Here is a 56595-nt window from a genome sequence, read left to right on the forward strand (position 1 = left end):
TAGAGCATCGTATTTTCCTATTTGGACGGCCGCAGGCTTCGGTTTGCCGAATCGACGTTCCATCTTGCGGCGAAACGATGGTGCTTGCCCCTCTGCCGTATCCGTCCGAATCGCGCCTCGCTGAGCTGCTGTCGACGGAGCATGACGAAACGGCGCTGCGCGATCGGTACGACGACCGCGTCCGCGCCTTGTTCGAAGCCATGGCCGCTTCGTTCACCGCTGAAACGGTCAATGTCGCCATGAGCCATCTTTATGTCGCCGGCGGCCATGCGTCCGATTCGGAACGGCCGATTGAAGTCGGCGGCGCCTATACGGTGGCCGCGGAGAGCTTGCCGGCTTCTGCGCAGTACGTAGCGCTTGGCCATCTCCACCGGCCGCAGGACGTCAGGCGGGCGAGAACGTCGGCGCGTTACGCCGGCTCGCCGCTTGCTTACAGCTTTTCCGAGGCAGGGCATGCGAAATCGGTCACGATTGTGGATGTCCAGCCGGGCGGCCAAGCCAATGTCTCGGAAATTCCCTTGTCTGCTGGAAAACCGCTCGTTCGCTGGCAGGCGAAAGAAGGTCTGGCCCAAGTGTACCGGTGGTGCGAAGAAGGGCGGGACCGATCGGGGTGGATCGATCTCGAGCTTTATGTGACGGAACCGTTGACGATGGAAGATATTCAGCGGCTGCGCAAGCTCCACCCGGGATTGATCTACATCCGTCCGGTACTGCGAGACGAGCCGCGCGAAAACGAAGCGTCCGCGGTCAGCCGTGAACCGCTGTCCCTCGCCGAAATGTTTCGCCGCTTCTATGAACGGCAAACCGGTGGGCACTCTCCTGATGACGAGTTGGTCCGCTTATTTTTGGAGCTGGCGGTGGAAGAAGAAGAGGAAGGTGAAGGGGAATGAAGCCGATCTCGCTGACGATCGCTGGGCTTCATAGCTTTCGTGAAAAACAGACGATTGATTTCACCGCGCTGTGTGCGGGCGGGGTATTCGGTATTTTTGGGCCGACCGGCAGCGGCAAGTCCACGATTTTGGATGCCATGACGCTCGCCTTGTTTGGCAGTGTTGAGCGAGCGGCCAACCGCACACAGGCCATTATCAACCATGCCGAGCAGGAGCTGTTTGTCTCATTTACCTTCGAGCTGGAAAATGCCAACGGGACTAGGCGGTATACGGTGGAGCGGAGCTTGAAAAAAGTGGACGAGTGGCGGGCGCGCAGCGCTGTTTGCCGACTGATCGAACATCAAGCCGAGCCGATCGTCCTCGCTGACAAACTGTCCGATGTCGATCGAGAAATTGAACGATTGCTTGGGTTGACAATGGATGATTTTACGCGGGCGGTCGTTTTGCCGCAAGGGAAGTTCGCCGAATTTTTGTCGCTCAAAGGAGTGGAGCGGCGGCAAATGCTGCAGCGTTTGTTTCACCTTGAGCGATATGGGGATCGGTTGAACCAAAAGTTGAAGACGCGGCTTGCGGCTGCCGAACAAGAGCGGGAAAAGATCGAGGCGGAACAGGCGGGGCTTGGCGACGCCTCCAAGGCGGCGCTCGAACAGGCGGAAGCAAAAGAGCGCGAGCTGGTGGCGCTGTTTGCCAAGCGGAAAAAAGAGCTGGCCCAGGTGGAAGCGGAGGTTGAACGAACAAGACTTCTATGGGCGTGGCAACAGGAAAAAGAAGCGGTGGAACGGGAGCTCTCCGAATGGAAACGGCGCGAGGCCGGGATTCGCGAGTTGGAAGAGAAAAAAGAGCGCGCCGAACAAGCGGAGCGCATTTGGCCGTATTGGGAACAGTGCGAACAGGCGGAGCGACTGCGGGCCGAGGCATTTCGCCGCGATCAAGAGTTGGGGCGGCGCCTTGAAGAAGCCCGCACCCATTATGAGGATGCGGCGCGCGCCTATGAACAGGCGCGGCAGGAAAAAGCGCAGCGCGAGCCGCAGCTGTTGGCGGAGACGGAGCGGCTTCGGCAGGCTGAGGAGCTCGAACGGCAAATGGAAGCGCTCAAGCGCGAATGGGTGAGCTTGCGCGAGAAACGGGAGCGCCTGCTCGCTGAGGAGAAAGCGGCGGCACGCCGGTTCGAAGAAGCGTCCGCATGGTATGAGCGAGGCTTAACGCGGCAACAGGAGCTGAAGGAAGAGGCAAAGCGACTGGCGGCAGCGCTGGCCGACAAAGACGAGGTCGAGCGGGCGCATGCCGAGAAGCAGCCAATCGAGCAAGCCGCCGCGGCCATTGCCCGCCTCGACGCCCAGCTTCGGCAAAAAGAATCCGCTTGGCGTCAAGCGGAGGAGGAAAAAGCGAAGAAAGAACAGCGAGCTAGAGCGGCGGAAATGAAGCTTCGCGAGCTGTTCCGCTTCGTGGAGAACACATACCGCTCCGTCTGTTGGCGGCAACAAGAGATAGAAAAGCGGATGCATAGGTTGCAGCAAGCGATCGAGATGGAGCGAAAGCAGGCGGAGGAGGCGCGGACGGCGGAGTTGGCCGCCTTGCTTGCCGACGGCCTCCGTCCGGGTGAACCGTGTCCTGTGTGCGGGTCGCGCGAGCACCCGCATCCGGCTGTGATGTCTCATCGAAAACCAAACCGGTTGCCAGATCTCGAGGAGGAATGGCGGCAGTGCGATCAAAAACGACAGACGCTGCTGTCGCTGAGGGCGCAGTTGGAACAGCTCGCTGAGCTTGCAGCTAGCCAGGGCGCACCGCCGGCCTTGACGGAAAGCGCCCCTGCGGATGAGGTCGCAGATCTTTCTGTCGAGGTGCGAGCGCTTGAACAAGATGTGATCGCCGGCAAAGAATCCGTTTACCAAGCGCTCTCGAAATGGCATGAAGCGGAGGCGGCGCGGCGCGAAGCGGAAAACGCGTGCCGGTGGTTGGCCGCCGATCTCGAGGCGCTGCAAGCCGAGAAACGGCGGCTCGAAGAGGAATACGAGCGGCTGATCGGGCAGTGGCGGCGCGCCTATCCGTTGTTTTCATTAGAGGAAATCGATGACGTTTACGAACGCTTGCGCGAGCGGGAGAAACAATGGCGTGAGGTGCAAAAGCGATTGGACGATAGCGTGCCGTTTTTGGAAGAAAAGCAGCGGGAAAAAGAGACGGCGGCACAAGAGCAGCGGCGGCTCGAAACGGAGCGGGTGCGCCTTGAGTCGCTGCTTGACGCCAAGCAGCAGCTGTGGAACGAATACGAGCAACAGTGGAAAGAAAAGACCGGTTCGAATCCAGCCCACATGCAGTTGCAAGCGGTGGAAGCGGAATGGCAGCGGTTAAAGAGCAAAGAACAGCAAGCTTATGAGGCTTGGCAGCATGCCCAGCGCCAATATCAAACATTCGAAAGCGAGAGAAACGCCGCCAAGCATGCGGCGGAAGAGGGAGCGAAGCGGGTGGAAGAAGCGCTTGCCCGTTGGCGGCAGGCGCTGGCCGATACCGTTTTCACCGATCGCGAAGAAGTGAAGGCGGCCAAGGTGCCGGCGGAGCAACGCCGGGAATGGGAAGAAGCGATTCGCCGCTATTGGCGGCAAATGGAACAGGCTCAACATCGCCTTGCCCAGCTGGAGGCAGCGATTGGCGGGGTGGAGGTGAGCGCGGAACAATGGGAAATGATGCAGCTCATCTATGCCGAGCTGAAAGCGCAAATGGAAACGTTGACCGAACAGCTCGGCGCCATCCGAGGAAAGGTGACGGAGCTGAGGAGCAAGCATGCCCGGTTTGTCGAGCTTGAGGCGAAACGGGCGGAACTTGACCGGCAAATCGCCAAGTATCAGCAACTGCAATCGTTGTTGCGCGGCAATAGCTTTGTCGAATTCATGGCGGAGGAACAGCTGGAGCAAGTGACCATCATGGCGGCCGAGCGGTTGCAGCGGCTGACGCAGCACCGCTACTCACTGGAACTTGATTCACAAGGCGGATTTCTCATTCGCGATGATGCCAACGGCGGCGTCAAACGGCCGGTGACGACGCTCTCAGGCGGAGAGACGTTTTTGACCTCGCTGTCGCTGGCCTTGGCGCTATCGGCGCAAATTCAGCTGCGCGGCGAATACCCGCTTCGCTTCTTTTTCTTGGACGAAGGGTTTGGAACGCTCGATCCGGAACGGCTGGAGACTGTAATCTCCGCCTTGGAAAAGCTGCATACCGAGCGGTTGGCTGTCGGCGTCATCAGCCATGTTCCGGAAATCCGCCACCGTCTGCCGCGCAAGCTAATTGTCGAGCCAGCCGAACCATCCGGCCGCGGCACGCGCGTATGTTTGGAAGTGATGTAATGGTTGCGGCAGCCAATAGCGCCTCGTTGGCCGGCATCGTTCATGGCTGGACGTTACAAATGGAAAGGGGGCCTGGCGAGCCCCTCTTTAGTTGTTGGCCGCGACCGTTTGATCCGCCACGTCCGGGTCAAAGGCGTTCGTAAAGCTAATGGCGTTGTTCGTCATCACAAAGTCGCCGGTGTTGAATCCTCCGGATCCTGCTTGCGTTTTGGTGGCGACTTTCGGTGCGATATACAGACAATCGCCCACTTGGACAACAGCGCCGCTGCCGACGCTGTTAATTTTAATCGGACCGACGAATGAAGGCATGTTCAAACCTCCTCAGCCAAGGCATAGCGACGTCGAAAAGGAATCGGTTCCTGCTGTTGGCGCCTAGTGCCGGAGCGTGCGGTTGGCGGTTCGTTCCGGGCTCGTTCGTTTACGCCCCTAGCTCCGGAGCGGCGAGCTCGCGTATATGTTTTATTCTTGCTTCCGCCTCAACCGTTGAAGTGGAGCCAATCTGGACGACGGCGGATGAAGAAATCGCCAATATGCGTACATCACGGACAGAAAGAACCGGGGATTCGTGGATCGTTTGGCGGACAGTGATCGGCGGCGGTGAAAGCCAGCGCGGGATCGGTTTAGTGAAAATCGGGAATACTTGTTCTCCTTCTGCTCCGAAAAACAACTCATATTGACGCTGAACGGCCAAGGCGCGTGTACGGGCGGAAATCCGCTCGGAGTCGCCGATTTGCAGTACCGAACTGATGATGAGGGTTTCTGCGTGAAACGTTTGCACCACCGACGTCCGTTTCACGATTGTTCCCCTCGAGCCGGCACGAGCGGAACGAACGGGCCGATAATGAGCGACTCCGGCGGCGTGTCAAACGCCGAAGCCAAGTGAATCGTATCAGCATCGCCGATTAAAAACAGCGAGGCGCTCGTAACAGCCACGAGGCGGATTGCGCCGACGTGTACATCGCGGTTGATGACCGTATAGTTCATGTCTGTTCTCCTCCTGAAGGCAAATGTTTCAAAAACATATCGAGCGACTGTTCAATATCGGCTTTGACTTTCTGAAAAATTTCGTTTTCAGTTGCCTCATCGCGGTCGGCGGTCGGGATATAGCCACTGGCGGCTTTTTCCTGCAAATAAAAACGAATGCGCTCTTCCGTTTGCCGACCGATGTCTTGCAAAATAAATTGGCGGTACGGATCATCGAGGCGGCGGCCGTATCGCTGCTCAAGCTGCTTTAGCGTTTCCGGCGCTTCTTTGCCTAGGTACGCCGCCACCCTCTCCTGAATCGCTCGCATCAGCACGGGTTCCGGTTTGGGAACGACGGTTTTAACCGGCTCTACAGCCAAGTCCTCAATCGTCCCGCCGGCCCCGGGCGGTGCGATGCCGATGTTCAGCGTGCCTTCCAGCGTTTCGACTTTGAGCTGATCAAATTTATATTCGATTCGTTCGATCGAAGTGCGCGGCTGGGCTTCGATTTCTTGAAGCCGGGCTTCAAGGGTGCGAAGCCGGCGTTCCAACGCGCGCATCTTGTTCGTCTGCCATACTAAATAGCGGTGCAGCTGGGCGAAATAGTCATAGACACTCATCGGACGCCATCATCCTCTCCAAGTCCCCTCTTACTTCAATATATGGACGGCCTTTTGCCATCATCACTGTTTGTGTTGAATTTAGCGGGTGGCGGAATGGAGAGGAACGAGCGGAGCGGACGGCTGCACCGCTGTTCCTAGCGGCACGATGGCCTGCGGCGCCGGCTCGGAGAAGCCTCCCGTGTTGGCGAGCGTCGACAGCGCTTGGATGCTTCCGGCGCTGCCGATCTGCAAAACCGATGAATTGGTCACTGAGCCGATCCGCAGCTGGTGGATGCAAATGCTTTGACTGATGTAAAAACGCATCCCCTCTTCCTCCTTATACGTTTCCGACGACGTTTTCGTCAGCGACATCTGCGTCGTTCGTGTTCGTGTTGCTGTAATAGTTGTAAACGTGGAGCCCGTCGCCCGTATTGAACGAACCGGCACCGGCAAACGTTTTGGTCACGCTTTGCGGAGAAATGGCAAACACATCGCCGATATGGAACACGCCGCTGCTTCCAATGCTGTTCAGTTTCACGATCCCGACAAAAGCCGGCATGGGGGCATGCTCCTTTCACAGCGTCCTTATCCATAATGTATGGGCGCGCACCGAAAAACGTTCCCCTCAATTGTTTGCGGCATTGTTCGAGTCGGAGACGTCCGGATCGCCGGTATTGGTGAAACTAATAAATGTATTCGTCTGCATAAAATCTCCGTTGTTGCTTCCACCTGAACCTGTGTGGGCTTTCGCTGTGCTCTTGGGGGCAATTTGCAATACGTCCCCGAAGTTGACCGTTCCATCTCCGCTCACATGGGTAATTTTAATCGGTCCGCTGATAAATGAGGGCATAGCACTTTCCTCCTTCCGATGGCATCGCTATCGTATTGTATGTAAAGAAGGGAAATTCGGTTCAGCGCCGGGCAGGTGTCCAACGAGCCGGTATCATTGCGGCATATAATAAAAAAAGGGAAGGGACAGAAAGGAAGGGAAAGGCGATGCCAGCGATCGTCATCGGCGGGATTAAAGTGACCAACGTCAGCGGCAACGGCACCGTAAACATGGGAGATGTGCTGCAAATCGCTCCGAAAAGTACCGCGAAAACCAACTCCGGTGCCGGCGGCGGCAATACGGGTGACTTTTTGCAAACAAACACGTTTTGCAGCGTCACGAATACGGTAGATCCCGATGTGTTTGATGCCGGGGTGAAAGGAAACAACTAGACAGCTGCAACGATTCGTGACGGTTGGCTGTATACAGGGGATATGGCGACAGTCGATGAATACGGGCATATTGATATCGTCGACCGGAAAAAGGATATTATTATTAGCGGAGGAGAAAACATTTCCTCGATTGAAGTCGAAGGGGCGCTTTATGAACATCCGGCCGTGCTTGAAGCGGCCGTCATCGCCGTGCCGCATGAAAAATGGGGGGAAACGCCGCATGCGTTCGTCGTCGTTCGACCGGGGCATACGGTGAGCGAAGAAGAGTTGATCGCCTTTTCGCGGGAAAAGTTGGCCCATTTTAAAGCGATCACAGGTGTAACGTTTGTGGATGAGCTGCCGAAGACCGCGTCTGGAAAAATTCAAAAAGTGCATTTGCGCCGTCAATATTGGGATTCGATGGGAAAAACAGGGCGTTATGTCAACTGATGGCGTGACGTGCGCGGGCTGCTCTGACAACAGAGATCGAAGGCTGGCGAAATACGGTTGTTTCTTTTAAGCAATGAGGGGGAGCGTGTGGAAGACGATGGGCTTTTCGATTTGAGAAACGAGGTTGATAAGCGGCCTGCTTCCTAAATCACCAACCTTAGAGAAAACGGCAGGAGATCATGATAGGTGGCGGAGGGTTTGGCGGTGCAAGGGTGCCGACTGTTCCGTAATAGGGCGAAACGTTTGGCGATCACATGAGATTGCCCACTCAGTAAGCCGCCTCCTTCGGCATAGCGAAAAGATAGAAAGAAGGGATTTGGTGACACCTTTATCGGCAGAACGGATCGCGGCGGCTGACATCTTGCGCGGCTTTGCCTTGTTTGGCATTTTGCTTGTCAACATGCGCTATTTCTCGTCGCCGGCGTTATATGTGGAAGACGTCGGCGACGGCGCCCTCAACCGTGCGGTTGCCGCAGCGATTGATCTTTTGTTTGAAGCGAGCACCTACCCGCTGTTTGCCTTTTTATTCGGATTCGGCACGGTCGTCCTTTACCACCGATTGCGCGAGCGCGGGAAGCGGCCGCTTCCGATTTTGCTGCGCCGCTTCCTTCTTTTGTTGGCGTTCGGCGCCATTCATGCGTTCGGCCTATGGTTTGGCGACATTTTACTTCCGTACGCGTTTGTTGGGCTGATATTGCTGTTGTTCATGAACGTCCCTTCACGCTGGTGGCGGACGACAGCGCTCGTTAGTTTTTTCCTTTTTCACAGCTTCATGACCTTGTTGCTGGCCATAAGTATGGTGGCCGGTTGGATGGGGGCAGCCAATGACCGCGAGGCGGAGGCGTCCGTTGCTCTTCACCATTACCAAAGCGGAACGTTTCGCGATGTGTTTTGGCAACGATGGCACGATTGGTTGTATCTCAATAGCGATGGTGGGCTTCTATTTACGCTTTTGGCGGTATGGCCGTTTTGCCTTCTCGGCGCCTATGCCGCCAAAGAGCGCTGGCTTGAGGCCGGACGCTATCCGGCCGCGACGTTGCGCCGCTTCATGGTCGTGTCGCTATGCCTTGGTCTGACGTTAAAAACGATTCCGTATTGGGCTGGGGCCAACGCGTTGACGATGTATATCCAAGACAACGTTGGCGGCACGGTTTTGGCGGGGTTCTACGCCGCAGCCGCCGTGTTGGTTGGCGGGAAAGCCAATCGACGGCCGGCGTGGCGCTGGCTGCAAGACGCGGGAAGAATGTCGCTCACCCATTATCTTCTTCAGTCGCTCATCTGCACATCGTTGTTTTACAGCTACGGGCTTGGGTGGTATGGAAGGGTGGAGGAATGGCAAGGAGCGCTGCTGGCCGTTGGATTGTATGCACTGCAAGTGTGGGTGAGCCGCCCTTGGTTTCAGTCGTTTTATTTTGGACCCGCCGAATGGGTTTGGCGATGGGCGACGTACGGAAAACGGCCGCCGTTCCGCCGCCGGCCGAGCCAATAAAAAACCCGCCGTTATTGAACGGGCGGACAAGATTGCTTCGACTCACCGGTCTGGCGCAAATATTCATTGATCAACTGATCGAGTTGTTGGCTGCATTCGATCGTTTCCTTTGCCGTTAGTCCGTAGGTGAGCGCGAGCTCGATCATCTGTTGCCGCTTTTCTTCAATGAGCAGGAGAACCATTTCCTTCACCATCAATTCGTTGGAATGTCGGTTAAGGCATGCCGTCGTAGACAAAAAACGTCCAGCGCGCACCGAAAAAGGTTGGTGAAAAATCGCTGTTTGCCTTGATCGATGCTGGAACGCGAACATAGAGGCTGAGGCACAAGTTTTTTCACTTGAGAACCGATTCGGAGAGGCGGTTGCGCCAGCCAATCATCAGCCTCCTAAAGTTGCGGACGGCGAGAGGGGAAGTTAAACATTATTATACATAGAACGACGAAAAAAGAAAGAGATTCGAGAAAATAAGTGATAAATTTCCTAATTTAGACAAAATTCTACAAGAGACAGGAGTTTTGGCTTCGATGGCGAATAGGAGAACGTGGAAGCTTTGCTACAGGCAGAAACGGTCGAGGGCGCTGACCCGCGTTTTTGCTAGGGCAACGGAAGACGGATTATGGAAAGGAAGAAGGATATGAAGCTTGTCACAGCGGTTGTCAACGGAGAATCGTTTGTTGGAGCCGTGTCAGAAGGGGAAACGACGGTGATTCATTTGCGCGGTGCGGAGCGGGCCATGAGCGGAACGGAGACGATACCGGCTTCGATGTTGGCTGCGATCGCGCAAGGAGAGCGATTTTTGGCGCGGGCGCAAGAGGTCGTTGATTGGGCGCTTCGCCAGCCGAAGCCCGACTACGTCTTTCACCTTGATGCCGTTCGTTTGTTGGCCCCGATTCCACGGCCGGCCAAAAACATTTTTTGCATTGGGAAAAACTACGCTGATCACGCCCTTGAGCTCGGCGGCTCCGCGATTCCCGAACATTTGATTGTGTTTACAAAACCGCCGACGACGGTGATTGGCCATGGTGAAACGATTTTGCGCCATGCCGATGTCACTGATGAAGTTGATTACGAAGGGGAGCTGGCGGTGGTCATTGGCAAACGGGGGCGAGCGATCCGCCGCGAGGAAGCGCTCGATTACGTATTTGGATACACGATCATCAATGATGTGACCGCCAGAGATTTGCAAGAGCGGCACCAACAGTATTTCCTCGGAAAAAGTTTGGATACGTTTTGTCCGATGGGGCCGTGGATTGTGCCTAAATCGCTGCTCCCACACGCGAACGACTTGCGGATTGAAACGCGGGTCAACGGCGAAGTGCGCCAGCAGGCGAGCACTACGCAACTCATTTTTTCGCTGGAAGCGATCATTGAGACGATTTCCAAAGGCATCACCCTTGAACCGGGCGACGTGATCGCCACAGGCACGCCGGCGGGAGTCGGAAAAGGGATGAATCCGCCGCGGTTTTTGCAACCGGGCGATGTCGTTGAGGTCACGGTTGAAGGAATCGGCACGCTGCGCAACCAAGTGGGCGAGTAACTTGCGCGTAGGCAGCCGACGGCGACCAAGCGCCGGCTGTGCTGCTGCCACGGCCGCAAAAAGCCGCCCCTTTCCAGTCGCCGCTCGCGGTTCGGGAAGCGGGAAACGACGCGTTCGGCTGTCATCGTGTTTGTCAATGATCCGCCGCCCATGCTATGATGGGGATGAACATGGAAACGTTGGAGGGATGGACATTGACGCATGCTCATATTACGAGCTGGCTGATCACGATCGTGCTGTTTCTCATCGCCGTATCGATGGTGCGGCGGGGAGCAGGCAAGGCGAAGGTTGTGCAAATGGTGTTGCGGCTGTTTTACCTTATTACGCTGGCGACAGGGTTGATGCTGTTGCATGGCATCACGACGATTTCACCGCTTTATTGGTTGAAGGCGCTCGCCGGACTGTGGGTGATTGGGGCGATGGAAATGGTATTAGCGGCAGAAAAAAAAGGAAAACGCACGGTGGCAGGATGGATGCAATGGATCGTTGCGCTCGTGGTCACGTTGTTTTTAGGGTTGATGCTGCCGCTCGGTTTTGACTTGTTTTAGGCGCAACAAAGGGGGTGTCCCAAAAGGCCGGGACGCCCTCTCTCATCGCCATAGACAAACAACGGCTCCTTCTCTGCCACACGATATGTTGCGTCTTTCTTGAAGGGAGATCGCTTTTTCGGTCAGCCGCTTTTTCGCCGCGCCGGGATCAACCGGCGGCTTCTGTTCACGGCGAGAAAGCCCGCTCCTGTCCGCCGGCGATCGCCAAACGATCCGCCGGCTGCAGCTTGGCTGCCCATGAAGATGAGGGAGAAGCGGCCTTTCCGCGCCGGAAAGGGGGAAAGGGAACGCTGCTTTTTATTTTCCTAATTTTCTGTGAAAAAATGTTGGCAAGCGGCCCTTTTCATCTTCGGGTGAAGGGCAGGTCGCGCTCTCCATGGAACTTTCCGTGAACATATTGAACTGACGCGAGATTTTCCTCCCCGGATGGAGGGCAAAACGTCTCCCATGGAACTTTCCGTGAACATGCCGAGCTGACGCGGATTTTCCTCCCCGGATGGAGGGCAAAACCTTGCTCGTGGATCTTTTCTGTAAAAATGCAGGACTGACGCGGATTTTCCTCCCCCGGGTGGAGGGCAAAACGTTGACCATGGATCTTTTCTGTCCGAATAACTGTGACGAAAAACGGCGGTTCTCAAGCGGTTTTTGTTCGAAGCGACCCGGCTGACTGCTCTGCCCGGCGCTTACGAGTCGACTATTTCAGAGAAATGGACGAGGGGGCGGTTTTTCATAATGAACGGTTGGGATGGTGGCCTTCTGGCGGTTGCTTGGTTGAGAAGCGTGGGGCATGAGAGGTGGGGCTGCTTGCTCGCCTGATTGTTCGATCGGCTTCACTCGGGCTTTTCCGGATGTCCAATGAAAGGGGGTCTGATCGTTGATGCGGTTTTTTGGCTGCCGCCGCGTAGAGGAGTTGCACGATTGGCTTAGGGAGCATCGCTTCTTAGCGGACGAGCCTCCGTTTGTACAAGTTGCTGGCCATGATGAAACGGACGTGCGCCGCGCGATTGAGGCGCTGGCTCACCATTGGCCGCAATCCGAAGTGATCGGGATGACTAGCCCGCTGGCTATGGTGGGGGACGCTTCACTCATGATCGGTGCCGCTTCACTGGCCGTTTCCAGCGTTTCCATGCTGGAGCTGCCGGCGAGTGAATTCGCCCGTCCCACAGAGCTGGCAGCGTTGGTGGCCGAGGCGATCCTTCGTGACGATACCGCTTGGCTGCTGCTGCTGACCGATCGCCGCGCGGATTTGCCTTCTTTGCTTCGCCATGTGCCGCTGGTGAATGAGCGGATGGTCATCGTTGGGTGCGCGCTGCCGGAACATAGCGTGCTAGTTTCGCGTGACGGCCGGTTGGAGGGCGGGGGAGTCGCTGTTTCGTTCAGTGGCCCGGCGCTTCGCAGCCACTGCTTTGCGCCGGTTTTGTGGGAGCCGGTTGGGTTGGCGTTCACCGTGACGAAAAGCCGCGGCCAGCGGCTTGTGGAGCTGGAGGGACAAAAGGCGTCGCTTTATTTGGAACGATACTTGGGAAAAGAGTTCATTGACCGTTTGCCGCTGTCGGGAGTGGAGTTCCCGTTTCTAGTGGAACGGAATGGGCAGGATGTTTGCCTGCCGATTGTGGCGGTTGATCAAGACGGGGCGGTTGTCGTGCGCGGCCGCGTCCGTGAAGGGGAAAAAGTGCGGTTTTCTTATGTGCATGCCCCGTCGCTGTACTGGAGTGGGCGCGATTTGGCTGGACAAGCCGCCAAGCAGCCAACCGGCGGAATGTGGCTGTATCATAGCGCGGCGCTGGGCGGGTATACGCGTTCCTTGTTTGACGGCATGGCGGCGGCTCTGCAGCCAGCGGCATTATTCCCCGCGGTGGAAGTGATCGTTAAAGACGCTTATGCTCCGGTGCGACCGGCCGTGTTTGCTGCGGTTTCGCTGTCGGAAACATCGGCAGTGGCAGACAGTGGGCTGCCAGCGCCGTTGCCAACGCCGCCTGATGGGGTGATGGCCTTGGCCCAGTTGATGGCCACCGCATCGCGTGATATGGAGCGCCTCCATGCCCGCCTGCAAATGTCGGAGCAACGGTATAAGTCGTTGTTTGAACATAATACAGATATTGTCTATTCGACCGATTTGCATGGGTATTTTACGAGCGTCAATCCAGCCTTTGAGCGCGTGCTGGGCTACCGGAAAGAGGAGATTTTGCATACGAACTCGCTGAAGTACATTCAACCGAGCGACATCCCGCGCGTCATCCGTTATTTTTATCGGGCGCTGCGCGGGATGGTGCAAACGTATCAGCTGGAAATCCCAACGAAAGCAGGGGAGCGCCTTCTTTTTCAAATCAAAAACATCCCGATCATCATCGATGGAAAAAAGGTCGGCATTTATGGGATCGGGCACAATATTACGGAGCAAAAAAAGGCGGAAGAAAAAATCGCCTATTTGGCGTATTACGATCCCGATACGAATTTGCCGAATCGGACGAAGTGGGAAGAGCTGCTGGCTGAGCAGCTTGAGAAAGCGAGGCGGAAGCAACGAAAAACAGCCGTTGCGTTGATCGACTTGGATCGGTTTAAATGGATCAACGACAGCATCGGCCATTACGCCGGTGATGGCGTTTTGCGCCAGCTTGTCGAGCGCATTCAACGCGTCTTGCCCGTCGGCGCCGCGCTTGGCCGGTTTCACGGCGACAAGTTTTGCTTGTTTTTTCCGCTCAAAACGGAAGAAGGGGCGATGGAAACGGCGCTCCGCGTTGTGCGGGAAGTCGCGAAGCCGACCGTGTATGGCGAAAAAGAATTTTTTATTACCGCGAGCATTGGGCTCGCTGTTTTTCCTGACGATGGAGCGGATGAGCAGGCGCTGTTGCGCCACGCGGACATCGCAGTCAATCGGGCCAAAAAGGTCGGCGGCAACCGGGTCGAGCGGTACAGTGCCCAAATGAATGAGGAGGCGCTGCATCGGCTCGAAATGGACAGCCATTTGCGCAAGGCGGTGGAAGAAAATGAACTGTTTCTTTGTTATCAGCCGATCGTGGACATACATACAGGGGCGGTGAAGGCGACGGAGGCGCTCGTTCGCTGGCGTCATCCGAAACTCGGTCTCGTGCGTCCGGATGAGTTTATCCCGCTGGCCGAGGAAACCGGGGTCATTCATGAAATCGGCCGCTGGGTGTTGCGGACGGCGTGCCTGCAAACGAAACGATGGCAGAAGATGACAGGCAACGATGATCTAGCGGTGTTTGTCAATGTCTCCGCCGTCCAGTTTCAGCACGAACGGTTTGTCGGCGATGTGAAACAGGCGCTCAGACAGTCGCAGCTGCCGCCGTCTTGCCTGCATCTTGAACTGACCGAACATTCGATGTTGCGCCATCTCCCCAGCACGCTGCGAACTATGGATGAACTGAGGCGGCTAGGGGTTGGGATCGCTGTCGACGATTTTGGCAGCGGATATTCGTCGTTTCATTATTTAAAACAGCTGCCGGCCACCATTTTGAAAATCGACCGGGCGTTTATTGAGCACTTGCATACGAACGCGTCGGATGAGGCGATTGTCAAAGCGATGATCACGATGGGACGAGGGCTCGGGCTCGAGACGATCGCGGAAGGGGTGGAAACGGTCGAACAGCTCGATCGGCTCCGCGATTTGCAATGCACGTATGCGCAAGGGTACGCGCTATGCCCGCCGCTGATGGCGGAAGAGGCGACTCCGTATGTGGCCGGAGTTCGGAAATAAATCGTCTAGCGGTCATGCTGCCGCCCAAACGGCCGAAGCCCGCTCATCGGGCAAAGCGGCGCAACGGAAGGTTTCGCACGCTCCCAAGGCGGGCTGCCGGTCAGCCCATCTGGGCGCAAATGGCCCGCTTTCCGCTGTTGAAGGTGATTTCAAAGCGGTCGCTCGCCCGTTTTCCGCGCTCATAATAATGGTGGACGCTGCCGATTTGCTCGCTGTTATCATAAATGATAAAGTTCACACCGATAGGGCGGGCGAACAGCAAGCCATTATAGCAATACAAACAATCGTAAAGAGAAAAACCTAGGCCGTTCAGCCAATGAACGAACTGGAAAAAGGATGGGTCAGATAGGGAAAGAAGCCACTGTTGATACGCATAGGTCAATGGCTTGCGAAAACGGAGGCGATCGCCATGGCGAACAGGAAAAACGCCAAGATCGGTGGCGACGGCGCCGTTTTCCTGCCATTGGCCGGATAACCAATGCCCGCCGCGGAACAGTTCGATCCCTTGTTCCGCGACTTCCTCCACTAAAGACGCTTCGTCGGATTCGTCATCAAAAAAGATCCATTCGTCATTGACCAACTCGGCAGTTCCATGCACATAAGCCCGCGGTTGTTCAGCAATCGATTGCAGTCGTTCTTGGATCGTCACGGCGTTTCCTCCTCCTTGTGTTCGTTTTTTCCATTTTTTTGTTTGTTTATTCGTGCGGTGGCCATGATTGGACAATTCAACGAACGAAAAGACGCTGCATAAAATGAAACCATGCCGATGGAAAATGGGCGGTCGTGTCGTCAAAACAGGCGATCGCTGACCAATGCCGTGAAAAACGAGACGGGAAAGGAAATGGAGAAGGCGGAGAACGCCTGTTTGCCATTTTCGATCAGGAAAGGATTGATTCATATGTGTGGCATCACTGGCTGGGTCCATTTCGGCCGCGATTTGCGCCGCGAGCAGGCGGTCATTGCTCACATGACCGAGACGCTGGCTCAGCGCGGACCGGACGATACCAACATTTGGCTGGATGTTCATGTCGCCTTTGGCCACAAGCGGCTCGTCGTCGTAGATCCGGCGGGCGGCAAGCAGCCGATGGCCCGGCACCAACGTGGGCACCGGTATACGATCGTCTATAACGGCGAGCTGTATAATACAGAAGAGATTCGCAGAGAACTGCTGGGCAAAGGCTATACGTTTGAAGGCCATTCCGATACCGAAGTGCTGCTTGCTGCCTATATGGAATGGAAAGAGCAATGCGTCGACTGGCTCAACGGCATTTTTGCCTTCGCCGTTTGGGATGAGGAGCGCGAGCAGCTGTTTATGGCGCGCGATCGACTCGGCGTCAAGCCGCTGTTTTATCGCCAAGCAGATGGGGGGCTGCTGTTTGGATCGGAAATCAAGGCGATTTTGGCCCATCCGGAAGTAAAAGCGGAAATCAACGGCGAAGGGCTGGCGGAAGTATTCGGTCTCGGGCCGTCGCGGACGCCGGGGCACGGGGTGTTTTGCGGCATTCAAGAACTGCGTCCGGCGCACGCGCTCACGTTCTCTCGCTCCGGGCTTCGCCGTTGGCGGTATTGGAACGTCGAAAGCGACATCCACCGCGATTCGTTTGCCGAAACGGTGGAGAAACTTCGTTTTTTATTGACCGATGCGGTCAAGCGCCAATTGGTTTCCGATGTGCCGGTATGCACGTTTTTATCAGGCGGTGTCGACTCGAGCGCCATTACGGCCATCGCGGCGACGGCGTTTGCTGCCGATGGCCGGGGGCCGCTGCATACGTACTCGATTGATTACGAAGGAAACGATCGCTATTTCCAAGCAAACGATTTTCAGCCCAATACGGATGCGCCGTTTATTGAACAAGTATCAAGCCAATTTCAAACGATTCATCATCGTTGTGTGATCACTCAAGACGAACTGTTCAGCCATTTGCGGGATGCCGTCATCGTCCGCGATGTTCCCGGCATGGCGGATATCGATTCGTCGCTTCTCTGGTTTTGCAAGCAAATTCGTGAGCAATTTGTCGTCAGTTTGTCTGGGGAATGTGCCGATGAAATTTTCGGCGGCTATCCGTGGTTTCACCGCCCGGATGATTTAGCGCGCAAAGGATTCCCGTGGATGCGATCGATTGAGGCGCGCATCGGCCTGTTAAAAGAGGAATGGCGGCAAAAGCTTCGGCTCGACGATTACGTGCAAATGCGCTATGAAGAAACGATGGCCGAGGTGCCGCGCCTTGAGGGGGAGAGCGCTGAAGATGCCAAACGGCGCGAGTTGTTTTACTTAAATATGATTTGGTTTATGACGACGCTTCTTGACCGAAAAGATCGAATGAGCATGGGAGCGAGCCTTGAGGTGCGCGTGCCGTTTGCCGATCATCGGCTCGTTGAATATGTCTGGAACATCCCGTGGGAGATGAAAATGTATGGCGGCCGGGAAAAGGGCATTTTGCGCAAGGCGCTCGAAGGGCTGTTGCCCACGGAGGTGCTCTACCGGAAGAAAAGCCCGTATCCGAAAACGCATCATCCCTACTATACGAAACTCGTCAAACAATGGCTGGAGCAGCTGCTCCGCGATCGCTCTTCCGTTTTGCATGAGCTGTTCGACCGAGAAAAATTGACTGCGCTCATTGAATCGGAAGGGAAATCGTTTCAAGTGCCATGGTTCGGCCAGCTGATGACCGGCCCGCAGCTGCTCGCTTACCTTGGCCAAGTGCATGTTTGGTTTGAACATTACGGCATTGTGATTACAGAATGACTGTTGCTTGTTTAGGTTAGACGAGAGCTTGCGGACCGAAAAATATCATTAGCATTAAAGAATAGCGGCTGCGCGTGCAAGGAGGGCGTCAGACTCGGCGCCCTTTGATTTTTTCACTATGGCAATCGTTTCGTTTTCTTTATCTCGGGGGAATCTTCTCGGTAAAACGGCTACTTCTCCACGGCATAGAGCGCAAACCCATACGCCGGCAACGAGACGGAAAGGCCATCCGCTTCGGCCGCCCACCGTTCGCCGGTGAGCAGGTTGACTAACCGTTTCTTTTTCGCGTTGAACGGGAGTGGAATGTCGGCTGCCTGGTTGCTGCGGTTGATGATAATGACAACGGTTTCGTCCCCGTCTGTTTTTTCATAAACCAACTGATTCGTTTGCTCATCGGCATGCAAAACGGCGATATGGCCCCGACGCAAGGCCCGGTATTGGCGGCGGAGCGCAATCAGTTGTTTGACGTGCTCATACAGGCCGCGATGCTGCTTGTCATCGTCCCAGATCATGCATTTTCGGCACCCGGGATCATTTCCGCCCGTCATGCCGATTTCATCTCCGTAATAAATGCACGGTGAGCCGGTGAATGTCAGCTGGAACAGAAACAACAGCTTTGCCTTGCGGACATCCTCGCCGCAAACGGTGAGGATTCTCGGTGTATCATGGCTGCCAAGCAAGTTGAAAGCCGCCTCATTGACGGTGGACGGATACGAATGAAGCACGCGCATCAATCGCTCGGCGAACTCACGGGCGTTTATCTCTTCTTTGGCGAAAAAGCGAAGCGCCGCGTCTGCAACGGGATAATTCATCACGGCGTCAAACTGGTCGCCGCGCAGCCACGGCATCGCATCATGCCAAATTTCTCCGAGGATGTATACGTCCGGTTTTTGAGCTTTCACCGCGCGGCGAAATTCACGCCAAAACTCGTGGTCGATCTCATTGGCAACATCCAACCGCCAGCCATCAATATCGCATTCGCGAATCCAATATGTCGCGACATCAAGCAAGTAGCGTCTCACGTCCGGATGGGCGGTGTTGAGCTTCGGCATTTGCGGGACGAACGCGAACGTGTCGTAATTCGGCCGCGGCTCGCTTTGCAGCGGAAAGTCGCGAATGTGAAACCAATCTTTATACGGCGACGATTCCCCGTTTTTCAGCACATCTTGAAACGGGGCGAACTCGTAGCCGCAATGGTTGAATACGGCGTCAAGCATGACGCGGATGCCTTTTTCATGGCAGCGTTGAACGAGTGTTTTCAACGTTTCTTTGTCCCCAAAATGCGGATCGATCGCAAAATAATCGGCGGTATCGTATTTATGGTTGGACGGCGCGCGAAAAATCGGCGTCAAGTAAATGCCGGTCACACCAAGGTCAACAAGGTAATCGAGATGGTCGATAATCCCCTGCAAATCGCCGCCAAAAAAGCTGGTCGGCGTCGGATCTTCACTTCCCCACGGCCGTACTCCCTCGGGGTTGATGGCCGGGTTGCCGTTGGCGAATCGATCTGGAAAAATTTGATACCAGACGGTGTCTTTCACCCACTCGGGGGCATGGAACAAATCGACGTCATGGAGAAACGGAAAACAAAAGTAGTAAGCGGTGTCATCGGCAGGCGGCGTCAGATAAAACCCTTTTTCCGTATAGACGAGCGTCTCCTCCCCGGCGTGGAGCACAAATCCGTAGCGCAGCCGTCGGTATGGCGGCTGCACTTCCGCCAGCCAGTAGTCAAACCATTCATCGCTTCCTGTTTTTTTCATCGGCATCGTTTCGAATTGCCAAGCGCCGTTCCGCCATTCGTATGGGTCGCCGTGCAGCAGCTCCACCTTGTCGACATCCCCTTTTTTGGTCCGAAGCCGAAGATGAAGCGTTCGTTCGTCATAAGCATAAGCGAAGTTGTCCGTTGGACGATGGTAAACAGCCTCTTTGAACACGGGGCATCCTCCTTACAAAAGCAATCGTTTGCATCACTTCCTCTTTAAAAAAAGAGTAAAACAAGAAGAGAAGAAAAGTCAAATTTTATAGAAAAAGAGCTTGTAAAATAGAAAAAAGGCGATATAATAGAGATGAACGGTGCAATCGTTTTCATCGATAACGTCGTTGTTTGATTGTGCAAACGATTTCCTAATGGTTGCACTGTGGCCGTGTTCTCAAACTTTCTTGTTTAGGAGGGGGATTATGAGAAAAGCGTTGTCGTTGTTTCTCATGGCGGTGCTCTTTGTCGGTCTGCTTTCCGCCTGCGGGCCGAAGCGGGATGCGGAGCAGCCAAAACAGACCAACAATGGGACCGAAGAAGCGAAGAAACCGGAAAAGCTGGTCGTTTGGGTGAACGATGATGAAAAACAAAAACAAGCATTGAAGGATATTTTCCAAAAGTACACGGAAAAAACCGGAATCAAAATTGAAATGGTCGCCGTCAACATGCTTGACCAAACGAAAAAATTGGCGCTTGACGGCCCAGCCGGCAAAGGGCCGGACGTGTTCTACCAGCCGCATGACCGCATCGGCGACATTGTGCTGCAAGGGCTGGCCGATCCGGTTGACCTTGGCGATGCGAAAGGCGAGTACAGCGAGACCGCTGTCAATGCGGTGACGTATGACGGCCAAACGTACGGTGTGCCGGCGGTTGTGGAAACATACGGCGTGTTCTATAACAAAAATTTAGTGCCGGAAGCGCCGAAAACGATGGATGAGTTGATGAAGATCGCCAAAGAAAAAACGAATGCGGCGAAAGACCAATACGGCTTTTTAATGGAAGCGGCGAACTTCTACTTCGTTTATCCGTTCTTCGCCGGCTACGGCGGCTATGTGTTCAAAAATGAAAACGGCAAATACGATACGAGCGACATCGGTTTGGCCAACGACGGAGCCGTCAAGGGAGCAGAGCTCGTCCAATCGTGGTTTAAAAACGGCTACATCCCGAAAGAAATCACCGGCGATATTATGAACGGGCTGTTTACGAAAGGGAACGTAGCGGTCGCCATCACCGGTCCGTGGAACATTGCTTCGTACAAGGAAGCGTTAGGCGACAAGCTGGCGACGGCGCCGCTGCCGGTGCTCGACAACGGCGAACATCCGAAATCGTTTGTGGGTGTCAAAACATGGATGTTGTCCGCTTATTCGAAAAACAAAGCGTGGGCAGTCGATTTCATGAAATTCGTGACGAACGAAGAAAACTCGCTTCACTACTATGAAGTGGCCGGCGAAATGCCAGCAAACGAAAAAGCGTTGACGAACGAAAAAATCACGAACGACCCGCTGATCGCCGGCTTTGCTGAGCAAATCCAATACGGCGAACCGATGCCGAACGTGCCGGAAATGTCGCAAGTATGGGAGCCGATGGGCAACGCGCTGCAATTCATCGCGAAAGGCGATAACCCGAAAGCGGTGCTCAGCGAAGCGGTCAAAACGATTCAAGACAAAATCGCGGCCAGCGGTGCTGGAAAATAACACGTCATATGGCGGTGGATAGGATCATCCCTATCCACCGTTCTTATCCATCGATAGGAGGGAGTTCCGATGCCAGAAGCGAACGTCCGTCATCGGCCGGCGGTGGCGATGGCGCTGTCATTGCTGTTTGCCGGCCTTGGACAATTGTACAACCGCCGCTATATCAAAGGAATTTTGTTCCTCATCATCGAAGCGGCGTTCCTTATCACCTTTTATAACTTTTTGAATATCGGGCTGTGGGGGCTGGTGACCCTCGGCGAAATCCCGATGCTCGATCATTCGATTTTCTTGTTGATTCAAGGGCTTGTTTCCGTGATCATCATCGCTTTTGCCGTTGCGTTGCACGTTGCCAACGTCATTGACGCCCGCAACGACGCCCGCCGGCGGCAGCGCGGCGAGCCGTTTCCCTCGCTTGTTGAGTCGTGCCGGAACGCATGGGACCGAGGATTTCCGTACATTTTTGTCACGCCTGGGCTTGTCATGCTTTTGTTTGTCGTTGTGCTGCCGCTGCTGTTCATGGTGTCGCTCGCCTTTACGGACTACAACTTGTATCATTCACCGCCGCGGCATTTGTTGAATTGGGTCGGATTTGACAACTTCAAAAACTTAGTCTCCATTCCGATTTGGAAAAGCACGTTTTTCAGCGTCCTCGCGTGGACGATCGTCTGGACGGTCGTAGCGACGACGATGCAAATCGCGCTTGGGCTGTTTTTGGCGCTGCTCGTCAACGATCCGCGCATTAAGTTGAAACGATTCATCCGCACGGTGCTCATTTTGCCGTGGGCCGTGCCGGCGTTTGTCACGATTTTGGTGTTTGCCGCGATGTTTAACGATAAATTCGGGGCGATCAACCGTGAGGTGCTGAGTTTGTTTGGGTTGTCGGTTCCGTGGATGACCGACCCGTTTTGGACGAGAGTGGCGCTCATCTTGATTCAGACATGGCTTGGTTTCCCGTTTGTGTTTGCGTTATTTACCGGCGTTTTGCAAAGCATTTCCCGCGATTGGTACGAAGCGGCCGATATCGACGGGGCGACGCACTGGCAAAAGTTTAAATCGATCACCTTGCCGCATGTGCTGTACGCCACGGCTCCGCTGTTGATCATGCAATACGCGGGGAACTTCAATAACTTCAACATCATCTATTTGTTCAACCATGGCGGTCCGGCCGTGCGCGGGCAAAACGCCGGCGGAACGGACATTCTTATTTCGTGGGTGTACGATTTGACGTTTACGACGAACAACTACAATATGGCGGCTGCGATTTCGCTCATCATCGGCTTGATTGTGTGCGGGTTTGCTGTTTATCAGTTCCGGCGCACCCGTTCCTTTAAAGAGGAGGGGAACATTTAATGAAGCGCAAATGGAAATCGCATATCGAAGTCACGCTCATTTACTTGTTTATCGCGTTCATGTTTGTCGTCATCGCTTATCCGCTTCTTTGGACCATCAGCATGTCGCTCAATCCGGGTACAAGTTTGTACTCGGCATCGCTCATTCCAGAAAAATGGACGCTCGAGCATTACAAATGGCTGTTTACCAGCCCGCAAAGCGATTATTTGCTTTGGTATAAAAATAGCTTGTTTGTCGCGGCGGTGAACGCGGCGCTGTCCGTTTTCTTCACGGCGCTCATCGCTTATGCGTTTTCGCGTTACAAATTCGTCGGGCGGAAAACGGGGCTGTACTTGTTTTTAGTCTTGCAAATGTTCCCCTCGCTCATGGCGATGGTGGCGCTGTATATTTTGCTTGACATGCTCCATTTGCTCGATTCGCTCTGGGGGCTTATTCTCATTTATGTCGGCGGGCAAATCCCGTTTAACGCCTGGCTTGTGAAAGGCTATTTTGACACGATTCCGCGCGAATTGGACGAGGCGGCGCGCATCGATGGCGCCGGTCATTTCGGCGTCTTTTTCCGCATCATGCTCCCGTTAGCCAAGCCGATTTTGGCCGTTGTCGCCTTGTTTAACTTCATGGCGCCGTTTACCGACTTTTTGCTGCCGTCGATCGTCTTGCGCGATCCGGATAAATTTACGCTGGCGGTCGGATTGTTCAATTTCATCAGCGACCGGTTTGCCAACAACTTCACTCGCTTCGCCGCCGGCTCGATTTTGATTGCCGCTCCGATTGCCATCGTCTTTTTGTTCTTGCAGCGATATTTGATTTCTGGCTTAACAGCGGGTGGCACAAAAGGGTAAGAACCGCTATCATAAATAGTGGGCTTACCCGTTTCCACACAGCTAAACGGATAGAAAAGTTCCATGGGCAGCGCGATCTGCCCTCCACCCGGGGATGAAAATCCCGCGTCAGTTCGACATTTTCACAGTAAAGGGGGGAAACGGAAATGGGGAACCGTCTTGGTGTACTGTTCATCCTTCCGTTCCTTCTTTTTTATGCCATGCCGGCTGCGGCGGCGGAAAAAGAAGAACGGACGTGGCAAGACGAAGCGATTTATTTCATTATGGTCGACCGTTTCAACAATATGGATCCGACGAACGACCAAGACGTCAATGTCAACGACCCAAAAGGATATTTTGGCGGGGATTTAAAAGGAGTGACCGCGAAGCTCGATTACATCAAGGAAATGGGGTTTACCGCCATTTGGCTGACGCCAATTTTTGAAAACATGCCGGGCGGCTATCATGGGTATTGGATCAAAGATTTTTATCGCGTCGACCCGCATTTCGGCACGCTCGATGACTTGAAAACGCTGGTCAAAGAGGCGCACCGGCGCGACATGAAAGTCATTTTGGACTTTGTTGCCAACCATGTTGGCTACGACCATCCGTGGCTCCATGATCCGGCGAAAAAAGATTGGTTCCACCCGAAGAAAGAGATTTTTGACTGGAACAATCAAAAGCAAGTAGAAAACGGCTGGGTGTATGGGCTTCCCGATTTGGCGCAGGAAAACCCGGAAGTGAAAAAATACCTCATTGACGCCGCCAAATGGTGGATCAAAGAGACCGACATTGACGGCTACCGGCTCGATACGGTGCGGCATGTGCCGAAATCGTTTTGGCAAGAATTTTCTAAAGAAGTGAAGGCGGTGAAAAAAGACGTTTTCCTTCTCGGTGAAGTGTGGAGCGACGATCCGCGCTATATCGCCGATTACGGGAAGTACGGCATCGACGGGTTTGTCGATTACCCGCTGTATGGCGCGGTGAAGCAGTCGCTTGCGAGGCGCGATGCTTCGCTCCGCCCGCTCTACGATGTCTGGGAATACAACAAAACGTTTTACGACCGCCCGTATTGGCTCGGGACGTTTTTGGACAACCATGATAATGTCCGGTTTACGAAGCTAGCGATTGACAACCGCAACAACCCGATTTCGCGCATCAAACTGGCCATGACGTATTTGTTCACCGCCCCGGGCATCCCGATTATGTATTATGGAACGGAAATCGCGATGAACGGCGGCCCCGATCCGGACAACCGCCGGTTGATGGACTTCCGCGCCGACCCGGAAATCATCGATTACTTGAAAAAAATCGGCCCGCTCCGTCAGCAGCTGCCGTCGTTGCGGCGCGGCGATTTTACGCTCTTGTATGAAAAAGACGGCATGGCGGTGTTCAAGCGGCGCTATCGGGATGAAACCACTGTCATCGCCATCAACAATACGGGCAAAACGCAGCACGTTCATTTGACGAACGATCAGCTGCCGAAAAACAAAGAGCTGCGCGGCTTTTTATTGGACGATCTCGTCCGCGGCGATGAGGACGGCTACGATCTTGTATTGGACCGCGAAACGGCGGAAGTGTACAAACTGCGGGACAAAACGGGGATCAACATCCCGTTTATCGCCGCGCTAGTCGCGGTTTACGCGCTATTCATCTTGTTTTTATACATGGTGAAAAAACGAGCCAAACGGGCAGATGAATAAAGAAAGCCGCGATGCATTCACCTTTCTAGGAGGGGGGCGAAAAAACCCTAACCGACGTCAGGTGATTTGAAACTAAGAAGCGGATGCCGCATGGTTTTTCTATTTGAGAAATAAGTGGGGGAGGCAACACGCTTCTTCAATCACCAACTTTCGAGAGAGGAGGGAGTCTATGACCGTTACGATTAAAGATGTCGCCAAGCGGGCCAATGTCGCGCCGTCGACCGTATCGCGCGTCATCGCCGACAGCCCGCGCATCAGCGAGAAAACGAAGCAGCGGGTGCGCGAGGCGATGAAAGAGCTCGGCTACCATCCGAATTTTATCGCCCGCAGCCTCGCCAGCCAAGCGACGCAAGTGATCGGCATCGTCATGCCGAGCTCGGCGGACCAAGCGCTGCAAAACCCGTTTTTCCCGGAAGTGATCCGCGGCATCAGCAAAGCCGCCCATGAAAAGCGGTACGCCTTGCAAATGTCGACCGGGGAAAAAGAAAGCGACATTTACGAGCGGGTCGTCGAGATGCTGCAAGGGCGGCGCGTCGACGGCGTCATTTTGCTTTATTCAAGGCAAAACGACAAGCTGATGAAATACTTGCAAAAACATGACTTCCCATTCGTCGTCATCGGCAAGCCGCACCAAAAGGCGGAACAAGTGACCCATGTCGACAACGACAACGTGCAGGCGGGAAAAGACGCCACGACCTATTTAATCGCCCACGGCCATGAACGCATCGCCTTTGTCGGCGGCAATCCGCAATATTTGGTGACCATCGACCGCCAAACCGGATATGAAGAGGCGCTTCGTGAAGCGGGGCTGTCGTACCGGCCGGAATACGTCATTCATGAGGAGTTTTTGCAAGAAGGCGGCCAAGAGGCGATGAAAGAGCTGCTTTCTTTGCCCGAGCCGCCGACCGGGCTGGTGGTCGCCGACGATCTCATGGCACTCGGGATGCTGAAGACGCTTGATGAAATCGGCCTGCGCGTCCCCGAAGACGTGTCGATCGTCAGCTTTAACAACACCTTGCTCGCCGAAATGTCGCGCCCGCCGCTCACCTCGATCGACATCGGCATTTTCCAGCTCGGCTACGAAGCGGCGAAAAGTTTAATGGAAAAAATCGAAAACGAAGCCGAACCGATCAAACGCATCATCATCCCGCACCGGCTTGTCGAGCGGGGGTCGTGTGCAAGACGCTAGATCACGGAAGCGCTGTTGGGGAAAGGTGTCCGTCGCATAGACGGGCATCTTTTCCTATTTCTACATAGAGCTTAGAAGGCCAGTGAAAAACCGCTGATTCCCTTCATCAATGGGGGAACGCGTGAAAAGCAAGACCGATGCAACAAAGTTTTTCTAGTTGAGAAATGAGATGGCAAAGCCGGACCCACGAGTAAATCACCGGCCTCCTAGAAGGCCGGTGATGTGTGAATTCAATCAGCGCGCGATCTGCCTTTCTCCATTTGAGAAACCTTGCCTCATCACCATGCATTCAAGATCCAGACAATCAAAGGGATGACGATCACAAAGCCTAATATAAGATAACTGAAATACCGAAGCCATTTGGGTTCGGATTTTACTTTCAAGCTCTCTCGTTTCCATGCTCCGCCTGTTACGATTCTTTCAAAATCTTCAATGGGCGAAAAAATTTGCTCGTCATCTGTTTTCGGATATTCCTCCGTTGCTTGCGTTTCGTGAAGATCCTTCATGACCGTCACCTTCTTTTTCAGTATTGGTGAACTACCCCCACTTAATTTTCTAGCGAAAAAAACTTACTATGACTCCGTAGAAAAGATGCCCAATTTGCCAGCAAAGGAGCGCCACGCCTGAGGTCAAGGGCGGCGTTCGCTCTGACAGGGCGGTTGTCGGATAAAGGATAAGACCAAGCAAAAAGCAAACAATAGGAAGGCGGATGAACATTTGCTGAGTGGTCCACTGTTGCTTGACCGCAACATAGAAAAGGCTTACTGCCAATACGATCGATATAAGTAGATGAAAAGAAAACTCGACCGCTTCCGAAAAGGCAAAGCGATTGAAAACGGGGACATAATCGATATTTAGAAGCAGTGTATACAGTTTGATGTTCCAATATGCCTCAAGCATTTTAAAAAACAAGCCAAGCCATATGCCTGACACCAAGCCAGCCACAATTCCTTTTATGACAAGCGAGCGACTCATGACTTCTCTCCCTTTATTAAATAATCAGTCTTAAATCTATAAAAGGACTGACATATCATAGTAATAATCATTCAGTATTCTCATTGTATTATCATCTTGTATTGGTTGTAAAGCAAGCATTGGTTAAGGCTCACCTACCAGAAACATTGTGATAGGTTAAAAGAATGTTTGAGACATCGGTTAGATAACCGTTGTCTTTTTTTGTTTGCCAAAATCAGTACTCTCTGATGATCATGGTGAGCAAACGAAAGTCATAAAGCCTAGGAGACCGGTGATTTAAGGGGACAAGTCGCTTATCAAGCCCGTTTCTCAAATAGATAGCCTTGTCGCATCAGGATCGCCTTTCAAGCGTTCCCCCATTGCTCAAGAGAAACAACCGTTTTTCACCAGCCTCCTAGCGGTCAGGAGATGAAGAATTTGATCTTTTGTATATTTTTATATACAATTGTATACAGAAAGGAGGGGAGAAGGATGGAACTGAGGCGTCGATATGATCACCATGAAGGATGGGAGTTGGTTCGGCAATTAAACCGCTACTTGAATGAACAGTTTGCTCCGCAAGATGAAGTGCTTGCCAGTGTCTTACGATCGGTGGCGAGAGTGAAAGAAACGATGGGAAAGGAGGAAAGATGAGCAAATGCATGGACATTTTTTCCCCGGGGATGGGCATTCATTCGAAGGTCATCCCCCTTGGAAAGGCCCCCATATGCGCATGGGGCCTCATCGCGGCGCCAAAACATTTCGACGGGGACGGGTGCTCGATTTTTTACAAAGGTTATACGTCAAGCGTGAGACCTTAAAGCAGCAGTTGCAGTCGCCAGAGCTTCAATCGATTCATCCTGTGTTGACGGGGGAATTGAAAGCGATCGAAATGGTGATCAACGAATTCATTCAGTCGTTTGACATTCATGATGATGAGTTGAACATGATGTTGGGGATCCACAAGTCCGATGATGCCCAAATCGCTGAACGCGATGATGAAGGCAATGGCGAAGTAGGAAAGGAATGACCATCCAAAAAAGGAGAGAGGATTCATGTTTGTGCAAATGCGCAAAATTACAGTGGCGGAAGGATTCGCTGACCAAGTGGTTGAACGCTTTCAAAAACCAGGAATCATCGAGCAGCAAGAAGGATTTGTTGATTTAAAAATTTTAGTAAAAAAAACGCGTCGTGGTGATGAGGAAGTCGTGCTTCTGATCACATGGGAATCGGAAGAACATTGGAAAAAGTGGGAGAAAAGCGACGCGCACATCGCCGGTCATAAAGCGAAACGAAATGAGCCCAAACCGGAGTTTATTCTTCATGTAGAAGTAGGGCATTACGAAGTAAAAGCAGTGAAACAAGGGGGACAGTCGGCAGCGGCCGAAGATTGAAGGGAGACAACAAAGCTCCTCTTTCACCGATGGCGGTCGGGGGAAGAGGAGCTGAACAGGTTATTGTTTTGCTTCGTTTCGGACATTCGGCGTTCCGTAAGTATGGAACGTTTCGCCGGTTTTGTTTCCCCATGCCTGCCCTCGGCTTCTCTCTTCTTCAGTCCATGTAATCGGTTTCCAATCCGGCGCTACGACGAGATAGCCGCCGGCACGTCCTTTTATTCAGTCCCTTCCTTTTCAAAAACAAAACCTCTGCCATAGGCAACGCACGCCCAAAGAGAGATGGGCACGATTCACACAAAGATCGGTCAGGGGCATGCTCCGTTCGCCTTTCACGGTCAAAGAAAACACCCGCCCCATCCGGGACGGGCGAAGAGAAGAGGGGCACCTTGTTACGAAGTAGGGAACATCGTAGCTTTATCGTACGCGATGTTTTCCCATTGTGCCATATTTTTGTAAGGAAAGGTAACGCGATTTTGTCAAAGGGTTGGCGTCAGCGGCTGCCATCAGCCGCTAATGAATTGGCCGCCGTCGACATGAAGCATTTGCCCGGTCATGTACGATGATTCGTCGCTCGCCAAAAAGACGTAGCACGGGGCGACTTCGCTCGGCTGGCCGGGCCGTTTCATCGGGGTGTTGGCGCCGAATGTGGCGACTTGGCTGCTTTGGAATGTCGACGGGATGAGCGGTGTCCAAATCGGACCTGGGGCGACGCCGTTGACGCGGATGCCTTGACCGACGAGCGCTTTGGCAAGCGAGCGGGTAAAGGCGACGATCGCTCCTTTTGTTGCTGAATAGTCAATCAGCTGTTCATGACCTTCATAGGCGGTGATGGAAGCGGTGTTAATGATGACGCTGCCGTTTTTTAAGTGCGGGAGCGCCGCTTTCGTTAGGAAAAAGTAGCCGAATACGTTCGTGCGGAACGTTTTTTCCAGCTGTGCCGCAGTGATATTGAGAACGTTCGGCTGCGGGTGCTGTTCAGCGGCGTTGTTGATGACGATGTCCAGCTTGCCGAACGTCTCGATCGTTTGTTTCACCGCCTCTTTGCAAAACGTTTCATCGCCGATGTCGCCGGCGATCGCCAAGCACTGTTTTCCTTCCTGTTCGACGAGCCGTTTCGTTTCCGCGGCGTCCTCGTGTTCGTTCAAATACAAAATGGCGACATCGGCTCCTTCTTTGGCGAAATGAACCGCGACCGCCCGGCCGATGCCGCTGTCGCCGCCGCTGATGATGGCGACTTTATTCGCCAATTTGCCGCTTCCTTGATACGAGTCTTTGATCGTGACCGGCTGCGGGTTCATCTCCGTTTGCAGGCCCGGCTGGCGCGTCTGGTGCTGCGGCGGCAGCGTGGCTTGTTGCTTTGTGACCATATGTTCTCCTCCTTGGCGGGTATTGTCATCGTTAGTATGGAACGGAGGGGCGGAAATATGTGCAAAGAGGCGATGAAGGGGTCGACAGTGATCACTTTTTTGCCGACGTTTCCATCCAGATCGTTTGCCGGTCACGACGCACGGTATATGCTTTTTTCTGAAGCGGTGAGGCGATAGTCGTTGAGCCAAAGGAACGGGTTCAAGGCGGCAAATCTTGTTCGTTGATTGGCGTGATGAAACGGATCATTTTGGCAGAGGCTGGCATCTAACGCTGCCGCCTTCAGCCAAAGGGGTGGGGAAGCGTCTTGCCCGGAAGCGCTTTGTTTCGGGCGGTTGACCGCGCTGTTCAGCATCTGGGAATTTACGGAACATGCTCTTTTCCTCTTCCGTTTTTTCGTTTCTTGCCATAAACGTCTTTGGGGGGGAGATGACCTTTACTTTTTGATTGAGTAAAGATAAAATAGTGAGCAAAGAGGAAAGGAGGAATCGTGATGAAGCGATCCTCACATGAAACGCACACGTATTACTCTACACTTTCTTCGAAAAATCAAGTGACGATTCCAATGAAGATTAGAGAAGTGCTTGGGGCAGAACCGGGAGACCAAGTCGCGTTTGTTTATGGAGAAAATCAAGAGGTAACGTTAAAGGTGAAAAAGAAAGATGCGTTGCTATCTTTGTTCGGCACCATGCCGCCTAGAGGAGACCGCCGTCCGATGGCATGGGCGGATATTCGCAAACAGGCGAAAGAGGAACAGATGGTCAAGAGGGAAAAGAACAAGGAGTAGATGATCGGGAGAAGAGGATGGAACGTGTATATTTTAGACACCAACATAATTATTCGTTTTTTAGCAAATGACGACGAGCAACAATCTTCCATTGCCTATCGGTTATTTGAAAAGGCGGTCAACGGTGAACTTTTGTTCGTATTGCATCCTCTTGTCGTAGCGGAATGTTGCTGGGTGCTGGAGTCGAAACGGTATGGGTATGCGAAAGAAGAAATCGCAAGCAAGTTGAAGCAAATGATAGAGGCTTCTTGCGTGAAGACGATCGATCAAGAAGTGGTGGAAAAGGCATTGGATGATTACGCCCGCTGCGGTGTCGATTTTGCTGATGCGTATCTTTCGGCGTTGACTAGGCACACTTCATCCATTCAAGGGATCATCACTTGGAACGAAAAAGATTTTCGTCGACTTGGCGGGGAGTTCTATCTGCCGGAGTCCATCGTTGGAATGGCTCAAAGCTAGCATGTGGACCAATATCGCGGATTTTTATGATTTCGTCCCCCTCGTCTTTTTGTTCCGAGACGATGGCGTGGCTAAGGTTTGTTGCGTGAAAAACGAGCTGACTCGTTTGAGACAGCTCGTTTTCTTTACAGCACATTGAAATAGCGCGCTTCCGGATGGGCGACGACGATCGCCGAGACGGAGGCTTCCGGCTCCATCATGTAGCCGTCGGTCAAGCGGATGCCGACATCTTCCGGATGAAGGAGGCGGAACAGCTTTTCTTGGTCTTCCAAGTTCGGGCAGGCCGGGTAGCCGAACGAGTAGCGCTGGCCTTGGTATTTGGCGGCGAAGCGCTCTTCCATCGTGAAGTCCGGGTCGTCTGGGAAGCCCCAGCGGTCGCGCATAATTTGATGGATGCGTTCGGCGAACCCTTCGGCGATCTCGAGCGCCAACGCCTGAATGGCATGGCTTTTCAAAAATTCGCCTTCGTCTTTCCACTGCTGGGCGAGTTCGCGGATGCCGTGCCCAGCGGTGACGGCGAAAAAGCCGACATAGTCCATTTCCCCGCTCTCTTTCGATTTCAAGTAATCGGCGAGGCAAAGGTGCGGCGCCCGCGGCTGGCGCGGGAAGTCAAACGTCTCAAGCACGGTTTGCCGGTCGGTCGGGTCGTAAATGTACACGCGGTTGCCGTCGCTTTGCGCCGGGAAAAAGCGGTAGACGCCGGCCGGCTGAATCCAGCCGTGTGTTTTGGCGGCGGCGATCAGTTCATCGACGACCGCTTTTAAGGCGAGCGCTTTTTCGTCTTTTTCTTCCAACAGCCGCTTCACTTTTCCTTTCAAGCCGAGATGATGGCCGAGCACCATTTGCCAGTTGACGTACGGCAACACGTGGTCAAGCGGCACATTCCTTAGCACGTGGCGGTCGAGATCGGCCGGCACGTAGACCGGGACGTCGGTCGAAATGTTGGATTTGGCGGCCGTGGCGACAGCCGCCGTTCGCGCCGGTTCGTGTCCAACGGTTTCTTTTTTTTGATAGTCGATCTCGCCTTGCTGGATTTGGTTGGCAAGGGCGAGCCCGTCCATGGCGTCCTTCGCGTACAAGACGATGCCGTCGTATTCGGGCGCGATTTTGTTTTCCGTAAACTTGCGCGTCAAGGCGGCGCCGCCGACTAAAATCGGGGTCGAAACACCGGCTTGCCGCAAGTCTTGGGCGGTGACGACCATTTGTTGCGCTGATTTGACGAGCAAGCCCGACAGGCCGATGATGTCCGGTTTATGCTCGCGCACCGCTTCGATGAGCTGCTGGGGGGCGACTTTGATGCCAAGGTCGATCACTTCATAGCCGTTGTTGCTTAAAATAATGTCGACCAAGTTTTTGCCGATGTCATGCACATCGCCCTTCACCGTCGCCAGGATTACTTTTCCTTTCGTGCTTCCTTCTTTCTTTTCCATATATGGTTCTAAAAAGGCGACGGCCGCTTTCATTACTTCGGCGCTTTGCAATACTTCAGCGACGATGAGCTGGTTGTTGTTAAACAGCCGCCCGACTTCGTCCATGCCGGCCATGAGCGGGCCGTTGATGATCGCCAGTGGATCGGAGTACGTTTCCAGCGCCTGTTCCAAATCGGGAATGAGCCCGTCTTTCGATCCTTCAATGACGTAGCGGGCGAGCCGCTCTTCCAAGCTCAAGTTCGTCTGCACCGGCTTGGCGGCGGTGATTTTGCTTCGGTAAAATTCGATAAAGGCGTTTAACGTTTCGTCGCTAGTGGCAAAAAGAAGCGCCTCGGCCATCCGCACTTCTTCTTCCGGAATCGAAGCGAACCGCTCGAGCTTCTCGGTGTTGACGATGGCGTAATCGAGCCCGGCTTGCGTGCAATGGTACAAAAAGACCGAGTTCAGCACTTCACGCCCGGCCGGCGGCAAGCCGAACGAGACGTTGCTGATGCCGAGCATCGTTAAACAATGAGGAAGCCGCTCTTTAATGAGGCGGATCCCTTCGATCGTTTCTTTCGCCGCGCCGATGTATTGCTCATCGCCGGTGCCGACCGGGAAGACGAGCGGATCGAAAATGATGTCGCGCTCAGGCACGCCGTAGCGGTTCACGAGCAAGTCATACGAACGCAAGGCGATCTCGAGCTTCCGTTCAGCAGTGACCGCCATTCCTTGTTCATCGATCGTCCCGACCACAACGGCGGCGCCGTAGCGGTGCAGCAGCGGCACGACGTTGGCAAAGCGCTCTTCGCCGTCTTCGAGGTTGATCGAGTTAATGATCGCCTTCCCTTGTGAATACGTGAGGGCGCGCTCGATGACGCGCTCGTCGGTCGAGTCAATGACGAGCGGCACTTTTACTTTTTTGACGACTTCGCGGACGAACTGTTCCATGTCGGAAAGCTCATCACGGTCCGGATCGGCGAGGCAAATGTCGATGACATGGGCGCCGTTTTTCACTTGGGCGCGGGCGATTTCCGCCGCTTCTTCGTATTTGCCTTCGGCGATGAGGCGCTTAAATTTGCGCGAGCCGATGACGTTCGTCCGCTCACCGACAAAAAGCGGGCGCATCGTTTCATCGTAGATGAGCGCTTCAATGCCGGAGACGGCGTGGACATCAAATGAAGACGGGATCGCCCGCGGCGGAATGTGGCGCACCGCTTCGGCGATGGCGCGGATATGGTCCGGCGTCGTGCCGCAGCACCCGCCGACGATGTTGATCCATCCTTTTTCGGCAAAACGGCGAATTTTTTCCGCGAGCATCTCCGGTGTTTCATGGTAATGCCCTTCTTCGTCCGGCAGGCCGGCGTTCGGGTAACAGCTGACCGCCGTGTCGGCAAGCGAGGCGAGCGTGCGCAAATGGTCGGTCATAAACTCCGGACCGGTCGCGCAGTTTAAGCCGACGGCGATCGGCTTCATGTGGCGGATCGAGATGAAAAACGAATCGATCGCCTGCCCGGCAAGCGTCGTACCCATCGGTTCGATCGTGCCGGAAATCATGAGCGGCACGCGGCGGCCGACGGCTTCAAACGCTTTGGAAATGCCGATGAATCCCGCTTTGACATTCAAGGTATCTTGGCACGTTTCCAAAAGGAGAAGGTCGACGCCGCCCAAAAGCAGTCCGCGCGCCTGTTCTTCATAGGCGGCAACGAGTTCGTCAAACGTCGCTCCGCCCGTGACCGACAAAGTTTTCGTCGTCGGCCCCATCGAACCGGCGACAAAGCGCGGCCAGTCGGGCGTTGCGAACGACTCGGCCGCTTGTTTGGCGAGCTTTGCTGCTTCGATGTTCAGCTCGAGCGCCAAATGGCCAAGCCCGTATTCATCAAGGACGATGCGCGTCGCCCCGAACGTGTTCGTTTCGATGATGTCCGCGCCGGCTTCCAAGTACGCTTCATGAATATGGCGGATGACGTGCGGAGCGGTGATGGTCAAGTATTCGTTGCACCCTTCATACGCCTCGCCGCCAAAGTCGGCGGCTGATAAGTTGGCGCTTTGGATCATGGTGCCCATGGCGCCGTCGATGACAAGAATTTTTCGCTGCAGCTGTTGTTCGAAGATGAGGTCAGCCATGAACAACCTTCCTTTCTTTCGCAGCCGCTTCTTTTTCGTGAATGTAGCGGACGAGCTCCACGGTCATGTCGTAGCGCAAAAACGGCGTAATGAAATAAATGCCGTGAAACAAGTCGAACGCCGCATCAATGAGCGCTTTGGCGATGGCGATTCCTTCGCGCGCCGCCCGCACCGGGTCGTCGCCGCAGGCGGCCATGCGGGCGCGAATGTCGTCGGACAGCGTAATGCCCGGCACCTCATGATGCAAAAACTCGGCGTTGCGCGCGCTCACAAGCGGCATAATGCCGATGTAAATCGGCGCGTCCAAATGTTTCGTCGCTTCGTACACGGCCACGATTTTCTCTTCCGAATAAATCGGCTGGGTCAAGAAATAGTGGGCGCCGCATTGAATTTTTTTCTCCATCCGTTCGACGGCCTTATCCAAGTGACGGACGTTCGGATTGAACGCTGCGCCGATCGAGAAGTTCGTTTTTTGTCCGAGCGGTTTGCCCGAATACGACAATCCTTCATTAAACTGGCGGATCAAGCGGATTAAATCAAACGACGATAAATCGTACACCGATGTCGCTCCCGGGAAGTCGCCGATTTTTGACGGGTCGCCGGTAATGGCGAGCACGTCGGTGATGCCGAGCGTATGCAGGCCCATCAAGTGCGACTGCAGACCGATCAAGTTGCGGTCGCGGCACGTAATATGCACGAGCGGGCGGACGCCGAGCCGCTCTTTGATGATGGTCGCGACGGCGGCGTTGCTGATGCGCGGTGTGGCGAGCGAGTTGTCAGCCAGCGTCAGCGCGTCAATGCCGGCGTCATGGAGCGCTTTCGCCCCGGCGAGAAATTTGTCAATGCCCAATTTTTTCGGGGGATCGAGCTCGACGATCACCGAGCGGCGGGCGCGGACAAGTTCGGGAAGCGGCGTCGCTGCCGATGGGGCGTCGGATTGGACCGACACCGACACGGCGCGCCGTTTGACCGTTTTTTCCGTTGCCGGCGTCCGGTCTTGCAGCGCCCGCGCCATCGCTTCAATATGGTTCGGCGTCGTGCCGCAGCATCCGCCGAGCAGCCGCACCCCTTGGTCGCGAAACGCTTTCGCCGTTTCCTCGAAGTATTCGGCATTCGTCTCATAGACGAGCCGGCCGTCGCGATAGTCGGGGAGGCTCGCGTTCGGGTACGCCGATAAAAAGGCGTGCGTTGGCAGCGGCACTTCCTCGAGCGATTGAAGCATATAGTACGGCCCGAGCCGGCAGTTGAGCCCGACGACATCGGCGCCAAGCGCTTCTAAGCGGGCGAGGGCGTCAGCGAGCGGCGTGCCGTCTTGCAAGACGCCCACTTCATGGAGCGACACATGGGCGATGACCGGCAAGTCCGTCTCTTTGCGGGCGATGGCGAGCACCGTCTCCAACTCTTCTAAATCGTAATACGTCTCGAGCAGCACGCCATCGACCCCCTCGGCGAGCAAGACAAACAGTTGCTCGCGGAACGTCCGCTTCACTTCATCAAGCGGCACGGCGCTTTTGTTTAACGTGCGCAGTCCGCCGATGGTCCCGAGCACGTACGCCCGACCGTTGGCGGCTTGTTTGGCGAGCCGCACCGCCGCCCGGTTGATGGCCGGCACCTCATCTTGCAAGCCGTAGCGGGCGAGTTTCACATAGTTGGCGCCGTAGGTATTCGTCTGGATGACGTCGGCGCCCGCGGCGATATAGGCTTCGTGAATATGGACGATGTCTTCCGGTTTCGATAGATTCAATTCTTCAAAACAACGGTCAACCCCATGCGAATAGAGAAGCGTCCCCATCGCCCCGTCGGCGATCAGCACGCGTTGTTTCAGCTCATCAAGCAATCCCATGTTCCATTCCCCCGTTTCTTGGCAAGTAAAAGAAAAAAGTCTTCCATAAGAAGAAGACTTTCCGTTCGCTTCTTCTTATCTTCCAGGCTGCTGCCTGTCTGGATTTAGCACCTTGGCCGCGGCCAGGTTGCTGAGGGTTCACTGGGCCAGTCCCTCCCCCTCTCTTGATAAGAAAATTCGTATCCAATTGTATCGTCCCGTTTGGGTGATTACTATATAATTTAATGTATTTTTTGAAATTATTCAATACAGTGAAGCAAGAAATTTGCCAAAGATTTGCCCGATCAAGGGAGAAGGAACTCTTGTATGATTCTGTAGATGAGTATTTTTCAGTAATTTCCATACCCTAAGAGACAAACAGGGCACCCCTTAGGCGACATGGAGCTGTTTTTTGTTATGTCTCCTTTTTTGTTTAGTTGTCAATTTGTGTTAGCGAATTTGCTCATCTATAGTATGATTGTAAAAATCGGAAATAGCGCTACAAACACCTGCCGCCATGCGGGCAATCGATGTTTTCTCTTTGCTTGCCAATCGAACGTTCAGCAGGGAAAGACATTCTCCAGTGGCCGATGTTCAACGAAGCCATGCGCTGTTTTTCGATTGAGGCTGGTGAAAAACCGTTGTCACACACTCTATTGTGTTTTGGCTATTGAACATCTCCTTGCGCTGACACCAATTTCTTACCAATTGCTTTTTTGCTTGGTTCATCACCACAACGTGCACTTCTCTGAACAGGTGTAGGCAAAAAATGATTGGCTTCTGTTCTTTCGTGGATGCATTAAGTTAAGATGTGTCATGAAAAAAATCAAGTACAACTTTTAGTGAAGAGCCTTTTGTTTCGATAGCACAAAAAAATGTCGAAATATGTTAAAAAAAGACGAAAAACGTCAACCCATTTCTCTTTTTTTTAAGAGTCAAAGTGTACAATAAAAAAATGGATGATGGTAACAAGGAATTTAATAGAAATGGCGTCACAGACAGGAGTGAAAGAAATGAAACGATGGTCGTGGCCGTATTTTATTCTCATTAGCCTGCCGTTTGTGTTGTTTATTGTCCTTGCCTTTGGCTTAAAAGCGGCTAAGACGCCAATGTGGGGAAAAATCGCATTGATTGCGGCCGTTCTTGTTTATGGGATCGTTTATTCGCGTTTATTGCGGAAAATAAAATAAAGTCCGATCGGATTTGAAATCCGAGTAGTTCACGCTTATTGCCGGAACGCTCGGCGTGTCGCAAGCAGTTGCTACAACTGTTGTTTCGATCGTGCTGACCGGCTCCACGCTCGTTTCGATGATTCTTGGAATTACTGCGATTTTGTCAGGCGGAGTCGATGCCATTTTGGAAATTGGTTGGTCAGCGTTTGTAGCAACGGTGAAAAAAAATCGTGGCTGAGCGGGGAAAAAAAGCGGCAATTGCATGGTAACATGGAAACCGGCAGGAGGAGAAAGGCCCCTGCCGTTCCTATGAGATGAAAGGGGGAAGAGCCGTGAGACTCGTATGGCTATGGTATCTCCAAAAACAGCGAAGCAGTATCGCCCCTTTACAGCGAAAATCACCGTTTTCCCCGCGGACGACACTGTTGTTGTTGGAAGCGACGAAATGGCTCATTTCGTCGGCGCTCGTTGCAGTGATCTGTTTTCGATCGACAATGATGTTTCGTCCTGTTGTGACGATGTTGATTCTTTTCTTTTTATCGGTCGGTCCTTTAATCGGGGTTTCGCTGGAGTCAAAAGAGGCGTTGGAGCGCCGCTACCATTTTGACTATTTGCGGTTGTCTAGTGTGCGGGATGATCACGTATGGAGGCGGTTGCTAGGCCTTCACTATGCGGTGTCTTTGCTGCGTCTATCGCCGTTGTTTCTCCCTCCCTCTGTCGGCTTGATCGCCAAGTTTGGGGTGAGAGGAGCGGTGTGGGTATGGCTTGGGCAAGCGATGGTGCTGCTTCTGTATGTCATATCGCATATGATGCGCGGTTCAACAACTAGAGCGGCTCGTGTATGTTCAGCTTTGTTCTTTCGCATGGCCTCATTGGCGATCGGGTATGCTGTGCTTGCGGCGATAATGCCGCTGTTGCAATTGTCCCGCCAAGCGGTTCGGATGTATGGGTTGTCGCTTTCTTATCTTGCGCATATGGATGATTACGTTGCTCACTGGCAACAGCAATTTTATCAACGCATGGCCCACTTAGGGGAAGGATGGTCCTTTTCAAGCACTGCTTTATCACTTGTTGGAGCTGGGTTTGTACTGTTGGCACTGCTTTGTTTTCCTTTCCTTCGCGCCTCTCATTCCAGCAAGGCGATGGATAAGCTGTATTCATGGCAGCTGCGTGCCATTGAGGTATTAGTGGTTCGCGGCACGAACAATGCGATTTTATATAAGGATCTTTGTCTGTTCATGCGCAAAGCAAAGGAGTTGGCCAAGCCGCCTTGGACGCTGTTTCTGCCAGGGGAATTGTTCTTGGTTGCTGGAGCGAATTTGCCGCTGTTGGCGGCCGTTCACAACGGAGCGATCCTTTTGTTTTTGTTTCTGTTCGAAGTATACTTGGTCATGACAGGGACGTTGCGAGCCATGACCGATGCCTTTCCAGACATTTTTCAGTTTGAAAGCGAAATGGAGCGTCTCCTTGTTTTTCGGCTTCTTTCTCCGCCTCCCCTTGGATCGTTAATTGAAGCGAAATGGACGCTGCTTGAGCGATTAGGGAGTTACCCATGCCTGATCGCAGCGGATGGCTGTTTATCGAATATATCGGATTATCGGGAGTGCAGCGAGGGGTGTGGGCGGTAATCGGAGCGATACTGATGCTGCCCGCCTATCCGTTTGTTGTGAAACGGATTTTGCGCACCGATTATGAAGTGTTCTGCCTTGTTTTAGCCAGCGGTGAACAAGCGGCATTGACATCTCCGCGTGATTATGCAGGGTATATGTTGATTGCAGCTGGAAATCATTCGTTTCATCGCTTGTTAATTTACATCACCACCTTTTCATCGCTCGTTTCGGCCTTTTTTATGCTCTTGAAAGGTTGGAGTTGGGCGTGGTACAGCGGTTTGTTTGTCGTGATGCTTTACCTTGTATTGTGGCACAGTTCTCGATATGCGCGGCGCATGTGAGGGGGCATTGATGATGATCAAGCGAGCCATTCACACTCATTTCCCGTATTTCTTATTGTCACTAGGGGTGTATGTTGTCTGCTTTGCATTGGGGGCAGGGATTTTTTCGCAAAAACTTGTCATTCATCCGACTTCCATGGCGTTTTGGGCTACTTTCGGGCACAACTTGATGGTTGGGGTCATTTTGATGGTCGGCGGATGGCTGACGTTAGGAATGGCTAATACTCTTTATCTTGGTTATCATGCTGCGATGCTCGGAGTGATCGTGAAAGGAGTCGCCAAAGGCTATGGTTGGCATCCGTTGATGACAGGAGTTTTCCCCCATGCCGTTCCGGAAATAATGGGACATCTTTTGTTTTGTACATTAGGATATGAAACATGGCGATTTCTTCACATTGTGAAGCAAAGAGCGAGGGGGGAAAAAACGGAACCGCTCTATATACGCGATATCCTCTTTTTGTTTTTGGTGGCGGTTGTGCTGCTCATTCTCTCCGCCGGCTTGGAGGCAACGGTGTCTCATGGGTGAGAGGTGTAAATGCAAAGCGATTGAATCATAGTGGAAAAAGAATAGAGAAAATAAGGGAGAGAACAAAGGATGGATCCGTTGTTTTCGCTACAAAACTTGACGTATCGCTATGATGGGGGAACAACGATTTTTCAGCAATTTTCATTTTCCATTTTCCCGGGAGAGAAGGTGCTCCTCACAGGCCCAAACGGAGTGGGGAAAACGACGCTTTTGCATATTATTTCGGGATTGCTCACTAAAGGCGAGCTGCACTATGAAGCTTTTTATAAAGGCCGTCCCATTCAGCTTTCCGACATGCGCGCCCATTTGTCTTATGTGACTTCGGAGACCGTGATGTTTTCGAAGTTGACTGGCTATGAAAATATTGAATGCTTCCGCCTTTTATGGAAGTTGGATCGACAGTACACTCATAAAGCCAAAGAATTGTGCCGCTTGTTGAAGATGGAGGAGATGCTGGCGCTTCCGGTGGACCAGTATTCACTAGGCACAAGGCAAAAGTTGCATGTTGCGATTTCGTTGGCACGTCCAGTGGAATTGTATCTGATGGATGAGCCCTTCAATTCTCTTGATATGGTGAGCCGCGATCGGTTGACCGAATGGATCCAACAGGACCACGAGGCGGCTTATTTGATCGCTTCCCACGTTCATCAAGAGCGATTTCCTGACTCGCGCATCGTATCGCTTACACGCCCAAGCGGCGGATCTGAAACGGAGAAATCATCGTGAAATCTGAACGATCAAAAAGCGTGTTTCCAATCAAGGGATCCGACATTGTTTTCCGTTGCGCTTTCATCCCTGCTGTGTTCTAATTAGGAATGATGGATATGATGAAGATGGGGGGCTGAAAGTGAACGGACAAGCAATCATCCGCTTTGACCATGTGACGAAGGAATACGATGGGACAGCGGTATTGGACGATGTCAGTTTCGAGATGGAGCGAGGCAAATTTTATACGCTGCTAGGTCCGTCCGGATGTGGGAAGACGACGATTTTGCGGTTGATCGCCGGGTTTATTGAACCGACGCAAGGGACGATTTATTTTCACGGGAAGCCGATGAATCACGTTCCGCCCAACAAGCGGCAAGTCAATACGGTGTTTCAAGATTACGCCTTGTTTCCGCATTTGGATGTGTTTGAAAATGTCGCTTTTGGTTTGCGGGTGAAAAAAATGAAAGAAGCGGACGTTCGCCAAAAGGTGAAGGAAGCGCTCCGGTTTGTCAACTTGGAAGGGTATGAACGCCGCCGCATTCAGGAAATGTCTGGCGGCCAGCGGCAGCGCGTCGCGATTGCCCGGGCGATCGTGAACGAGCCGGAAGTGCTGCTTCTTGATGAACCGCTCTCGGCGCTGGATTTGAAGCTGCGCACGGAAATGCAGTACGAGCTTCGCGAATTGCAGCGCCGGCTGGGGATCACGTTTATTTTCGTCACGCATGATCAAGAAGAAGCGCTGGCGATGTCCGACTATATTTTCGTTCTGAATAAAGGGAAAATTCAGCAATTTGGGACGCCGAAAGAGATTTACGATGAGCCGGTCAATCGGTTTGTCGCTGATTTCATCGGCGAATCGAACATTTTGTCGGGGCGCATGATCGCAGACTTTCTCGTCGAATTTGCCGGCCGACAGTTTGCCTGCGTTGACCGCGGCTTTGCGCCCAACGAACCGGTTGATGTTGTCATTCGCCCGGAAGATTTGGAGCTCGCCGCACCGGAAGACAGCCAAATCGTCATTCGCGTCGATTCGCTGCTGTTCCGCGGCGTTCATTATGAAATTTGCGGCTATGATGAAAACGGCAATGAATGGCTCGTTCATTCAACGAAAAAAGCGGAAGTCGGGGAAACGATCGGGCTTCGCTTTGAACCGGAAGCGATTCATGTCATGCGAGCCGAGCGCAGGAAAGGGGACGAAGGATGGAACGAGCATGGCGAAACTGGTATTTGATCCCCTATGCGGCATGGCTGGTGTTGTTTGTCATTGCGCCGCTCGTCTTTCTCGTGTATGAGTCGTTTTTGGATATCGACGGACAGTGGACGCTGGCCAATTATGAAAAGGTGCTGACGCCCATTTATTTGAAAATGATGGCGTATTCGTTTTGGTACGCGTTGCTGATTACGCTCGCCTCCTTGTTGATCGGCTATCCGACCGCGTATTGGCTGACGAAAACGCGGCATAAGCAGCTATGGCTGCTGTTGCTCATTTTGCCGATGTGGGTGAATTTGCTGCTGAAGGTGTATGCGTTTTTAGGGCTGTTCGGCACATATGGACTGGCCAACGCTTTTTTGCAGGCGATCGGCCTCGGGGCGCGGCAGTTGTTGTTCACCGATTTCAGCTTTGTGTTCGTCTCGGTGTACATTTTTATTCCGTTTATGGTGCTGCCGATTTTTAATGCGCTGGAAGAATTGCCGCCGTCACTCATTGATGCGGCCCGCGATTTGGGCGCGTCTGGGTGGACAACGTTCCGCCGCGTCGTGTTCCCGCTCACCCTCAGTGGGGTGAAGGCCGGCTGCCAGGCGGTGTTTATCCCGGCGTTGTCGCTGTTTATGATTACGCGCCTCATTGCGGGCAATCGCGTCATTACGCTTGGCACGGCCATTGAGCAGCATTTTCTCGTCACCCAAGATTGGGGGATGGGGGCGACGATTGCCGTTGTGCTCATGATCGCGATGGCGGTCATTGTCTTCTTGACAGGAAGCGGAAGGAAAGAGGGAAGTCGATGAAACGCACACATCGGTGGGGGCGCGTCTATTTGCTTGTCGTGTTTGCCATCATGTACACGCCGATTGGGTACTTGATGTATTATTCGTTCAACAGCGGCGGGACGATGCACGATTTTCAATCCTTCACGTTGAAATGGTATGGCGAGGTGCTATCGGATGACCGTTTGTTGATCATTGTGCTCAATACGCTGGTCGTCGCGTTATTGTCGGCGGCGGTGGCCACGATTTTGGGCGTCATCGGGGCATTGGCCATTTACTATGTCAAGCGGCAGCGGATGAAAAATACGCTGCTCGCTCTCAACAATGTGCTGATCGTCAGCCCGGACGTCATCATCGGCGCTTCGTTTTTATTGTTGTTTACGCTGGCCGGCATCAAGCTGGGGTTTGCGTCCGTGCTGTTGTCCCATATCGCCTTTAGCGTGCCGATTGTCGTGCTGATGGTGCTGCCCAAGCTTGAGGAGATGAGCCCGACATGGATCGATGCGGCGCGCGATTTGGGGGCAGGATCGCGGCAAGTGCTGTCGCGGGTGATCCTCCCGTTTTTGACGCCGAGCATCTGGGCCGGGTTTTTTATGGCACTCACGTATTCGCTCGATGATTTTGCCGTGACGTTTTTTGTGACAGGAAACGGGTTCTCCACATTGTCGGTCGAAATTTATTCGCGGGCGCGCCAAGGCATTTCCTTATCGATCAACGCGCTGTCAACGCTGTTGTTTTTGTTTACGATGCTGCTGGTCGTCGGCTATTACGTGTTCAGCCAAAAAGGCGGCCGCATGTACGGAATAGGGGGGCGGAAGTAGATGAAACGGCTCGTTCAAGGGTTTGCCGCTATATTCATCGCCGCGTTCGCCCTGATGTTCATGACCCATCGGCTCAACGAAGCGGAAGGATATGGAGGCGACAAGACGGTCAGCGTGTACAACTGGGGCGATTACATCGACCCGGCGCTGATCCGGAAGTTTGAAAAAGAAACCGGCTGGAAAGTCGTTTACCAAACGTTCGATTCGAACGAGGCGATGATGGCGAAAATCGCTCAAGGCGGCGCGACGTTTGATGTCGCCGTTCCGTCCGATTACGCCATCAGCAAGATGATCGAGGAAAACTTGCTTTTGCCCCTCGACCATAGTAAACTGCCGAACTTGAAATACATTGAACCGCGGTTTCTCGATTTGTCGTTTGACCCGCATAACCGCTATTCGGTGCCGTATTTTTGGGGGACGGTCGGCATCGTCTACAACCGCGGGATGCTGGGCGGCAAAACGATCACCAGCTGGAACGACTTATGGGACCCGGATTTGCGCAATCAAATTTTGCTTGTTGACGGGGCGCGCGAAGTGATGGGGATGGCGTTAAACAGCCTCGGCTATTCGCTCAACGATACGAACAAGCAGCATCTGCAAGAGGCAAAACGAAAGCTCGACCGGCTTATGCCGAATGTGAAGGCCATTGTCGGCGATGAAATCAAACTGCTTCTTGCCAACGAAGAGGCGGCGGTCGGTGTCGTCTGGTCGGGCGATGCGGCGGAAATCATTTCCGAAAACGAAGCGTTGGACTATGTCGTGCCCAAGGAAGGATCGAACCTATGGTTTGACAACATGGTCATTCCGAAAACAGCGAAAAACATCGAAGGCGCGCACGCGTTTATCAATTTTATGCTTGACCCGAAACACGCGGCGCAAAACGCCGAATATGTCGGCTACTCGACGCCGAATCGCGCGGCGCTTCGCTATTTGCCAAAAGACATCGCCAATGACCGGCGCTTTTACCCGGATTTGGATGCGGCAGGGCGCTTGGAAGTGTACGAAAACTTAGGGAAACGTATGCTCGCCTGCTATAATGAGTTGTTTTTGCAGTTTAAGATGCAGCAAAAATAAACCATTGCCGGATGAGCGAGGGCGTGTCTGAAAAAACTTGACACGCCCCCGCTTTTTGCTGGGGGGCTAGCGTTGTCGTGTGACGAAAAAATCAAAAACAGCAGCACCTTGAACGCTCATCATTCCGCATCATGTTTTCGAAGCAGGCGAGTGAATAATCAAATAATAGCGACACTCTTCTTGGCCTGTGTTGATAAATTGATGTTCGCAAGCAGCGTCGTAATATATGATGGTTATATACACTATAGTGAACGGTTTGGGGGAGAGGAAACGATGGGGGGAATCATTCATTCACTGTTGGCTGTATTGCCGCTCGCTTGGGCATGTGTAGCCATCGGGTGGCGGAAAATGCCGGCGATGCATGCGGCGCTGCGCTGTTATGCGCTGGCGGCCGTGCTCGCTGTTTTTCCGTTTCATGCTTCCGCAGGAGAGGTGATGCACGGAACGATCCGCGGCGTGCTGTTGGCGCTGATTGTCGTCTATGTGCTCATATTTGGCTTGCTGTTACACAATGTGTTGGAAGCGGGCGGGGCGGTCCGTGCTCTTTCTGCTTGGCTTTCCGGCTTTGGGCGGGCCCCGGCTGAGCAGGCGCTCTTGTTGTCGGCGGCGATTGGCCCATTTTTAGAGGCAGTGAGCGGGTTTGGACTGGCGGTCGTGATTGTCGCTCCGTTGTATGCGGCGCTTGGGTTTCCGGCCCGCAAGGCGATGGTGTTGGCGCTGTTGACCCAATCCGCCGTCCCGTGGGGGGCGCTGGCGATCGGCACGGTGATCAATGCCGAACTGTCAGGTGTTTCGCTTCGGGAGCTTGGCGAATATAGCGCATGGCTTCATGTTCCGCTTGCCTTGTTTTACGTTGGTGCGGTTGTTGCGGTGAGCGAAGGGCGGCGTTCCGTGAGAAAGCACTTCGATGATATGCTGATCGTGTCAGCGAGTCTAGCGTTCATGACATGGGCCGCTAGCGCATACGTGTCCGTCGAGTTGGCCGGCGCGGCGGCTGGGGGCTTCGCTGCGGTGTTGCTCGTTGGCTATTGGCAGCTGAAAGCGCGCGTCCGCGGCCATGTGAGGGAAGCGGGAGAAGAAGCGGTCCGTCCGTCGCTTGGCAAAGCATTATGGCCGTATGCGATATTGATTGGCTATATTTTCATCACTCATTTTTTCGATGGGGTTCAACGTATGGCCACGACGTTCGGCGTTTTGCACTGGCCCCTATATGGTGTTCGCCTTGAATTGTTATACAGCCCCGGGTTTGCGTTATGGCTGGCGGCGCTGAGCGCATGCTGGCTTTATCGACTGAGCGCGGCGGAAGTGCTGGCTTGCGTGAAGAAAACGGTCAAACAAGTGACCCCAGCCGCGGTGGCGACAACGGGGTTTATCGCGATGTCAGCGGTGATGGACGGAGCGGGAATGACCGGCGCATTGGCCGAACAAGCCGCTGCCTGGACCGGTTCGGCGTTTTTGGCCGTGTCGCCGCTCGTTGGGGCGCTCGGCGGCTGGATGAGCGGAAGCAACAGCGCGGCGAACGCCATGTTTTCCCCGTTTCAGCGGGCGATGGCCGACCAATTACATGAACCAGCCATCTGGTACGCCGCCGCACAAAACGTCGCCGCTTCGAATATGACGATGGCGTCCCCGGCGCGAATCGCGCTCGTCGCCTCAACACTCGGCCGCCCCGGTGGGGAAGGAGAGGCGATGCGCCTTGTCGGTCCGATCGCGGGCGCGGCGTTGGTCATCATTGTTCTTGGCGTACTGATCGAGCGGGCGGCCGTTGGCACGTAGGGGTCGTCTGCCGGCTCAGTGGCCGATATTATGCGACCGTTGTTTGCCCAATTCCAGGACGATCCATCCTCGCAATAAAGGAAACGTACCGTCTAGCTTTTCTTTCAAACGTTCCGTGGAAATCTCGCGCCGGCGAGCGGTGATTTTCTCCTCAGGTGGAGGGCAAACCGTTGTCCAAGAGCTTTTTGTAAGGCTGGTCAAAAACGAGTTTTTCGCTCCACTCGGTGCGGCTGGCGAGAACAGAAAACGTTGCCGTTCTTATTTCTCCCAAAAGAAAGAATTGGAAGCCCCCATTTTTATCTGAAATCACGGCCTTCGATCGTTCTCGCGGTAAACCAAAAAAGCGGATCGAGGATTCCCTCATCCGCTTAACGATAATTCACAAACTGCACCTCAATTGGCAAATCCGCTTCGCGAATGGCGGCGATGACCTTTTGCAAGTCGTCTTTGCTTTTGCCGCTGACGCGGATTTGGTCATCTTGCACTTGGCTTTTCACTTTCAGCCCCGTGTTTTTTATGATCGTGTTGATCTTTTTCGCGTTGTCTTTGTCGATTCCTTGGACAAGCTTGGCGCGCTGGCGCACCGTGCCGCCTGAGGCCGGCTCAATTTTGCCGTATTGGATGTTTTTCGTCGCCACCCCGCGTTTAATGAGCTTGCCGATGAGCACATCTTTCAGCTGCTCCAGCTTAAACTCATCGTCGGAGATAAGAACGATCTCGTCTTTCTCGAGCGAAATGTCGCTTTTGCTTCCTTTAAAGTCATAGCGCGTTTTGATTTCTTTCATCGCGATGTTGATAGCGTTCGCCACCTCGGCCAAATCGATTTTCGAGACGATATCAAACGAACTTTCCTTCGACATACGAAACCTCCCGGGCGTGTGATGTACTTTCATTATAGAAAAAGGTGGCAGCGAACACAACCATCAGCAAATGGAAGAAAAGAACAATAAGAAGATTTTTGGTTAAAACACTAAAACATTCTCCAATTCCGCCGATATATGTTAATGGACATCATGGGAAGGAGACAGGGAGATGAATCGGTGCAGACGACTATGGTATTTTTTGTTGGGGCTTATGGTATTGGTAGCCGGCTGTTCGCCTCATGCCCCCGCTGTGCAGAAAAAAAGAGTAAAAGTCGGTATTATGTTGTCAGACGTCGGACTGGGAGATCAGTCGTTCAGCGATGCCGCGTTTCGCGGTTTGATCAAGGCGCGGGACGAATTAGGTGTTCAGTTTGACTATCGTGAGCTTAGTGAAACAAAGACATATGAGCAAGGGTTGAAAGAATTGGTCGCCGCCGGCAATGACGTGGTCATTGGGCTGGGATTTATGGTGCAAAACGATTTGGAAAACGTCGCGAAACAATACCCAAGACAACGGTTTATTCTGATTGATGCGGAATCGACGCTGCCTAATGTGACATCGATTACCTTTAAAGAGGAAGAAGGAAGTTTTTTGGCTGGAGTGGTAGCGGCGTTGGCAACGAAAACAAATCACGTCGGGTTTATCGGCGGAGCCGATGTACCGTTAATCCGGAAGTTTGCTGACGGATTTGAGAAAGGGGTGCGGTCTGTCAAGCCGCAAGCAAAGGTGACAACCGTCTATGCAGGTGATTTTGGCAATGCTGATCTTGGCGCACAATGGGCGAAGACGCTGTTTGCTAAGCAGTGCGATGTCCTCTATACGGCGGCTGGGTTTACCGGCATTGGCGCGCTTCGCGAGGCCGAAGCGCGTGGCAAGTATGCGATCGGTGTCGACAGCGACCAGTATATTTACGCGGAAAAAGCGGTGATCACCTCGATGGTGAAAAATATCGATGTTGCGCTTTATCAAGTGATCAAGCATTATGTGAAGGAAAAACAATGGCCTGAGGGCACGGTTACGTTAGGATTGGCCAAAGACGGAGTCGGTTTGGCACCGATCCGGGTCATTCCGTGGGATGAACAAAAGCAACGTCTGGTCGACAGTTGGGCGCAAAAAATCATCGACGGACAAATCGCAACAAACTAAAAAGAGAAGGGGAGGACCATGACGATTCGCCAAAAACTATGGCTGCATGCTTTCGTTGCACTCGTGGCCGCCATCGGCATCATTGGTTACATCATTGCCACCATGTTATCGATTCAGGAGAAAAATGAGGATATCGTTCCGGTGCTGCTTTCTGTAAGACAGTTGGAAGCTGATATGAAGGGGGCAAAGCAAAGCTTAAACAGCGCTTCCTACAATATGACGGAAGGGAATAAGCAACAGGCGTTGGCGCAGCTTCACATCGTCGATCAACGGTTGGAGAAGCTCAAAACAGCGGGTGGACAACCGCGTTTTCGTTCTTTGGTCGAGAAAGCGGGCACGAAATTTGCCGCTGTGAAACAGGCGGTCGGAACAGCGTTCGCGAAAAAGGATGCGGCAGAGGTGCGGCGCCAAGCCATGCGCATTGAAGGGGCGATCAACGATGTCGTTGTTCTCGGCTGGGAGACGAATGACCGCTATCAGGCCGTCCAGCGTGATTTGAAACAACAAATTCAAACGGTCATTGGGACGGCTGTGATCGGCAGCGTCTTGTTGATGCTGATCTCCGGATTGGCGAGCTGGCGTCTTACTCGTTCGATTACGTCTCCGCTCCGACAGCTGGCGGCCAATGCGGGGGAAATTGCGAGCGGAAACTTGATCGTCGCTCGTGTCGATTATCGGGCCAAGGATGAGCTCGGCTCATTAAACGAGGCGTTTGCCGCAATGGTGGAGCAACTAAAGCAATTGCTAGGATCAGTTGGGAAAGCAAGTAAACAAGTCGAACAGTTTGCTCAAGAGATGGAAGCTGAGCAACAAACGCTCGCTTCCATTCATGAACAAGTCACGGTGTCGGTCAATGAACTGTCCACGGGGACGCAAAATATCGCCGAAGAATTACAGCAAGCGGTGGAACAAATCGAAAAAATGGATGAAACGTTTGCCAAAACGGCAGAGAGGACCGCGCAAACGGTCCGTTATGGCAGCGCGGCGTTAGAAGCGGTCGAAAGCGGCCGGGCAGCCATGGAGCAGCAAATGCACCTTATTCACCAAAGCGTGGAAGCAACTCGCCTGATTGAACAGGCGACAAAACAATTGGCTGGATATGCGAGCCACATTCAACAAATGGCAGCCTCAGTCGCGGAGATCGCTGAACAGACGAATTTGTTGGCACTCAACGCGGCGATTGAAGCAGCCCGCGCCGGTGAAGCGGGGAAAGGGTTTGCCGTTGTGGCTGATGAGGTGAGAAAGTTAGCCGAACAATCGGCTCAAGCAACGAAGCAAATTTTTGCGACCGTTTCATTGATTGAGCGCGGTGTTGCGTCCGTCACCGATGCGGTGACCAACGGGATGGAGATGGCGCGCGAGCAATCGGAGTCGGCCGAAGTAACAACAAAGGCGTTTGCGAAAATTGACGAGACCGTCACAAGCATTTCCGCTGATCTCCAAGCACTTGCCGATGCGTTTTCCGACTTAAAATGGCGTGAGGAACAAGTGTTCAAAAATGTGGAAAGTATTAGTGCCGTTGTTCAACAATCGGCTGCCGGCAGTGAACAAATCGCCGCATCGATGACTGAACAGCTTGCCGCATTTGAACGGATGAAGGAAAAAGCAACAACGCTCCGCGAGTTGACAGATGAATTGCGTGCGGCGATGAGTCAGTTTCAAGTCAACGAAGAGGAAAAGCACATGGAAAGACAAAGGTAAAAAGGCGGTCGTTCGGCCGCCTTTTTGTCAGTTCGCTTATAGATGATCCGTCTTCTTCGAATACGCGAACTTTCCGGCTTCCCGGTTTTTCTCGCGCATCATGTTTTTTTCATGGCGCTTCGCTTGGTTGTCGCGCGCTTTTTTGTCGTTGTCGCTTGTGTTTGGCATGGACCAGCCCTCCCTGCATTCCGATCGTGTAGAATTAGTATGGACAATTAAACAGGAACTATAGAGGGAGTTGATGGAAAAATTATGGAAAGGTTTTCCGCGGCCACTGGCCCGCTTGCGGATCTGTGATGAATAGAGGACTGTCAGCAATGAGAAGGGAGAGGCTTTAAGCGATGGGGGACGCAGGAGGATAGGGCGAGCGTAGGCCGTCGTCAATGAGAAGGGAGAGGCGCCTGTGTTGGGCAGGCGCCTCTGTTTCGTTTCGCGTCAGATTTCAATGTATCGATTCAGAAAGAACAGCGCGATCGTCCCCGGTCCGGCGTGGGCGCCGATGGCGCTGCCGATGTCGGAGAGGAAAAAGCGCGTACAGCCGTGCGTTTCTTCGATCATCCGCTTCAGTTCAAGCGCTGTTTCTTCGTCATCGGCATGGCTGATGCCAATCGTTTGTTTTTGAAGATCGTTGCCACGTTCGCCCATCAACTCGACCATCCGTTTCAACACTTTTTTCCGCCCGCGCAGCTTTTCCAGCGGAACGAGGGCGCCGTCTTCGACATGGAGGAGCGGTTTGATGTTGAGCAAGCCCCCAAAGGCGGCGGCGGTTTTGCTGATGCGGCCGCCGCGCGCCAAATAGTCGAGATTGTCGACGGTGAAAATGTGTTCCATATGCTGGCAGTACGCCTCGATCGTTTCGCAAAGCAAGTTATATGGGGTGTTGTGTTCAGCCAACTCGGCCGCTTTCATGACGGCAAGCCCTTGGCCGAGCGAAGCGCATTTCGAGTCGATGATCGTCAGGCGAAACTCAGGGTATTCGTCAAGCAGTTCGCTGCGGACGGCCATGGCGGTCTGGTATGTACCGGATAATTTCGAGGAAAAGGCGATATACACGCATGGCCGATTTTCTTTGGCGTACGGCAAAAACAGCTCCTTCATCGCCAGCGGGCTCGGTTGGGCCGTTTTCACCGCCTGTCCTTGGCGCATAGCGTCATACACTTGTTTCGGTTCGATCGTCACCCCATCTTCGTAGTCTTGGCCATTCCAATGGACGACGAGCGGCAAAAAGGCGATATGATGTTCGCGGATGTACGATTGCGGCAAATCCGCGCCGCTGTCGGTGATGATTTGAATGGACATCGTTCGTCCTCCTCTTTTCTCCTTCCGCGTTCCTCGCGGCTCGATCGGCTGAACCGACCGTTTCCGCAGGTGAACAGCGATTCATGTTTCTATGTTCAGTGTAGCCGGTTTCGGTTCGGAATACAACGGAAAATCGGGGACGAGGGAAAAAAAGCTGCGGGAAGCCCGCAGCGGTTATTGGGTGAGCTCATCAAGCTCAGCTTGAAATTGACGCAACTGCGCTTTTTCCGCCGTATTGGAATGCGCGTAAGCTGAAGACAACGCGTTTTTGGCAATGGCGATGGCGCGGTCGACGCTCATGTCGATTTCGCCGCTGGCCGCTTGCTTCGCTTGGGCGACCGCTTTGCGCGCCTCTTGAAATAGACGATTGCCCATTGCTACACGCCCCCAAGCGACGTTTCCACCGCTTTTTCCGCTTTGCGCGCTTCCGCCTCGGCGTACGTCAAATGGTAAGGGATTCGTTTGTCATGCCGTTCGACTGCATCGACGCTTTGCTGGACGAAACGCTTTGATTTGTTTCGTTTGCCCATGACGGATTCCCCCTTTAAAAAATGAAGACGCACGTTGCGTCACGTATAGTGTAACCGCGGCCAGGGAACAGTAGTAAGGAAATTCGTTACAAACGAAAAGCGCCGTTTCAAGCGTGTCCGGTCTGTTTGGAAAAAGGTCCCCGGGCGACGGTTTGGCCATCGCCCAAGGATGAAAATCGGAACCCATCGACACGGTGTTTTTACGGAAACGATCGATGGCAAGGGATCTGCCCTCCAAAATCACCGCTTGCCAACGCGATTTTCACGGAACGGTAGTTAGGAAATGGGACCAACCGCTGTCCCCAACGCCGGCTGAATGCGACGAAAGGGCGGAGAGCTATAGGTCCAAGATGTCTTGCAAATACACGCCGATGCCGTCTTCTTCATTCGTTTTCGTCACATCATCGGCGATCGTTTTCAGCGGTTCGATGGCGTTGCCCATGGCGACGCCCAATCCGGCCCACTCAATCATCTCCAAATCGTTGTCTTCGTCGCCAAAGGCGATCACTCGCTCCCGAGGGATGCCGAAGTGATCGGCGACTTGTTGTAAGCCGGCCGCTTTATGCACCCCATGGCGGATGATTTCAATCACATGCCATGGCTCATTCCAACGCCGATGGTGCAATACGTTGGCATATACGTCGGACAGATATGATTGAATTTGTTCGACATGACTACTCTCTGTATACACGAGCACGCTCGTCGGGTCTTTGCTGAGCGAGCGGCGCAAATCGCCGATTTTCACCGTCGGGTTGCCGAGGCGGACGATGTCGAGCAACACTTCGTCATGTTCGTGAAAATAGACGTCATCCATCACTTCCGCCAAAATGTTTTTGATTCGATACGTTTCCCCAAGTTCGACGATGTCTTTCACAACAGGCAAGGGCAGCGGAACATGGCGGATTCCCCATGACGGTTGGCGCGGGTGGTGGACAAACGCGCCGTTGAAATTGATGATCGGTGTCGTGAGGTTCAGTTCTTCGTAATACATGCGGCTCGCCCGGTACGGCCGGCCGGTGGCAATGACGACAACATGGCCGGCGTCAATGGCGCGGCGGATGACCTCTTTGGTCAGCGGGGAAATCGTCTTATCTTCCCTCAACAATGTTCCATCCAAATCCAGAGCAATTAAATATGGCTTCATGTCTGACTCCTTTGCTTTTGGTTTTCTCATTACCTAGTGTAACTCTTTTCCAAAATCGCTGTCCATATGGTACACTATACAACGATAGAAAAAGAAAAGGAGTTTGTGTAGCGATGGTGATCATTGAACAACAACAGCTGGCCGGCGTGCCTGTTCTTCATGTCGTTCAGCCGGAAAAACGGGACGAACCGCTTCCGCTCATTTTCTTTATTCACGGCTTTACGAGCGCCAAAGAACATAATTTGCATTTCGGCTATTTGCTTGCCGAGGCGGGCTATCGGGTCGTGCTTCCCGATGCGCTGTTTCACGGCGAGCGGGACGAACGGTTGAGCGAACGGAAATTGCAGTTGTCGTTTTGGGACATTGTGGTGCGCACGATCAGCGAAATCGATGAGATGAAAAACGACCTTGTGAGCCGCGGGCTGGCTGACTCGGGACGAATTGGGCTTGCCGGAACGTCGATGGGCGGGATCGTCACGTTCGGAGCGCTCGCCGTCTATCCGTGGGTGAGGGCGGCAGTGGCGCTGATGGGCTGCCCGAATTTTAGCGCCTTTTTTGATGCCATGATTGAAGAAGGGAAGCGACGCCACATCGACATTCCGATGCCGCCGACGTTGTTGGCGTTGGAAAAAGAAAAGCTTGCCCGCTATGATTTATCGAAACAACCGGAAAAGCTCGCCGGGCGGCCGCTCTTCATCTGGCACGGAAAAGCCGACCAAGTCGTCCCGTATGCTTATACATATGAGTTTTATCAGCAAATTAAACCACTTTATGAAGGGAACGAGGACCGGCTGCGATTCATCACCGACCCGCACGCCGGCCATAAAGTGACGCGCGAAGCGTTTTTGGAGACGGTGCGTTGGTTTCGCGAATACGTATGAGGCCGGTGATTTCGTGCCAAATCTGCTGATTCCACCCATTTCTCAATGAGAGAAACCTCGTAGAATCAGCTTTCTTTTCTGACTGAAAATGCCGCTGATTGGTGGGTGACAGCGGTTTTTCACCAAGCCTCTATAGAAGCGGTGATTTCGTACAAAATACGGCTATTCCATCTGTTTCTCAGTTAGAGAAGCCTTGCGAAATCAGCCTTCTTTTTTGGCGAAATGCCGTTGATTTGCTCGTGGCGGCGTTTTTTCGCCAAGCCTCTATAAGTTGAAGCCGACGGCAATGGGCCTCATGGCCGCCGCGCGTTCATCAGACGAAATCCGCCTTTTGCTGCGACGAAGGCGGATTTTTGTCATGAGGGAACTTTTTTCATTCAAATGAATATTTGAATATCAAAAAGGGATATGGTATTCTATATTCAAACAACTATTTGAATGTTGGCAAGGAGAGGAACGGAATGAACCGCCAAGACGTATGCGACGTCTACTGTTATGACGAGGAGAAGGTCAGGCGGATCCAGCGCCGGCTGAATGAGGAAAACATGGCGTCGATTGTGCCGTTTTTCAAAGCGTTGGCCGACGAAAACCGGGCGAAACTCGTCTATGCGCTTTGCGGCGAGGAAGAGTTGTGCGTCTGCGACTTAGCGAACGTCATCGGGGCGACGGTGGCAACGACGTCGCATCATTTGCGCATTTTGTATAAACAAGGCATCGTGAAATATCGGAAAGAGGGAAAACTCGCCTTTTATTCGCTCGATGACGACCATATTCGCGAGCTGTTGCTTGTCGCGCTCGCCCATCAGAAAGAGGAGGATCACCGTGGCGAATGAACAAACATTGGAGCGGATCGAGGCCAAAACATACCGCGTGCAAGGGTTAACGTGCGCAAATTGCGCTGCCAAGTTTGAGCGCAATGTTAAAGCTTTGCCCGGTGTCAAAGAAGCGAAAGTCAACTTCGGCGCCGCCAAACTCACGGTGTGGGGCAAGGCGACGGTGGAAGAACTGGAACAAGCCGGAGCGTTTGAACGCCTGAAAATTCGCGAAGCACGCGAGCGCACTATCCAGCGGGAGCCGTTTTGGAAGAAGAAAGAGAGCCGGAACGTCCTCGTCTCTGCTGTATTGCTTCTGTTTGGCATTGCGGCCGATGCGGCGGACAGCGGGGGAATGGCGGTCGCGATGTATTTGGCGGCGATCGCGCTCGGCGGCTATTCCTTGTTTTGGACGGGGCTGCGGAATTTGGCCCGCTGGCAGTTGGACATGAACACGTTAATGACGATCGCCATTCTCGGTGCGGCGGCGATCGGCGAATGGCAAGAGGGAGCGGTCGTTGTCATTTTGTTTGCCATAAGCGAAGCGCTCGAGCGCTACTCGATGGACCGAGCGCGGCGGTCGATCGCGTCGCTGCTGGAAATGGCGCCCGCTCAAGCGACGATCCGGCGCGGTGCGGAGGAAGTGACCGTTCCGGTCGAAGACGTTCGCCTCGGAGAGGTCATGATCGTGAAACCAGGGGCGAAAATTCCTTTGGATGGCGTTGTTGTCAATGGGGCGTCCACGGTCAATGAAGCGGCGATGACCGGTGAAAGCATGCCGGCGGAAAAAACGGTCGGCGATGCAGTGTTCGCCGGGACGCTGAACGGGGAAGGATTCCTAGAAGTGGAAGTGACGAAGCGGGCCGATGAAACGATGTTGGCGAAAATGATCGATCTCGTTGAAGAGGCGCAGGCGGAGCGGGCGCCGTCACAAGCGTTCATCGATCGGTTTGCCCGCTATTATACACCGTTCATTATGATTGTGGCCCTGCTTATCGCCGTCATTCCACCGCTTGTCGTGGGTGGCAATTGGCTTGATTGGGTGTATCGCGGCCTCGCTGTTCTCGTCATCGGCTGCCCGTGCGCGCTCGTCATCTCGACACCGGTGGCGATCGTCACCGCTCTCGGCCATGCAGCCTGGCGCGGCGTGCTCATCAAAGGCGGGGGATATTTGGAACAAATCGGCCGGCTGCGAGCGGTTGCCTTTGATAAAACCGGGACGTTAACGGAAGGGAAACCGTCCTTGACCGATGTCGTCGTGTACGAAGGAAACCGTGAACGACTGCTGGCGGTGGCGGCGGCCATCGAAAAACGGTCGCAGCACCCGCTCGCTTCCGCTGTCGTCCGTCAGGCGAAAGAGGAAGGCGTACCGTTTCTTGACGTGCCGGTGGATGAATTTCAGTCGTTGACGGGTCAAGGGGTGAGGGCGGTCGTTGGGAACGAAACGTACTACATCGGCCGCCCATCCTTGCTCGCCGATGTGCTCGGCCGTTTGCCGGATGAAGTGGAGCAGCGAATCGCTGCCTTCCGCCAAGAAGGAAAAACGGTGATGGCGATCGGCACGGCCCGTCGGCTGTTAGGATTGATCGCGGCGGCTGATCGACCGCGGCCGTCCGCCGCGGCGACCGTTGCGGCATTGCGGCGTCTCGGGGTCAAAGAGATCGCCATGGTAACTGGCGACCATAAACAAACCGCCCAAGCCATCGGCCGCCAAGCGGGCGTGTCGGCCGTTTGCGCCGGGCTGCTTCCCGAGCAGAAGCTGGCGGCGATCCGCGAGCTGAAACAACGTTATGGCATAACGGCCATGGTCGGCGACGGGGTGAATGACGCCCCCGCTTTGGCCGCGGCCGATATCGGCGTGGCCATGGGCGGAGCGGGGACGGATGCCGCT

General features: G+C 53.6%; 54 protein-coding genes, 4 pseudogenes and 1 riboswitch (2 of these 59 running past the window's edge). Of the genes and pseudogenes, 35 read left to right on the forward strand and 23 right to left on the reverse strand.

Translation table 11 applies throughout. From position 1 onward, the window contains the following. Together ACTVIM_RS03435 and ACTVIM_RS03440 are read left to right on the forward strand one after the other, a co-directional pair. Positions 1–890, forward strand: partial view of an exonuclease SbcCD subunit D gene (locus ACTVIM_RS03435; RefSeq protein WP_144973060.1) — the 3' portion only. 295 nt of this gene lie to the left of the window's left edge; the window shows 890 of its 1185 coding nt (coding positions 296–1185); its start codon lies off the left edge, out of view; its stop codon occupies positions 888–890. Next, positions 887–4228, forward strand: coding sequence for an AAA family ATPase (locus ACTVIM_RS03440; RefSeq protein ID WP_445613642.1), 3342 nt, complete (start codon positions 887–889; stop codon positions 4226–4228). Before ACTVIM_RS03435 ends, ACTVIM_RS03440 begins: the two co-directional genes overlap by 4 nt. A gap of 87 nt (positions 4229–4315) precedes the next feature. On the opposite strand, the gene ACTVIM_RS03445 is transcribed toward ACTVIM_RS03440, so the two are convergent. The 7 genes from ACTVIM_RS03445 to ACTVIM_RS03475 form a co-directional block, all read right to left on the reverse strand. Then, positions 4316–4537 (reverse strand): spore germination protein, encoded by a 222-nt coding sequence (locus tag ACTVIM_RS03445; protein ID WP_445613643.1) that lies wholly within the window; start codon positions 4535–4537, stop codon positions 4316–4318. Positions 4538–4646: 109 nt separating this feature from the next. After that, the gene (locus tag ACTVIM_RS03450) at positions 4647–5024 is read right to left on the reverse strand and encodes a spore germination protein GerPE (RefSeq protein ID WP_033019675.1); all 378 of its coding nucleotides are present in this window, start codon (positions 5022–5024) and stop codon (positions 4647–4649) included. Beyond that, positions 5021–5212: a hypothetical protein gene (locus tag ACTVIM_RS03455; RefSeq protein WP_033019677.1), complete on the reverse strand. Its 192-nt coding sequence runs from the start codon at positions 5210–5212 to the stop codon at positions 5021–5023. Before ACTVIM_RS03455 ends, ACTVIM_RS03450 begins: the two co-directional genes overlap by 4 nt. Further along, entirely contained in the window at positions 5209–5811 is a 603-nt protein-coding gene (locus tag ACTVIM_RS03460) for a spore germination protein GerPC (RefSeq protein ID WP_445613644.1), read from the reverse strand. The genes ACTVIM_RS03455 and ACTVIM_RS03460 overlap by 4 nt, the downstream gene beginning before the upstream one ends. A gap of 81 nt (positions 5812–5892) precedes the next feature. Next, complete coding sequence (locus ACTVIM_RS03465) at positions 5893–6117, reverse strand: spore germination protein GerPB (RefSeq protein WP_033019681.1); 225 nt, start codon at positions 6115–6117, stop codon at positions 5893–5895. A gap of 13 nt (positions 6118–6130) precedes the next feature. After that, the gene (locus tag ACTVIM_RS03470; RefSeq protein WP_033011654.1) at positions 6131–6352 is read right to left on the reverse strand and encodes a spore germination protein; all 222 of its coding nucleotides are present in this window, start codon (positions 6350–6352) and stop codon (positions 6131–6133) included. Between the two features lie 66 nt (positions 6353–6418). Beyond that, positions 6419–6643, reverse strand: coding sequence for a spore germination protein (locus ACTVIM_RS03475; RefSeq protein WP_033019684.1), 225 nt, complete (start codon positions 6641–6643; stop codon positions 6419–6421). A 146-nt stretch (positions 6644–6789) separates the two neighbouring features. Here ACTVIM_RS03475 and ACTVIM_RS03480 point away from each other — a divergent pair, with 146 nt between their 5' ends. The 3 genes and pseudogenes from ACTVIM_RS03480 (at position 6790) to ACTVIM_RS03490 (ending at position 8932) form a co-directional block, all read left to right on the forward strand. Then, on the forward strand, positions 6790–7014 hold the full coding sequence (locus ACTVIM_RS03480; RefSeq protein WP_033019685.1) for a spore germination protein: 225 nt from the start codon (positions 6790–6792) through the stop codon (positions 7012–7014). After that, a pseudogene (locus tag ACTVIM_RS03485) lies at positions 7015–7443 on the forward strand (AMP-binding enzyme); the annotation flags it as partial. Between the two features lie 319 nt (positions 7444–7762). Beyond that, the gene (locus ACTVIM_RS03490) at positions 7763–8932 is read left to right on the forward strand and encodes a DUF418 domain-containing protein (protein ID WP_445613646.1); all 1170 of its coding nucleotides are present in this window, start codon (positions 7763–7765) and stop codon (positions 8930–8932) included. An 11-nt stretch (positions 8933–8943) separates the two neighbouring features. Here ACTVIM_RS03490 and ACTVIM_RS03495 read toward each other — a convergent pair whose 3' ends face one another. Further along, positions 8944–9114 carry an aspartyl-phosphate phosphatase Spo0E family protein gene (locus ACTVIM_RS03495; RefSeq protein WP_051985075.1) on the reverse strand — a complete coding sequence of 57 codons (171 nt, stop codon included), beginning with the start codon at positions 9112–9114 and terminating at the stop codon, positions 8944–8946. 451 nt (positions 9115–9565) lie between these two features. Between ACTVIM_RS03495 and ACTVIM_RS03500 the strand changes: the two genes are divergently transcribed. From ACTVIM_RS03500 to ACTVIM_RS03510, 3 genes are all read left to right on the forward strand, one after another. Beyond that, a complete protein-coding gene (locus ACTVIM_RS03500) occupies positions 9566–10468 on the forward strand; it encodes a fumarylacetoacetate hydrolase family protein (protein ID WP_033019690.1) in 903 nt (300 codons plus the stop codon). A gap of 194 nt (positions 10469–10662) precedes the next feature. Next, positions 10663–11016: a YisL family protein gene (locus tag ACTVIM_RS03505; RefSeq protein WP_445614298.1), complete on the forward strand. Its 354-nt coding sequence runs from the start codon at positions 10663–10665 to the stop codon at positions 11014–11016. Between the two features lie 877 nt (positions 11017–11893). Next, a complete protein-coding gene (locus ACTVIM_RS03510) occupies positions 11894–14734 on the forward strand; it encodes an EAL domain-containing protein (RefSeq protein ID WP_445614299.1) in 2841 nt (946 codons plus the stop codon). Positions 14735–14834: 100 nt separating this feature from the next. Here the strand turns inward: ACTVIM_RS03510 and ACTVIM_RS03515 are convergent, their stop codons facing one another. Next, positions 14835–15383 (reverse strand): DUF2777 domain-containing protein, encoded by a 549-nt coding sequence (locus ACTVIM_RS03515; protein ID WP_445613647.1) that lies wholly within the window; start codon positions 15381–15383, stop codon positions 14835–14837. A 249-nt stretch (positions 15384–15632) separates the two neighbouring features. Here ACTVIM_RS03515 and asnB point away from each other — a divergent pair, with 249 nt between their 5' ends. Further along, on the forward strand, positions 15633–17480 hold the full coding sequence (gene asnB, locus ACTVIM_RS03520; RefSeq protein ID WP_445613648.1) for an asparagine synthase (glutamine-hydrolyzing): 1848 nt from the start codon (positions 15633–15635) through the stop codon (positions 17478–17480). Between the two features lie 170 nt (positions 17481–17650). Here the strand turns inward: asnB and ACTVIM_RS03525 are convergent, their stop codons facing one another. After that, positions 17651–19414, reverse strand: a complete 1764-nt coding sequence (locus tag ACTVIM_RS03525) for an alpha-glycosidase (protein ID WP_445613649.1) — start codon at positions 19412–19414, stop codon at positions 17651–17653. Between the two features lie 244 nt (positions 19415–19658). Between ACTVIM_RS03525 and ACTVIM_RS03530 the strand changes: the two genes are divergently transcribed. The 5 genes from ACTVIM_RS03530 (at position 19659) to ACTVIM_RS03550 (ending at position 25993) form a co-directional block, all read left to right on the forward strand. Beyond that, entirely contained in the window at positions 19659–20930 is a 1272-nt protein-coding gene (locus ACTVIM_RS03530; RefSeq protein ID WP_445613650.1) for a sugar ABC transporter substrate-binding protein, read from the forward strand. Positions 20931–20999: 69 nt separating this feature from the next. Next, complete coding sequence (locus tag ACTVIM_RS03535; RefSeq protein WP_445613651.1) at positions 21000–22280, forward strand: ABC transporter permease subunit; 1281 nt, start codon at positions 21000–21002, stop codon at positions 22278–22280. Continuing rightward, entirely contained in the window at positions 22280–23122 is an 843-nt protein-coding gene (locus ACTVIM_RS03540) for a sugar ABC transporter permease (protein WP_033019707.1), read from the forward strand. Before ACTVIM_RS03535 ends, ACTVIM_RS03540 begins: the two co-directional genes overlap by 1 nt. 146 nt (positions 23123–23268) lie before the next feature. Then, positions 23269–24804: an alpha-amylase family glycosyl hydrolase gene (locus ACTVIM_RS03545; RefSeq protein ID WP_445613652.1), complete on the forward strand. Its 1536-nt coding sequence runs from the start codon at positions 23269–23271 to the stop codon at positions 24802–24804. A gap of 169 nt (positions 24805–24973) precedes the next feature. Then, positions 24974–25993 carry a LacI family DNA-binding transcriptional regulator gene (locus tag ACTVIM_RS03550; RefSeq protein WP_445613653.1) on the forward strand — a complete coding sequence of 340 codons (1020 nt, stop codon included), beginning with the start codon at positions 24974–24976 and terminating at the stop codon, positions 25991–25993. Between the two features lie 278 nt (positions 25994–26271). On the opposite strand, the gene ACTVIM_RS03555 is transcribed toward ACTVIM_RS03550, so the two are convergent. Together ACTVIM_RS03555 and ACTVIM_RS03560 are read right to left on the reverse strand one after the other, a co-directional pair. After that, complete coding sequence (locus tag ACTVIM_RS03555) at positions 26272–26499, reverse strand: hypothetical protein (protein WP_445613654.1); 228 nt, start codon at positions 26497–26499, stop codon at positions 26272–26274. 49 nt (positions 26500–26548) lie between these two features. Then, positions 26549–26968, reverse strand: a complete 420-nt coding sequence (locus ACTVIM_RS03560; protein WP_033019715.1) for a DUF1422 family protein — start codon at positions 26966–26968, stop codon at positions 26549–26551. 471 nt (positions 26969–27439) lie between these two features. On the opposite strand from ACTVIM_RS03560, the gene ACTVIM_RS03565 reads away from it, so the two are divergent. From ACTVIM_RS03565 to ACTVIM_RS03575, 3 genes are read left to right on the forward strand one after another with little or no spacing between them, the layout of a single operon-like run. Then, complete coding sequence (locus ACTVIM_RS03565; protein WP_445613655.1) at positions 27440–27601, forward strand: hypothetical protein; 162 nt, start codon at positions 27440–27442, stop codon at positions 27599–27601. A gap of 4 nt (positions 27602–27605) precedes the next feature. Beyond that, entirely contained in the window at positions 27606–27977 is a 372-nt protein-coding gene (locus ACTVIM_RS03570) for a hypothetical protein (protein ID WP_033019718.1), read from the forward strand. A 25-nt stretch (positions 27978–28002) separates the two neighbouring features. Then, positions 28003–28341: an antibiotic biosynthesis monooxygenase family protein gene (locus tag ACTVIM_RS03575; RefSeq protein WP_033019720.1), complete on the forward strand. Its 339-nt coding sequence runs from the start codon at positions 28003–28005 to the stop codon at positions 28339–28341. 60 nt (positions 28342–28401) lie between these two features. Here the strand turns inward: ACTVIM_RS03575 and ACTVIM_RS03580 are convergent. The 3 genes and pseudogenes from ACTVIM_RS03580 to ACTVIM_RS03590 form a co-directional block, all read right to left on the reverse strand. Beyond that, positions 28402–28551, reverse strand: a pseudogene (locus tag ACTVIM_RS03580) (catechol 2,3-dioxygenase); the annotation flags it as partial. A gap of 296 nt (positions 28552–28847) precedes the next feature. Further along, positions 28848–29711 (reverse strand): SDR family oxidoreductase, encoded by an 864-nt coding sequence (locus ACTVIM_RS03585; RefSeq protein WP_445613656.1) that lies wholly within the window; start codon positions 29709–29711, stop codon positions 28848–28850. A 131-nt stretch (positions 29712–29842) separates the two neighbouring features. Then, positions 29843–30067, reverse strand: a pseudogene (locus ACTVIM_RS03590) (Fic family protein); the annotation flags it as partial. Positions 30068–30202: 135 nt separating this feature from the next. On the opposite strand from ACTVIM_RS03590, the gene ACTVIM_RS03595 reads away from it, so the two are divergent. Next, positions 30203–30496, forward strand: coding sequence for an AbrB/MazE/SpoVT family DNA-binding domain-containing protein (locus ACTVIM_RS03595; protein ID WP_445613657.1), 294 nt, complete (start codon positions 30203–30205; stop codon positions 30494–30496). Between the two features lie 24 nt (positions 30497–30520). Beyond that, positions 30521–30955: a PIN domain-containing protein gene (locus tag ACTVIM_RS03600; RefSeq protein ID WP_445613659.1), complete on the forward strand. Its 435-nt coding sequence runs from the start codon at positions 30521–30523 to the stop codon at positions 30953–30955. Between the two features lie 125 nt (positions 30956–31080). On the opposite strand, the gene metH is transcribed toward ACTVIM_RS03600, so the two are convergent. Beyond that, positions 31081–34491: a methionine synthase gene (gene metH, locus ACTVIM_RS03605; RefSeq protein WP_445613660.1), complete on the reverse strand. Its 3411-nt coding sequence runs from the start codon at positions 34489–34491 to the stop codon at positions 31081–31083. Then, positions 34484–36334 carry a bifunctional homocysteine S-methyltransferase/methylenetetrahydrofolate reductase gene (locus ACTVIM_RS03610; protein WP_445613662.1) on the reverse strand — a complete coding sequence of 617 codons (1851 nt, stop codon included), beginning with the start codon at positions 36332–36334 and terminating at the stop codon, positions 34484–34486. The genes metH and ACTVIM_RS03610 overlap by 8 nt, the downstream gene beginning before the upstream one ends. Positions 36335–36406: 72 nt before the next feature. After that, a riboswitch (SAM riboswitch) is annotated at positions 36407–36508 on the reverse strand. Positions 36509–37326: 818 nt separating this feature from the next. Here ACTVIM_RS03610 and ACTVIM_RS03615 point away from each other — a divergent pair. From ACTVIM_RS03615 to ACTVIM_RS03665, 11 genes and pseudogenes are all read left to right on the forward strand, one after another. Next, positions 37327–37503, forward strand: a complete 177-nt coding sequence (locus ACTVIM_RS03615) for a hypothetical protein (RefSeq protein WP_445613663.1) — start codon at positions 37327–37329, stop codon at positions 37501–37503. A gap of 55 nt (positions 37504–37558) precedes the next feature. Continuing rightward, positions 37559–37723 (forward strand): uberolysin/carnocyclin family circular bacteriocin, encoded by a 165-nt coding sequence (locus ACTVIM_RS03620; protein WP_445613665.1) that lies wholly within the window; start codon positions 37559–37561, stop codon positions 37721–37723. Positions 37724–37817: 94 nt separating this feature from the next. Beyond that, positions 37818–39113 carry a hypothetical protein gene (locus ACTVIM_RS03625; protein WP_445613666.1) on the forward strand — a complete coding sequence of 432 codons (1296 nt, stop codon included), beginning with the start codon at positions 37818–37820 and terminating at the stop codon, positions 39111–39113. Beyond that, positions 39101–39436: a hypothetical protein gene (locus ACTVIM_RS03630; protein WP_445613667.1), complete on the forward strand. Its 336-nt coding sequence runs from the start codon at positions 39101–39103 to the stop codon at positions 39434–39436. The genes ACTVIM_RS03625 and ACTVIM_RS03630 overlap by 13 nt, the downstream gene beginning before the upstream one ends. Positions 39437–39449: 13 nt before the next feature. Beyond that, complete coding sequence (locus ACTVIM_RS03635; protein WP_445613668.1) at positions 39450–39962, forward strand: stage II sporulation protein M; 513 nt, start codon at positions 39450–39452, stop codon at positions 39960–39962. A gap of 141 nt (positions 39963–40103) precedes the next feature. Continuing rightward, a pseudogene (locus ACTVIM_RS03640) lies at positions 40104–40688 on the forward strand (ATP-binding cassette domain-containing protein); the annotation flags it as partial. A 121-nt stretch (positions 40689–40809) separates the two neighbouring features. Further along, positions 40810–41901: an ABC transporter ATP-binding protein gene (locus ACTVIM_RS03645; protein ID WP_445613670.1), complete on the forward strand. Its 1092-nt coding sequence runs from the start codon at positions 40810–40812 to the stop codon at positions 41899–41901. Then, complete coding sequence (locus ACTVIM_RS03650) at positions 41871–42677, forward strand: ABC transporter permease (RefSeq protein WP_031405231.1); 807 nt, start codon at positions 41871–41873, stop codon at positions 42675–42677. Before ACTVIM_RS03645 ends, ACTVIM_RS03650 begins: the two co-directional genes overlap by 31 nt. Further along, a complete protein-coding gene (locus tag ACTVIM_RS03655) occupies positions 42674–43477 on the forward strand; it encodes an ABC transporter permease (protein WP_445613672.1) in 804 nt (267 codons plus the stop codon). Before ACTVIM_RS03650 ends, ACTVIM_RS03655 begins: the two co-directional genes overlap by 4 nt. After that, entirely contained in the window at positions 43478–44551 is a 1074-nt protein-coding gene (locus tag ACTVIM_RS03660) for an ABC transporter substrate-binding protein (RefSeq protein WP_445613673.1), read from the forward strand. It begins immediately after the preceding gene. Between the two features lie 273 nt (positions 44552–44824). Beyond that, positions 44825–46327 (forward strand): L-lactate permease, encoded by a 1503-nt coding sequence (locus tag ACTVIM_RS03665; protein ID WP_445613674.1) that lies wholly within the window; start codon positions 44825–44827, stop codon positions 46325–46327. Between the two features lie 368 nt (positions 46328–46695). Here ACTVIM_RS03665 and ACTVIM_RS03670 read toward each other — a convergent pair whose 3' ends face one another. Next, the gene (locus ACTVIM_RS03670; protein WP_445613675.1) at positions 46696–47187 is read right to left on the reverse strand and encodes a YajQ family cyclic di-GMP-binding protein; all 492 of its coding nucleotides are present in this window, start codon (positions 47185–47187) and stop codon (positions 46696–46698) included. Between the two features lie 172 nt (positions 47188–47359). Here ACTVIM_RS03670 and ACTVIM_RS03675 point away from each other — a divergent pair, with 172 nt between their 5' ends. Then, positions 47360–48337, forward strand: a complete 978-nt coding sequence (locus ACTVIM_RS03675) for a BMP family lipoprotein (protein WP_033019204.1) — start codon at positions 47360–47362, stop codon at positions 48335–48337. An 18-nt stretch (positions 48338–48355) separates the two neighbouring features. Further along, positions 48356–50038 (forward strand): methyl-accepting chemotaxis protein, encoded by a 1683-nt coding sequence (locus ACTVIM_RS03680; protein WP_051985066.1) that lies wholly within the window; start codon positions 48356–48358, stop codon positions 50036–50038. 36 nt (positions 50039–50074) lie between these two features. Here the strand turns inward: ACTVIM_RS03680 and ACTVIM_RS03685 are convergent, their stop codons facing one another. The 5 genes from ACTVIM_RS03685 to ACTVIM_RS03705 all read right to left on the reverse strand — a co-directional run bounded on the left by ACTVIM_RS03685 (position 50075) and on the right by ACTVIM_RS03705 (position 53011). Continuing rightward, positions 50075–50206 (reverse strand): DUF3941 domain-containing protein, encoded by a 132-nt coding sequence (locus ACTVIM_RS03685; RefSeq protein ID WP_008879040.1) that lies wholly within the window; start codon positions 50204–50206, stop codon positions 50075–50077. Between the two features lie 267 nt (positions 50207–50473). Then, the gene (locus ACTVIM_RS03690; protein WP_033019202.1) at positions 50474–51337 is read right to left on the reverse strand and encodes a DegV family protein; all 864 of its coding nucleotides are present in this window, start codon (positions 51335–51337) and stop codon (positions 50474–50476) included. A gap of 174 nt (positions 51338–51511) precedes the next feature. Next, positions 51512–51712, reverse strand: coding sequence for a DUF3813 domain-containing protein (locus ACTVIM_RS03695; protein ID WP_031405196.1), 201 nt, complete (start codon positions 51710–51712; stop codon positions 51512–51514). 2 nt (positions 51713–51714) lie between these two features. After that, positions 51715–51867, reverse strand: coding sequence for a hypothetical protein (locus tag ACTVIM_RS03700; protein ID WP_165570920.1), 153 nt, complete (start codon positions 51865–51867; stop codon positions 51715–51717). Positions 51868–52204: 337 nt separating this feature from the next. Then, on the reverse strand, positions 52205–53011 hold the full coding sequence (locus ACTVIM_RS03705) for a Cof-type HAD-IIB family hydrolase (RefSeq protein WP_033019201.1): 807 nt from the start codon (positions 53009–53011) through the stop codon (positions 52205–52207). A gap of 113 nt (positions 53012–53124) precedes the next feature. Here ACTVIM_RS03705 and ACTVIM_RS03710 point away from each other — a divergent pair, with 113 nt between their 5' ends. From ACTVIM_RS03710 to ACTVIM_RS03720, 3 genes are all read left to right on the forward strand, one after another. After that, on the forward strand, positions 53125–53892 hold the full coding sequence (locus ACTVIM_RS03710) for an alpha/beta fold hydrolase (RefSeq protein ID WP_033019196.1): 768 nt from the start codon (positions 53125–53127) through the stop codon (positions 53890–53892). Between the two features lie 461 nt (positions 53893–54353). Then, complete coding sequence (locus ACTVIM_RS03715) at positions 54354–54725, forward strand: ArsR/SmtB family transcription factor (protein ID WP_445613677.1); 372 nt, start codon at positions 54354–54356, stop codon at positions 54723–54725. Beyond that, on the forward strand, positions 54715–56595 hold the 5' portion of the coding sequence (locus ACTVIM_RS03720; RefSeq protein ID WP_445613678.1) for a heavy metal translocating P-type ATPase. It continues 246 nt past the right edge of the window; 1881 of the gene's 2127 nt are visible here — the first part of the coding sequence; its start codon is at positions 54715–54717; its stop codon lies beyond the right edge, outside the window. Before ACTVIM_RS03715 ends, ACTVIM_RS03720 begins: the two co-directional genes overlap by 11 nt.

This window comes from Geobacillus sp. YF-1 (assembly GCF_052692335.1).

Bases quoted from the DNA above. Each gene is read 5' to 3' on its own strand.
- ACTVIM_RS03595 (WP_445613657.1), top strand. From the start codon at position 30,203: ATGAAGCGATCCTCACATGAAACGCACACGTATTACTCTACACTTTCT.
- ACTVIM_RS03695 (WP_031405196.1), bottom strand. From the start codon at position 51,712: ATGGGCAATCGTCTATTTCAAGAGGCGCGCAAAGCGGTCGCCCAAGCG.
- ACTVIM_RS03570 (WP_033019718.1), top strand. From the start codon at position 27,606: ATGCATGGACATTTTTTCCCCGGGGATGGGCATTCATTCGAAGGTCAT.
- ACTVIM_RS03715 (WP_445613677.1), top strand. From the start codon at position 54,354: ATGAACCGCCAAGACGTATGCGACGTCTACTGTTATGACGAGGAGAAG.
- ACTVIM_RS03650 (WP_031405231.1), top strand. From the start codon at position 41,871: ATGGAACGAGCATGGCGAAACTGGTATTTGATCCCCTATGCGGCATGG.
- ACTVIM_RS03575 (WP_033019720.1), top strand. From the start codon at position 28,003: ATGTTTGTGCAAATGCGCAAAATTACAGTGGCGGAAGGATTCGCTGAC.
- ACTVIM_RS03585 (WP_445613656.1), bottom strand. From the start codon at position 29,711: ATGGTCACAAAGCAACAAGCCACGCTGCCGCCGCAGCACCAGACGCGC.
- ACTVIM_RS03565 (WP_445613655.1), top strand. From the start codon at position 27,440: ATGGAACTGAGGCGTCGATATGATCACCATGAAGGATGGGAGTTGGTT.
- ACTVIM_RS03560 (WP_033019715.1), bottom strand. From the start codon at position 26,968: ATGAGTCGCTCGCTTGTCATAAAAGGAATTGTGGCTGGCTTGGTGTCA.
- ACTVIM_RS03690 (WP_033019202.1), bottom strand. From the start codon at position 51,337: ATGTCCATTCAAATCATCACCGACAGCGGCGCGGATTTGCCGCAATCG.
- ACTVIM_RS03470 (WP_033011654.1), bottom strand. From the start codon at position 6,352: ATGCCGGCTTTTGTCGGGATCGTGAAACTGAACAGCATTGGAAGCAGC.
- ACTVIM_RS03540 (WP_033019707.1), top strand. From the start codon at position 22,280: ATGAAGCGCAAATGGAAATCGCATATCGAAGTCACGCTCATTTACTTG.
- ACTVIM_RS03545 (WP_445613652.1), top strand. From the start codon at position 23,269: ATGGGGAACCGTCTTGGTGTACTGTTCATCCTTCCGTTCCTTCTTTTT.
- ACTVIM_RS03455 (WP_033019677.1), bottom strand. From the start codon at position 5,212: ATGAACTATACGGTCATCAACCGCGATGTACACGTCGGCGCAATCCGC.
- metH (WP_445613660.1), bottom strand. From the start codon at position 34,491: ATGGCTGACCTCATCTTCGAACAACAGCTGCAGCGAAAAATTCTTGTC.
- ACTVIM_RS03710 (WP_033019196.1), top strand. From the start codon at position 53,125: ATGGTGATCATTGAACAACAACAGCTGGCCGGCGTGCCTGTTCTTCAT.
- ACTVIM_RS03675 (WP_033019204.1), top strand. From the start codon at position 47,360: ATGAATCGGTGCAGACGACTATGGTATTTTTTGTTGGGGCTTATGGTA.
- ACTVIM_RS03615 (WP_445613663.1), top strand. From the start codon at position 37,327: ATGAAACGATGGTCGTGGCCGTATTTTATTCTCATTAGCCTGCCGTTT.
- ACTVIM_RS03495 (WP_051985075.1), bottom strand. From the start codon at position 9,114: ATGGTTCTCCTGCTCATTGAAGAAAAGCGGCAACAGATGATCGAGCTC.
- ACTVIM_RS03440 (WP_445613642.1), top strand. From the start codon at position 887: ATGAAGCCGATCTCGCTGACGATCGCTGGGCTTCATAGCTTTCGTGAA.
- ACTVIM_RS03535 (WP_445613651.1), top strand. From the start codon at position 21,000: ATGCCAGAAGCGAACGTCCGTCATCGGCCGGCGGTGGCGATGGCGCTG.
- ACTVIM_RS03465 (WP_033019681.1), bottom strand. From the start codon at position 6,117: ATGCGTTTTTACATCAGTCAAAGCATTTGCATCCACCAGCTGCGGATC.
- ACTVIM_RS03610 (WP_445613662.1), bottom strand. From the start codon at position 36,334: ATGGGATTGCTTGATGAGCTGAAACAACGCGTGCTGATCGCCGACGGG.
- ACTVIM_RS03665 (WP_445613674.1), top strand. From the start codon at position 44,825: ATGGGGGGAATCATTCATTCACTGTTGGCTGTATTGCCGCTCGCTTGG.
- ACTVIM_RS03635 (WP_445613668.1), top strand. From the start codon at position 39,450: ATGATCAAGCGAGCCATTCACACTCATTTCCCGTATTTCTTATTGTCA.
- ACTVIM_RS03445 (WP_445613643.1), bottom strand. From the start codon at position 4,537: ATGCCTTCATTCGTCGGTCCGATTAAAATTAACAGCGTCGGCAGCGGC.
- ACTVIM_RS03685 (WP_008879040.1), bottom strand. From the start codon at position 50,206: ATGCCAAACACAAGCGACAACGACAAAAAAGCGCGCGACAACCAAGCG.
- ACTVIM_RS03655 (WP_445613672.1), top strand. From the start codon at position 42,674: ATGAAACGCACACATCGGTGGGGGCGCGTCTATTTGCTTGTCGTGTTT.
- ACTVIM_RS03700 (WP_165570920.1), bottom strand. From the start codon at position 51,867: ATGGGCAAACGAAACAAATCAAAGCGTTTCGTCCAGCAAAGCGTCGAT.
- ACTVIM_RS03670 (WP_445613675.1), bottom strand. From the start codon at position 47,187: ATGTCGAAGGAAAGTTCGTTTGATATCGTCTCGAAAATCGATTTGGCC.
- ACTVIM_RS03550 (WP_445613653.1), top strand. From the start codon at position 24,974: ATGACCGTTACGATTAAAGATGTCGCCAAGCGGGCCAATGTCGCGCCG.
- ACTVIM_RS03475 (WP_033019684.1), bottom strand. From the start codon at position 6,643: ATGCCCTCATTTATCAGCGGACCGATTAAAATTACCCATGTGAGCGGA.
- ACTVIM_RS03460 (WP_445613644.1), bottom strand. From the start codon at position 5,811: ATGAGTGTCTATGACTATTTCGCCCAGCTGCACCGCTATTTAGTATGG.
- ACTVIM_RS03660 (WP_445613673.1), top strand. From the start codon at position 43,478: ATGAAACGGCTCGTTCAAGGGTTTGCCGCTATATTCATCGCCGCGTTC.
- ACTVIM_RS03480 (WP_033019685.1), top strand. From the start codon at position 6,790: ATGCCAGCGATCGTCATCGGCGGGATTAAAGTGACCAACGTCAGCGGC.
- ACTVIM_RS03555 (WP_445613654.1), bottom strand. From the start codon at position 26,499: ATGAAGGATCTTCACGAAACGCAAGCAACGGAGGAATATCCGAAAACA.
- ACTVIM_RS03500 (WP_033019690.1), top strand. From the start codon at position 9,566: ATGAAGCTTGTCACAGCGGTTGTCAACGGAGAATCGTTTGTTGGAGCC.
- ACTVIM_RS03530 (WP_445613650.1), top strand. From the start codon at position 19,659: ATGAGAAAAGCGTTGTCGTTGTTTCTCATGGCGGTGCTCTTTGTCGGT.
- ACTVIM_RS03680 (WP_051985066.1), top strand. From the start codon at position 48,356: ATGACGATTCGCCAAAAACTATGGCTGCATGCTTTCGTTGCACTCGTG.
- ACTVIM_RS03510 (WP_445614299.1), top strand. From the start codon at position 11,894: ATGCGGTTTTTTGGCTGCCGCCGCGTAGAGGAGTTGCACGATTGGCTT.
- ACTVIM_RS03705 (WP_033019201.1), bottom strand. From the start codon at position 53,011: ATGAAGCCATATTTAATTGCTCTGGATTTGGATGGAACATTGTTGAGG.
- asnB (WP_445613648.1), top strand. From the start codon at position 15,633: ATGTGTGGCATCACTGGCTGGGTCCATTTCGGCCGCGATTTGCGCCGC.